Raw genomic sequence first — 40,636 nt, 5'->3', positions numbered from 1 at the left:
CACCGCAAGGTGGCAACTCGCTGGCAGTCTATCCTACGGAGCGAACTCGGCGAGCGCTGCGGATCGCCGATGCAATGCAGCCGGCGATTCTATACATCGACGAGGTGGAAAAAGCACTCAGCGGCGTCTCAAGTTCCGGTTCATCCGACAGCGGCGTCTCCGCCCGGATGTTCGCTTCGCTGCTGTCCTGGCTCAACGATCACGACTCGGATGTCTTCGTTGTTTGCACCGCCAACGACGTTACCAAACTGCCGCCCGAGTTCAGTCGCGCGGAGCGTTTTGATGCGTTATTTTTTCTGGACCTGCCCGAATCCCAGCAAAAGCAATCCATTTGGCAGATGTACCGGCAGCGGTTCGATATCGCGACGGATCAACCCTTGCCGGACGATCAATTTTGGACCGGTGCCGAGATTCGGGCTTGCTGCCGGCTAGCCGCTCTCTTGGATGTTCCGTTGGTTCAAGCCGCCCAAAACATTGTGCCGGTCGCGGTGACAGCGGCCGAATCCGTCTCGCGATTGCGTGACTGGGCTAGCGGCCGCTGTCTCTCGGCAGAAACCACTGGCCTCTATACCAATGACTCGACCCATCCTAAACCTCGTCGCAAGCTCGGTCGCAATCCCAGCAACAACTGATGGGATGCGTTTCTAATTTCCTATCACTCCGATTACCTGGCAGTGGACGGAACACGTTTCCTTCCACTGCCATTTTTATGTCCCGACACCGATCAGACTCAACGTCTGCCACAACATTGTGATCTGACAACTTCCACTCGATGACCCTCGTTTTGGAGAACACCATGACTGTAGCCACAGAACGTCCACCAACAGATACCGACAATCCCGCCGAGCGAATTCGCAGTACGATGTGTGCCACCCGCGTGAGCTTTGTCTGGTTCGGCACTCGCAAAACACTCACCTCGCAGCAGAAGGCTCAGGCGGCGGAATCCTTTGGCGCTCAAGGTGAGTTTCTGAGTGCTGGCAAGAAATTGTTGGACACCAAACATCCCAGGTTCCAAGCGGTGACGGCTGTTCGCAACCGCGCACGGGCCTACTGGGCCGCGTTGAGTCTGCCGTACCCCGAACCCGGGATCCGTCTCGTCCGGCAAGAGACACTCGAACAGTTTCACCAACAGATGACCGAGTATCAGGTGGAACTCGCCGAAGCAGTCGAGCAACTCGATGAGCAATATGCGGAACTGATGGCGGCGGCCCAACAGCGACTCGGTCGACTATACAATGCCGCCGATTACCCCGTCTCCTTGACGGGCTTGTTCGAAGTGAATTGGGACTTCCCCAGCCTCGAGCCGCCCAGCTACTTACAACAACTCAATCCCGCTTTGTACGAGCAGGAGTGCCAGCGGGTGCGGGCCCGATTCGAGGAAGCCGTGCAGTTGGCCGAGCAAGCCTTCATCGAGGAGCTCTCACAGTTGGTGTCACACCTCACCGAACGGCTGTCCGGTCAGGACGACGGTCGCCCCAAGATCTTCCGCGACACGGCAGTGGGAAATCTGCAGGAGTTCTTCGAACGGTTCCGTAGTTTGAATGTTCGCTCGAACGAGCAGTTGGATGCGCTCGTTTCCCAATGCGACCAAGTGGTGCAGGGCATCCAGCCCCAAGACCTGCGGGATGATGGCGGATTGCGTCGCCACGTCGCCAAACAGCTTTCCGGTGTTCAATCCGTGCTCGATGGATTGCTCGTCGATCGTCCCCGGCGGCGGATCATCCGTTCGCCCAAGTGACGGAGGCCTCATGCAACTGCTGATCGATCCCCGCGGCAGCATCCGCTGCGTGTATGCGGAAACTATTGACCTCGCGGAAATCGGCGAACTTACGTTAGCTCGTGGCTCCCATGTCGAACCGGGTGTGAGTGGCCAGTGGTATGCCGATCTGTCCCCGGTGCACGGTCCGCGACTCGGCCCATTCGCTCGCCGCAGCGAGGCTCTGCGAGCCGAAGTCCGTTGGCTGGAGACACACTGGTTAACGCCAGTGCCCTCGGCGTAAAGCACCCCCATATTTTGAAGTGACCTGCCCCGGTCGCGCGGAACGTTCCTCCGCACGGCCGGGGCTGTTTTTGTTTCCCCTTGCAACAGGAGTTTGGAACGATGCAACAACGCGACTTGAACCGGGCCGTGTCCCGGGCGACCGGTGAATCTGTTTCGACGATCAAACGCCTGGGCTTTCTGATTGCCGAGCCCGACGATCCCCGCGATCCCGACTCCGAGGAATTCGGTCCCTACGTCATCGATTGGGATGCCGTGGAGCGGCAACGCGACTCACACCCCATAGAAGGGCGCGACGATGTACCGCGCATCGGTTGAGCCCTGGAAGGCAAGACCAGCCAGAATATGCTCGCCACGGATTCAGCTCAATCGCCAATGCCCCAATTTCCAGGGTCGTCGGTGGCGACTCCGTAGCGGCCAACAACGCGGCCGCCGAGAACCGCACTCGGTTCCGCGTCAGCGGAGGCGTCGACGCCCACTCTGAGTGGTTCGCGTCTCGATCAAATTGTCCACGATGCCGCGTACAACTGTTTTTTCTTCCCTTACGAAAGGTCCACACCATGAAGATTCTGCTGATCAACAATGATGGAGGGGGCTACGCCGATTACGTCGAAGTTCCCGACGGCACTACGGTCGCCCAATTGTTCGAACGCCAGATCGGCTCCAGCAAGCCGAGTGATTACCTGATCCGTGTCAATCGTCAGCCGTGTCCCGCCGACCAAGTTCTGCAGGACGGAGACCGCATTTCCATCACGCCGACGAAGATCGAGGGCGCGGCTCGTTAGCCTCGAAATCGTGACTTGATGTTGATCCCACGGCCGCCGCGGTTGTCGCGGCGGCCGCCTTTTTGTCCCTAGCTTTTCGAGGAATCAACGCATGATTGTTGACAACAAGCTGTGTCTGCGGTGGGCCAGCGTCATTTACGACCACTATCACCCAGTTCGTCCAATGCAAGCGACGGTAGCATTACCATCTCCCGCTTGGCAACGCTGTGAACTTTTATCGCGTCGTCTGCGACGTGTATCCGAGCGTGGCTGGCGACTGGCAGCCGCTCGTCTGCAACGCGAGCTGCGGGAATTGCTCCACCGGTTAGTGATGGATCTGACCGCCATCGAATGTCAGTTCGAACCTCATCCACAGGAACGCCTGGCAGCTTCGGTGCAAGACATCCATGCCGACTTGAAAGCCTTGCAACAGGAGTTCGACGAGGTCTCGCTGGATCGCCGCCAGGACACGATTTCTGTGACGACCGAGCCGATTGAACTCGACGGCGTTTATCTCGGAAACTTCGAGATTCGATTGGCGTTGCATGAATTGACCACCGACGGCTCCCGGCGTTACCGCGTCATTGCGACCGATCCGCATCCGGCGGCGATCAACGAGAGTGTGACGCATCCGCATGTTCAAGACGAAACCGTTTGCGAGGGCGATGGTCGAGGGCCGATCACCCAGGCGTTGTCCAATGGCCGCTTGTTCGACTTTTTCGTGATCGTCGCCAATCTGCTGCGAACCTACAACTCGGGAAGTCCCTACGTGTCACTGGAGGATTGGCATGGTGTCGAGTGCAGCGATTGCGGCGCCACGATGGCTGCTGATGATCGCTGGAGTTGCGAGAAGTGTCAGGCTGAGATCTGCGATGGTTGTTCCGCCCGCTGCTCCCATTGCGACAGCATGTGCTGTGTGGGCTGTGTGAGATGTTGCCCCGGCTGCGATGAGCATCACTGCTGCGAATGTTTGAACGCGTGCTCGAAGTGTGAGTCGGACAGCTGTCCCGCTTGCCTGGATGAAAACGAACTGTGCCCTGACTGCCAAGATCAAGACATGGAGACGAACGATGACGAATTGGTCGCCTGCGAGATCGATCCTGGAGCCGACGCTTCGGTTCAGCCCCACCGCTTGGGCGAAACTGTTGTTCCTGCGTGATTATGGCGAGACCGAAGTCGGCGGCTTTGGCATTGCCCACCCCGATGATTCGCTGCTCGTCCAGGATGTGCAACTGGTTCGTCAAACTTGCTCTTGGGCTCATGTGGCCTTCGACGATGAATCGGTCGCCGACTTCTTCGACAAACAAGTGGATGCTCACAGACGCCCCGAGCAATTCGCCCGGCTGTGGGTGCATACCCATCCCGGTGATTGTCCGCTGCCCAGCCACACCGACGAGAAAACATTTGATCGTGTCTTCGGACGTGCCGATTGGGCCGTGATGATCATCTTGGCGCGCCAAGGCCAATCATATGCCCGGTTGCAATTTAATATCGGACCGGGTGCGGAGATCGAGATTCCCATCGAACGCGATTACACCCGGCTCTTTGACGCTTGCGATCCCGTCGGCTGGGAGCAGGAATATCTGATGAATGTGCAAATCGAACAGCCGGCTCGGAAACCGACTTCCCAGCGGAAATCCGTGCCAACTGGACCATCGGACGATTTTCTTTGGGGCGAGGAGCCCGAGTGCTGGTTCGAGGAATTGGAATCGGAGGCCACTGACAACCAGGAGAATGCCGATGACTATTGACGCAACCAACACAATGGATCGATTCATTCGACAAAGCGACTTGGTGCCTGCGGAGCGGCTGGCAAAAACGACGATTTCGGTGATCGGCGTGGGGGCGGTCGGTCGTCAAGTCGCTCTGCAACTCGCGGCCATCGGAGCACCGCGGGTCCAACTCGTGGATTTCGATATGGTCGACGTGACCAATGTCACCACCCAAGGCTATGCCGCCGCGGAAATTGGTCAACCGAAAGTCATCGCCACGCAGGACGCTATGCTTCGACTCGATAACTCGATTCAGGTCGAAACAATCCCAGACCGTTACCGATCCCGGCAGACGCCGGGGGAAGTGATTTTCTGTTGTGTCGATTCGATCTCCGCTCGCAGTGCCATTTGGCGTTCGGCCGGCGAGCATGCCCGTTTCTGGGCCGACGGCCGGATGTTGGGCGAGGTCATTCGGGTCCTAGCGGTTGGCGATACCTGTGGCTTCGCTTGCTATCCGCAAACGTTGTTTCCGCAGGCCGAAGCTCAGCGCGGCCAATGTACGTCCCGCAGTACGATCTATGCCGCCAATATCGCCGCCGGCCTGCTGGTCCACCAATTCACCCGTTGGCTGCGTGACCTGCCACTCGACTTTGATACGACCCTCAATCTTCTGGCAGGCGAATGGACCGTTGCCAACGCCGACTCATAGAAGTTGAGTTTCCTGGCCGAGCGGTCAGCCCCACCAACCGCTTGCTGCTCCCTTTTTTCTAAACCATCAACATGGAGATTTCATGCCCGCATTAACGGACCAATCCGACATCGCCAAAAATCTCGCCAGCGCTTGCCGTTGGATACAACCTCATCCCGTCGATTTTGGGCCATTCACTCGACATCGGAGGCAGGATCCGCTTTCACCTATTGTGCAGTCGCCATCGTCTGGATTAGCGAGCGGCGACCAAACCGAAACGCAAAGGCAGGAGTTGATTTCAGTCACGGTTGACAATTGATTGGGGTCTACACTTCAAGCAGGAAAGAATATTGATGGACGATTTGGTGGGACTGGCCTTATTCGCCTCGATTTGCTGGTGGTTCTACAAATCCGGTAAACGTGTCGGCAGTCGCAAAGGCTATAACGTCGGCCGATCACGAGGCCGACGACGACGGCGGTAAGCCCATCCCGAAGTTTCATTTCAGCTGATTGAGAACCCGAGTCCTTCCCGGCCGCCCAATTGGGCGGCCGGGAAGGACTTTTTTCTTAGCTATTGCGGCTATTTGGAGCAACGCATTCCGCGTCTTGCAAGGCGATCTTGTTGACAGGCGTCCTTCGCCATCAATCGAGCGTTGCTGGGAAGCAACGCAAAATGAAATGCCATACGACCCGGTTTGGGAAGCGATGAGCGGACGGTCTGTGAGAGATGAAAGTCGAAGCCCGTTAGGTCAGGACACAATATCGGAACGTCATCTAGCCAGCACACGTGGAAATGATTCGGTCGTCGGGAACTTATGATGCGATGACAATGATGATGGTGGCGAGTTATGTGAAACGCTTGCCACGAACGACGCGGCCCTCCTCCGCTTGTGGATTATTGGCTAAACTTAACTGATTTGTAAGGCAATGATGAATTGTTTGTTAGCCTAGTTTTGGAGAACGAGCGATGTCCGGAGTGCGGGACGAACCGTCAAGACGGATCACTGAAGCCGACCGTAATGCAGCGGGCCGCGCACTTTCAAGAAATTGGCCCAATCTTTTGCCGTCCAGTTCCCAATACGTAGCACTCGCCGAAAGCCTCGCTGAGTTCCACCACATCTTTGGTGCTGACAAATTTGAGCTGCGGTATAACCTACGACCACCGAAAAATCGGGGAGAAGAGTGGGAACTCCAGGTGATTCGTGGTGAGATGACGGTCGATGAATTTCGTCGCCGACTGAAGGCTGATGCGGAGCGGCCGATTGACATGGAGATGCTGACAACGTTTTGCAACGCGTATCAGGATCACCTTGCGAATTACAGCGGCGTGCTTCAGGAATCGGTGCGGCAACCATATCAGATGAGTGCCTCGGAAAACCGAGCCCAAGAGAATGCAATCGAGAAGCACATTGAGATACTGCAGGGTAAGCTACCGTTGTGGCGTGAGAATCTCGAAACAGTGTTCGATTTTCTCGATGAGATGCGAGTGACATCTGGTGCGGGGCTGATTGAGATCGGCGAATTTGAAGGGCTTTCCGCTCACTGGGTGGCCCAACTTGTCTTGACCCGAACCGTCGAGGCGTGGCGGTCGTGCCGAGAAATTTCCGAGCGGAGCCACATGGATCCTCGATACCTGTACGCCGCAAGTGCGCGGGACCTGTTCGCAGAGCAATGGCTTCCAAAATTACCGTCGCCACAGAGCATCAGTGAACGTCTCCGGGAGGAATTTATCCTCGCGAGGTGCACACTCCGGCAACGTACTGTGGGCGTACCGGAGAGGCCCGTAATCACGGAGGATGCGCCCGCATCGGCGTCGGAGGTTGAGACAGCGATCGACAACGAAAGCCGGGAACTGCAGCTGGTCGGTGAGATTACCGCTCTGGTTGGTGAGGCTGGCCATATTTTTCGCCCGACCGCCAATTCGGATTGGGGCATCGACGGTGAGATTGAATTCAAGGATCGCGATGAAAACGCAAGTGGCCGACGTGTCTATGTTCAACTCAAATCCGGCGACTCATACCTCGTCCAACGGAGCCGAGACGGGGCCGAAGTCTTCTCGGTCAAGAATCGCAGGCATGTGCAGTATTGGCAACAGCACGCATATCCGGTCATGCTCGTCATCCGTCAGTCGAGCGGCCTGATCCGGTGGATGGACGTCAGCGCTTACCTGAAAAAGGTTGGGGCGACTCGACAAATCATCTTTTGTGGAGAACTCGTCACGGTGCAGAGCATTCGGCAACTTGCCATACGATCTCTCGGTCATCTTGGCTGAACGCGATGGCCCTACGCAGAGCCCAAGACTTCTGGGCTGAGCCATCATTGGCGTGCAGCAAAGGCCATATCGCGGCGGTATGCGAGCGGCAAACGCATTCAAGCAACCAGACTCGGACAGGTGGACAGGTCATACTGGCCAGCGGTCGCGGTACTGCTCATGTCGTTGGCGCATGACGGAATGGTGTGTGGGGACGTGCAGTCTCTTGCGACCGTCCACTTCCCGAAGCGTTGGGGAGAATGTTGGCAGCTTGAACCGGGCATCATTGAGGAACCGCCCAAGCTGCCTGTGTAGTGGACACTGCCTGAGCCTGTTCGACCCGCAGCGATGGTCGAACCGCCTTGCAATCGGCAGATTTCATCCGTTCTCCCTTTAGAGGTACGCCAAGCGACGGATTCGCCGATCCACAGGCTGCATGTAGATCCCATCCGAAAGCCCGGTCCAAACAGCCTGGAGATGTGTATGGACAAAAACATGAAGAGTCACTTCCGACCGAAGCGTGTCAAGCGATTGTGGGCGTGCCACCGTGAATTCAGTCCACACCGCGGCCTTGGTTGTGAGCTTTTGACAATGAGACGTATCACAATAAAAGCCCCAAGGAAGTGTTGTGGGTTTTAGGTCTTGGGTAATGCGATTTCCGGCATGAGTTCCGCTGGCTGCACTCGGAGAGCGCGGGCTAATGCTTCAATCGTTTCCAAGCGGGCCGAACGTTGGCCGCGTTCGATCAAGGAAATATGGGTGCGATGAAGTGCGGACGCATGGGCTAGCTCTTCTTGAGACAGCCCGCGTTCTTCACGCAACTGTTTGATGCGTTCGCCAAATCGTGTCGCAAACCCGGATGCCATGTCTTGACAACAATCCGCCAACCCGGACAATGAAACCACAGACAAAGCGCAACAAACGACTCATCTGCCATGTCTAAGATGAAGCTGCTGACGTATCAGGAGACTCCGATTTGTGGGCGTCACGTAATCCGGGTTGGCAACAGCGAGCGGTCGGACTTTGGACACTCGGCCGGCCATCTGGCTGATAGCGGCAGGGGTTGCAGGTTGGGACAACTGAGATCACGAAACCGATCGGGGAGAAACACACATGCAGCGTCGGGAATTCTTCCGAGCCGCGGGAGCGGCTGGATTGGGGCTCGTGGTCGTGGGCGGTCACTGCGGCCGCAATCTTTATGCACGCCACCAACTGGAGTCGCAACTGATTCGTGAGATCGATCCGCTGTTCATGAAGCAGAATCAGACGGATCACAGCGAGATACCGCGAAAAGGGCGTCACGCGATCCGCACTTGGTTCCATGGTCCGTGCCTTAATGCGGCGGAGTTTTCCGCGGCCATCACCTCGGACGGCTTTCGCCAACGAGTGGCTGCGTGTCCCACGGTCGAGCGGCAACATGCCGAATTCCTGATTGCCTTCGAAGCTTATGTGGTGACGGCCGAGGCCGTGATGGCGCAAGTTCGGCAGATTGCGCGGGAACTAGGAGACGAATTGGATAACCGCTGGAACGACTGCTGCCAGAATGTGGCCGCGAAGTGGAAAGTTCACATCGATCCCAGTGCTTCCTCATTGCCTTCCAATTTCGCTGCCTCCCTGGAGCCCTTGATTCGGCGTGACCTCACAAACAGCCTGGCACTAGCCCAATCGGCTGGACAACGGCCGGCCCTGCAGCAAACAATCGGCACCATCGGAGAATCAGCTCTGCTCATGTTGCCGATGGCTCGGGTTGCTATCGCATCCCGGCTGTTTTGGCCACTCTTCTTGCTGGTCGCGGTCGGTCACTTGTTTTCCTATCTATCGGGATTGTGGAGCGCGGGTCGTTCTCGCCAGCTCATCCGCACCGCTGTGGCGGAACGGATGACGCTCTTGGCCGATCGCATTGGCGACGAATTCGAACGGGCGCTGACACAATCGATCGGCCAACTCCACACGTGGCAGCATCGCGCCGTCACGATGGCTGCTCAAGGGCAAGCCGAACGGGCGATTTCCCTTTTCTGAACTGTTTGTCCTCCAGTGGGACCGAGTCATGAAATCTCGATCGAGCGAACTGTTCCTCGTAGTTGTCAGTGCCTTGATGATTTCGGGTTGCGGTGATCCCGCCCCGAATCGCGACGAAATGACGCCGGCGGCGTATTTCGAGCAAACCCAAGAATCCACGATGACGCCCAATGGCCGCGTCGTTCCTGGCAGTGCTCGGGATGTCGCGTCGGGACGGCTGCAATACGACACGGAAGACGGTAGCACCTTCGAAGTCACGCCACATCCCACGCCCCAAGGCGGCTACCGATACGAAAATCCTCAGCAGGTTCCCTCTCGTGACGGTCAATGAGCCGGCCACCGTGCCGAGCCGCGTCCCTGGCCTGTCGCTCAGACATCGCTGAGAACTCTATGCATTACCAACTCCATCTCGGCGTCACCGGTTTACGCCGTACAGGCAAAACCGTGTTCTTGACGTCGCTGATCTATCAATTGACCGAGCTGGGCAGCAAGAACTTGAGTTGTTTCTCCGCCCGAGGTGTGACATTGCGGGCGGCTCGGCTGGAAAACTCCCGTGACAGTGGCCTTGAGCGGTTCCCCTATTTCCGGTTTCTGCAGGATCTTCGTCGGGCGAAACCACAGTTTCCTGCGCCGACAATTCGAGAATCGGGATGTACGCTCCAATTCGGATACGAGAACCCCAGCGCCGATGGTTCCATCGACCGCCTCAGGGGATGGATCGGTCGGGCTCGCTCGCATGGGCAAATCACACTGCATTTGCACGATTATCCCGGGGAGTACTTGCTTGATGTCGGATTGCTTCAACAATCTTATCCCCAATGGTCGGCCGACACGCTCGAGAGAATGTGGGCTCAATGTCCCCAGGCGGCCCACGATTACATCACGATCGCCGACAGCCTCGGCGATCAAACACCCGACGAAATTTTGGCGCAGTTGCGCGCCGGTTATAGCCGCTATGTCCTGGCCGCATATAAGGCCGGTTTGGAATTCGTCCAACCATCAATGACGCTGATTCGGTGGAGTGAACCCTCGGCTCAGGGACATCCGAGGGCGAAATCTCCGAATGCCGACGAACTGCCCTTCGTACCACTGCCCAAACCGTTGGAATCGCGGCCGGAACTCGTCGAGCGGATGACGGCGTGCTATCAGGAGCATCTCGAGAGGCAAGTTAAACCGTTCGTCAAACGCATCCAACGTTGTCACCGGCAATTGGTTCTGGTGGATGTGCTCCGCGTCTTGCGAAATGGTGTCGAGGCTTACAACGACACGAGCCGGTGCATCGCCGAGATTCTCCGGGCCTACCACAATGCCTGGGGACCGTTCCACAGAATTCAGCAGGTCCTCTTTGCCGCCACCAAGGCGGATCACGCCCCCAAGAACCAACGGGTCAATCTAACGAAGTTGTTGGATGACCTCGTTTTCAAAGCTCGAGGAGCGATTCGCGGTATCATTCCCGTGGCGTCTTCCGAATGGTTCACATCACTCCAATCGACTCAGGACGCACTGACCCAGTTCGACGGTCGACCGCTGGACGTACTCCAGGGGGTGCGGCTCGGCAGCCAGGAAATTCAGGCCTACCATCCCGGTGTGGTCCCCATGGAATGGCCCGAGGACGAGCACTGGACTCTCGGCAATCCGATGTATGACTTTCCGGAATGGCGTCCCCAACAGATTCCGAAGAAGGATGGCGCGATCCTGCCCCATCTCAACTTGGATCGTATCATTTGGAAGATCTTGGAAAACTGCTGGCCTAATCCCATGTCCGTGGAGCGTTATTGATGGGTACCCCTGTCGATTTACGGAATTCCCAGACACCGATCCCGTGTGGCCCGATTTCTACACCGGTCACGGTCACTGAGGGGATTTCCTCTCCCACGATTACAAATCCGATGCCCGGACCGGTTCCCGATCAAACCTCCGTCGTCATTCCAACAGATGAGAGCGAAGAGACGACGATTGGGCGCGGTAGTGATCGCCGACTCCCCACATCGAAGTCGGCTTTCGATCGCCGTCTGTTCGGACTGACGATTGGATTGTGGCTCGTGGTCGGATTGGCGTTTGTCTATTCGCGGGTCGCACTTGAGTACGCGAGACTTCAGGATCACTCGCTGTGGTTCGCGCAAAGTTATCTCGCGATTTGGATCTTGGCCGCGAGCAGTTTCTGTCTGTTCGCCGGACGCTCGTGGCGACGATATCAGCGATTGCAGGATGTCACTCGACTTCGGCAGGCGGTCCGCCAAAATCAAAATGGAGCAGCCGGCGCTCCTGGAAGCGAGCAGGCCCTGCGGAATGGTTGGATTCGCTATTTGAATTCGCGAACGCGGCAGGCCGAACCATCGACTCGAGCCGCGATCCAGCGTGTGCGATGTCAGTTTCGCGACTACTCGGCCGATGCCAGCCGCGATTTGGACGTAGTGGAAACGAATCTGCTTCAGCTGCTTGATCGCCGAGCGGCTGAAATCGTGGACACTCATGCCGCCCAGACAGCCGTCTCCACATCCCTCGCCTCCCGAAATTGGGATATGCTGATCGTGTTTTGGCAGTCCGTGCGACTGATCGATGAACTGTCGCAACTCTACGCCAGTCGCCCCGGGTTCTGGGGCACACTCCGCTTGCTTCGCCGCGGCCTGTCGATGATTGTCTTCGCCGAGATCGCCAATTTAGCGACTCAAGCCGTCACAGGGGCCGTCGTGCAGAAGTCGTTGGCCTTGCTCGGCGGTCGGGTCGCTGAAGGCACGGCGAACGGCGTGTTGATGTTGCGTTTGGGCGACGCCGTGCAGCGCGAGTGCCGGCCTGCACCCCTGATGGGTTGCCGCGTCCACCCCCTACGACGCTTGAGCCAAGCATTGATCCAGCAAGGACTTCAACAGCCCGAGCCCACGAACCCATCCTCCGATTGACTTGCCCCGAGAACTCTGGAAGCTCAACTGTGACCGCCATGGTGTACCATGGGCGGTGACCGAACTTTCGCCATTGTCATGACAGGTTTTCGGTTGATGCCGCCACTTATCTCGCTTGGGTCAGGTGGGGACAAGTTGCAATACGTCTCCCTCAACGAGTTCGACCATCTCAGACTGCGAGAAACCAGCGTCGTTTGGACTGTTGAAATCCCAAACCCGGATCACATCTAGCGAAGCAGATTCCGGACAAAGAATGTCGCTGGCCCCGAGACACTGGGACAAGCGTATCGTCAATCAACGCGGTCCATCGGCGTTCCGCTTTAAGCTGAACAGTGAAGTTGGAGGTTTCCGCCACCGGTGTGATGTTCGAGGTCTTGTCAATCTTTTCTTTAGGTTCATTTTTCAAGATGTGAGCCCTTCAAAATCGAGAGAGTAATGAACAAGATCATCGATTTTGGAGGACTCTAGCATTTATGCTTGATTCTCCAAGAATGCTTTCTGCCCCACGCAACTACTAAGCATGCTTGATTTTTTAAGCAGGCAGAGTATGGTAGTCGAAAAGGGAAAGTTGCGATGAGCGTCCACAGTCCAATTATTTCACCATCCGAACGTGGCCCCTTGGGGCAATACTTGTGGACTCTGCGTAAAGCGGCGGCGATGACGTTACGCGAGGTGGAGGAGGCCTCTGAGAAGCGGGTGTCGAATGCTTACTTGAGTCAGCTAGAGACCGGCCGAGTCAAGAATCCCTCTCCAGCCATATTGCACGAATTATCAGATGTATACGGAACTCGTCTTCCCAGAAACGCGAACGTGATGTGCTCCTATGAAAAAATGATGGAGTTGGCGGGTCACATCAGACCAAGCGAACAGCAAGCTAAGCAGTCATCACGACTTCCAACCTTCGCTGGAGAGAATCTCACCCCTGAGGAAGAAGATGAACTTCTCAAGTATCTGGCATTCATCCGGATGCGAAATGGGAAGAAGTGACAGCACCTATGACTCGTTTTTTCGCATTTTCGTCCAATATTCCGAAAATGACATACTTAGGAACTCTTGATGAGATGGACTCTGCAAAAGCTTTCAACTAGTAGCGGTTATCTCCAGAGTAGTCCAATCGATTTCGCTCCTGGACTTAACTGCATCATTGGAGCTCGCGGGACTTGCAAATCGACGATTGTCGAGACGATCCGGTTCGTATTCGATTGTGAACCGTCGAAGATCGAATCGATGGTTCGCCTGCCATCATCAGGAGCGAACACCAGTGGACCTTTCGCTCGGGCTGGGCTCCTCATTGAGACACTGGCCGGGGGCACAGCCAAGTGCACTTTTGCCGCCTCCGAAGACCCAGCTCAATCCCAGTATGTTGTCGAACGCAACATCCCGGCTCCTTCACGTGTTTATCGCGACGGGGTCCAGCAGATTGACGACGCCACGTTGCTGCACCGCATTGAGATCTTCTCGCAGGGTGACCTGCAGACTATCGCGGAGCATCCCGATCGCCGACTGGCCCTGATCGATCGACCGAACCAGAAGCGTATTGAGGACCTCTCTCATCGCTTGCAGGATGTGACGAAGGAGCTCCAAGCAATCGGACCGCGGATCCGTCAACGATTGACGGAGATGGAGTCAAGGCAAGCCAAGGTTCAGTCGTTAGAGCCAACCAGAAAGCAGCTGGCTGAATTACAATCAAGCCGCCCAAATATGTCTCCGGAATTGGAAGCGGAACGGACTGCGTTCAACGATCGTCGACGCGCTCTTGAGCAGTTGAAAGTGGCAACGCAGGCATATTCGCGAGCCATCGGCGCCGCCGATTCTTTTGTCCTTGAAGAAGCCGCTCTGCGCGACGCAATGTCAATTGCGACTGATGTCGGTACACCTGCCGCGTCAGCACTTGCATCCTCGTTCGGCGCGCTACTGAGTACGATTTCCCAGGTTCGGGTCACTCTGGGTCAAGCGTCCAATGTCGAAGTGTCGTTGGCGAATGTCGCCCAGGAATTCGAGGAGCAGAACGCAACATATTACGAACTGAGGAAAGAACAACAGAGCGTGAACGAGGCCTTGAAGGTCGAGGAGTCGCTCCGGCAGTCGATTTCGTCAATGGAAGCTGTTGCTGCCGAGTTGAGCGATCTGAATGCGAAGCAAGCACAGGACATGGCCCAACGTGCGGATTTGCGTGGGCAGCGTGATGCTTTGGCAGATGAGCTGTACTCGCTCCGGTTGGCCGAGGTCGAAAAGATCAATTCGGAATTCGGAGAGCAAATCGTGCTGACGCTCGAACAAGGGGTCCTGACGGCGCCTCACTGCAAACTCATTGAGGAGTTGCTACAGCGTTCGAACCTCAGAAATCAAGCCGATGTTGCTCGCGATCTCGCTGAGAAGGTGCGTCCTTCGGACCTCGTCGACATCATTGAGGCCAGTGATGCGAAGCGTCTGTCTGATGCCCTCGGTCGTGACCTAGGGCAAATGACTCGGCTTGTCAGTCATCTCTTGGATAGTAGTCGACTTTACGAGCTGGAAGAGATCGTGCCCGAGGACAACTTGGAAATCACAATGCTTGTACGCGGCGAGGCGCGGCCGATTGAGCACCTTTCAAAAGGGCAAATGGCCACTGCACTCTTGCCACTCATCCTGCGAGACGCGGACTACCCGCTTCTCGTCGATCAACCAGAAGACGATCTCGACAACGCGTTTGTCTCGGAAAAGCTCATCGACCGCCTGAAATCGCTAAGCAAGCGGCGACAACTGATTTTTGTCACGCACAACGCCAATATTCCGGTTTTAGGGGAAGCTGAGCGAGTGACCGTGATGGAAATGGACGGTCCACGGATGGCACTGCCATGTCAGTCAGGCACGGTTGACCAGATGAAAGACGCGATTATCAGATTACTTGAGGGTGGAAAGGCAGCGTTCAATAGTCGCCAACATCGATATGGAAATGCATTGCGGTGATGAGACATGACAGATGCGTTCCAGTGGGATCCGAGATTCTTTTCGCTCGACACCGGCGAGTTCGACCGCGCGCTTGTTCTGCTCAGACGCAATGCGGATGTTCCAGCCGCTAATCCATCGCACCTATCCTCGTTGGTGACGGATCTCGGCGACCGCCTCGGAATCACTCGCCGTGAGTTCGATCGTCGTTTCCGTCTCATTGTATCGACCATTATTGACCATCAACCCGCAGCCTTGAGAGCTATAGCCTCTCAGCTAGCCGAATCATCGCCAGAGGCGTTGAATGCGGTTCGCACACTTCTGCCTCCTGAGATGAGACATCTCGCGATCCAAGCCCGTCCGCAATCAAGCCACCCGACGGTGACGACTACCGCTGCTACTCGTGTGCTTGCCGCAAACGTTAGCACCACTCTCGAATCACCAAATCAACCGCCAGACACCAAATACAGAGCGGTCGTGTTGATCGGGACCACGGAAGAACATGTGAGAAACGAGGGTATGCTCCGAAACGCAAACCTCGATCCGTTGCGACTCCCTGCGTTGGACCAGTTATGGAACGTCGCTCCGACAGGTCTATGTGGTTTCGTAGTAGGAGCATCAGCTTGGGGGCGGATACCCCATGATGAGCAACGGCGTGCTATTCGACGCATCTGCGAGTATTCGACTTTCACTTTTGTGCGTGTCAGTGTTGATGGTCTTGCCCCGGTTTTCGCCCAAACATTCGCCGATGATGCTGAGGCCGCTCGCTGCGGTAGTCTCGATGGCCGGAAATTCTGCTATGGCCAAGACTGCGACTTGACGCATGCAGACATCCAAGCTCTCCTTAATATGGCACGACAGCTTGAGAAGGCTGACAATGCCGATTTCTTCCCTCTGGGATTGTCCGAGCCAGACGCATCATTGCTCCGCCTGATGGCGACCGAACGATCTCAAGTGGATGATCCGTTGACAATCACTCGACTGGAAACAGGCGAATTGGCCGGTGGACGTTCCGCGGCCCGCGTTTTTTCCTTAAGTGATGGCCGCGCACAACCGTTCGTTGCCAAGATCGACGAAGCTGAGCAGTTGGTCGAGGAGCTGCGCCGGTATCAACGCTGGATTCAGGACTGGGAACCGAGTGTCACAAGCCCCACCTTCCATGCCCACCAAGGGAGTGCTGCAATTTCTTACCGGCTTCAAGCTGCACCTGATGGTAACGGCCAACCGGCTCCGAGCCTGGAGAAATGCCTGGAGGACTTACGGTCAGCGGAATGGACAAGCCCGTTGGAAGAGACGAAAACCAGGGCTTTCGATCTCTTCCAAGCCACGAGCCGAGTCATTGATCGACTCGCGGAGCTCAACTCGCGTCCAAGCGTGGAGTCACAAGCCGACGAGTTTTGGCTTCATTGGCCCATCAGCAATTTGGCGGAGAGAGGCATAAACGCTGAAATCGTGACACGCGACTGGGAGACCTTCCAACTTTCCACGGTAGTGGACCGTGCGATGGCAATTCTAGAGCCGAATCTCACGAAAGGCGTCATTCATGGCGACATCCATGGACGCAATGTTCTGTTGCTCGATCGGCTTCCGGCGTTTATCGACTTCCGGTGGAGCGGACCGGGACATCCTCTGGTCGATCTCGTGCGACTAGACGCCGCTGTCCGTGCCATCGCCATGCGCATGTTGCTCCCTAGCCAGGAAATGTTTCAAGTAATTGAAGCAATCTATGTTGACGGGCAAGCGGCGGATCACGTTCTCATCGACCATTCAGCACTTGCTAAATCTCCGCTGACATCGCTTGCAGTACGCATCGCGGCAAAGACTCGCCAAGCGGCTCTACAGGTGGCGGAAGCACATTCATTTGGGGCACCTGATTTCTTCGCGATGACTTGCGTGGTATCGGCCCACGTGCTTTCAGTACACACCCCGAGTTCCGATATCGAGCGGATACTCCTGGGCGTGCTCGCCCCACATTGTGACGGTTTGCACTGAAGAGCCTGTTGCCTGGCCGTCGGCCAGTTCGAAATCAAGAAAAAACCGTCACCGAACTACGGTTCGAATATGCTATCACCCCGCAAGTTCGCACGTGCATTACCGGAAAATCGATTGTTAGCCTCCATTTTTTGCCATACCGTGTTTGTGGCCCTTCCAGAAAATCCGGCATGGTAAACTGAGCGAAAGTTAGCTCTGTCAGCCATTGCAAGGATGTTCCCTTGAGAAGCTTTCTCCACAGCTGTACGAAGATTGTTCGGCGGTTTTTCTGAGGAGTTTGCGACATCCATTTGACAACGGTCTCTGGGAATGCTGTTGGCTGCGATTCTCTTGCGAGGACGGAGAACCATTTGACGTTTGTTGCTATTTTCGAGCGTACGAGTAGGCGGTCACTCCAGCTCGTTTCATCGCGTCTTTTCCCCCCGTTGCGGAATCAACATAGCACTCGCTCGACGCTTGGCTGCGGCTTTGGTGCAGCGGTTTGTGCCCGAAGGCCCGCGGCTAGCGGGTGACGAAACCACCTTTTTCCACAGACTAGCTTCAAGAGCTCCATGGATAAACTCACCCGACAACAGAAAACCCAAATCCTAAACGGCCTTGCCCTCAGTCCTTAGCGGCAAGAGTCGAGGCTAGAAGTCGTTTGCAAGTTCGATAGACTTCATTCGGTTTTGCAGCAATGCTGACAGGAATGTCGTATGGAGGGGCATGTCTGATTTGGTCAACGCGGGAATACGCAAGTCGACAATCTTACCATGCAGTTCAACGGTCAAGTTGCTTGTCAAACTACGTCGCCTTCGGCCCCAGCCAGAACCACAGGCCGATTGTCGCGGATGCGAGCAACAGACCACTGATGAACGCGGACCAAAAGCTCAATCCCAAACGCGACGCAAAGGCCAAGGGAACAAAAAACGGCAGACCGAGCGGTACAAGAACGAGTGTTTCTCGGGCCAGTCGGGAGATCGTGGTCAAGTCGCGTTGTCCGGTCCAGGTGAAGATGAACGCTAGAATGCTGATGATCGGCAACGTGAGTAGAAGTGCCCCCAACCGGGGATAGCGGTTGGATATCTCGGAGACTGCTGTGATGACTAGAGCGGCGATGACCGTTTTGGTGACAGTCCACCACATGAATGGTCTCCTGAGATGGAGAAGAAGTTGCTAGAAGGAACAAACCGCCGCCACGATGTCTGTCGCGACGGCGGTCGCTTGCTAGGAATAATCGTGCGATTGCAGACGATTATTCTTTGAATTCGCCTTGGGATGGCTTACCGTCGATTTCGCCGACGACTGTTCCCTCAAAGTCAGCGACGTTGCCAATGCCGGGGTCGCTGCCCACGAATTTAGTAGCTTTTCCATCGGTTGCATCTTCTGGTTTGAGCGTGATCGTCATCGGCTCGACGGTGGTCCCGTCCGCGGTTTTTGTCTCTTTGATGGACAAAGTCAGTTCTTCCGCATCGATTGGTGTCGGTGTCTTCTCGTCATCTCCTAAAATTAAAACCGTAACGGTCTCTTTGGGATGATCGACGGTGAACTCCGCGTGATACTTGCCCAAGTCGAAGATCACTCCTCCATTCGGGCCGGTGCCATGTGCATGTTCGGAAGTGTTTTCCGCAGGACTCTCGGCTTGGCCTTCGGGTTTGGCGTCCGACGTGTCGGTTTTCTCCGAACAGCCTGCCAAGGCGAAGACTCCTGCCAACAGGCTGAGTCCCAAGATTTTCGTGTGTACCATCTCTTCAATCCTTCCTCAAAAACAAGTTGTACATCCTGCAGTGTTACGCCGCCCGCAGCAGTTCCTCATCGGAACTTTCACTGCGAACCAAACGCTCGGCATCCTTGCCTGAAAACCTCCAAAACAATCCGGGGTGGATTAGAAACTCACAGAACGTCGAAGTCATCAATCCGCCCACAATGACCGTGGCCACTGGATATAGAATCTCTAGTCCCGGTTTTTGCCCACCGACTACGATCGGCAGCAGTCCCATCACCGCGGTGATCGCAGTCATCAGCACCGGTGCGAGGCGTTCCAAGCTGCCACGCAGGACCATCTGGTCGGTGAAGCCCTCGCCCTCTTCCTCCATCAAGTGAAAGTAGTGTGTCACGAGCAAAATCCCATTGCGGACGGCAATCCCGCTCAGCGAGATGAAGCCGACCATGCTGGCCACCGTCAACGATTGATTCGTGATCACCAGCGCCAACACGCCGCCAATGAATGCGGTGGGAATGGCGTTGAGGATTTGAAACGTGATCCGTGGGGACGGATAGAGCATCATCAGCACAATAAAGATGCCTGCGACCGAAACACCGGCGAGAACGGTAATCAACAGAGTTGCCGATCGTTGGGCCTCGAATTGACCGCCAAACTCGACAAAATAACCGGTTGGCATTTCAACTTGGCTTCGCACGCGGTTTTCGATCTGAGTCACTGCACTTTCCATATCGCGTCCGCTGACATTACAGCGAACGGTCTGGCGTCGGCGAACGTTTTCCCGATTGATGACGTTGGGACCGCTCGCAGACTGCGGGAAATCAGCGACTTCTCGCAGACGAATTTGGCCGCGTCCGTCCGGCAATTCGAGTCGCAACTCGCGAAGGTTGTACGGGTCCGAGTGGAATGGTTCATCGAGTTTGATCACCAAATCGAACCGCCGCTGACCTTCTAACACTTGCGAGACCGCTTCTCCTTTGAGAGCCGTCTGAACAAAGTCGGCCACATACTCTCGACTTAGGCCATAGAATGAAAGGTCGTCGGGACGAAGCACCACATGCAGTTCATCGACCCGTTCTTGAGGGTCAATAATGGGTGGAGTCACCCCCGGGATATCTTTGATAGCACCCCGTACGTCACCGGCTAGCTCCCGCAACTTATCTAAATCGTCACCGTAGATTTTGATGCCGATTTGCGCCTTCACACCGGAGAGCATGTGACTAATCAAGTGCGACAATGGTTGTTCCGCTTCAATACCCACCCCGGGAACATTCGAACGCAATTTGTCTAGCAAGCGTTCCAAGAATTGATCTCGGTCGTAGTTCGCCTCTGGGTTCATCGTGAGAATGTATTCACCGACGTTGACCGGCTGCGCGTGTTCGTCTAGCTCGGCCCGACCTGTTCGCCGGAAGAAGTGCAATATGGGACCGTCTGGATTGTCCTGTGATTTCTGCATTTCCTGCAGTTCGGCATCGATCAATGCCGATGCTTCGTTGGATGCCCGGAGTGATGACCCGCCCGGTAGCGACACATTGATTTGAACACTGCCTTCATCAAATTTCGGCAAGAAATCAGCCCCCAACTGTGTCAGTTGCCAAACGCTGATCCCGACGAGCGCCCAGGTCAAAACCAAGAGAGCTGCCGCGTACCGCATACTAAACCGAATCAAGAAACTCGCCATCCATTTCAGACCCCGCAAAAGGAGTCCGTCCTTGTGCTCGTGCGTGGACTGTGATTGCGGTAACAGGTAGTAGGACAACACGGGAGTCACTGTCAGCGACACGAGCAAAGAGGCCAAAATCGAGACGATATAAGCCACGCCTAGCGGAACAAACAGTCGACCTTCCACCCCGGACAATGCGAACAGGGGCATAAAAGCCAGCACCACCACAGCGGTCCCAAAAATGATGGCGGAGCGGATTTCCATACTCGCCAGATAAACCACCACAATGGAGGGTTTGGGATTCGGGCTGGTGTTGTTCTCACCCAAACGGCGAAAGATGTTCTCGACATCGACGATGGCGTCATCCACCAGTTCTCCAATGGCGACCGCAATTCCACCGAGTGTCATGACGTTGATCGATAGTTCGACTCCCGTCAGTTTGCCGACGAGTCGAAAGACTAAGATCGTGATCACCAATGACAACGGAATCGCCGTCAAGGTGATGAAAGTGGTTCTAAGATTGAGCAAGAACAGGAACAACACGATCACGACCAGCACGGCCCCAATGATCAACGCTTCTTCGACATAATAAATGCCGCGATCGATAAAGTTCTTGAGTTGGAATAGGTCGGTGTTGATCACCACATCGCCAGGCAACGCGGCTTCCGCGTCACGGAGAGCGGCTTTGACGTCGTCGGTGAGTTTTCGTGTGTCGGCATGTGGTTGTTTGACGATTGTGATCACAACACCCGGGTGACCGTCGATACTCGCATCGCCACGTTTCGGGGCGGGACCTTCAGCGATTTGGGCCACATGATGCAGCAGGACTGCCCGATCAGCGTTCATCTTCACGGGGGTTTGCCGTAAGTCGTTGATGACTTGTTCCGGCAACGGTCCTAGTCGACCGATCACCCGCACCGAACGTTCGCCTTGGCCTTCGACGAGAAACCCGCCACTGGCGTTCAAATTGTTGGCTTGAATCGCCTCTTCAACCTCTTGCAACGTGACGTTGTATTCTTGCAACCGATTCGGATCGACTAAGACCTGATACTGCTTCGTGTCACCACCCATGACAATCACTTCGGCGATGCCGGGGAGTTTTAAGAGACGAGGCCGAATCAACCAATCCGCTGTGGTTCGCAAATCCATGCGGTCTTCGAGATCGGTCAGAAACTCCACTGCATGCGAACGGTCATTCCAATCGAAAGTCACTCCGCGATTGGGTTGCCCCTCCGTCCACTCCACATTCTCCACCGGGACTTTCTCCCAGGTTTCGAGATCATTGCGTTGTCGCGGATTCCAAACGGTAAGTTGAGATTCTTCATCTGACATCGTCCGCTCAGCTAACAATCCCGTCTGTTCGATTGACGTCAGTTGACCACCCTGCGGACCGTTTCGACGATGGATTCCAACATGCAGAATCTGCCCCATGATCGACGCTTGCGGAGTCATGATGGGACGAATTCCGGGCGGCATTGGCACATTGGCCAGCCGTTCGGAAACAATCTGGCGGGCATACCGGGGATCGGTCTTCCAACCAAATTCGATGTAGATGACGTTCATACCCTGACTAGATTGGCTACGAACATCCTCCACGCCATTCGCACCCAAAACCGCTGTTTCAATTGGGTAGGTCACTAGTGTTTCGACTTCTTCGGACGACAGCCCGGGGCATTCCGTGAGAATCACGACCCGTGGACGATCCAAGTCGGGAAACACATCGATCGGAAGCGTAGTCGACAGATATCCGCCGTAAACCATGACGACAACACAACCGGCCAACACTAATGTCCGGTGAGTCAATGCGAGGCGGATAATGGCATTCAGCATCGAATTCTCCTAGTGGCCCAGCCACTCTGACTTATGCGAATCTCAAGTTTTGTCCGCACGCTCTTTGGCGTGCTCATCGCGACTTCAATAGGTGTCATTTCAGCTGGACGATGCATCAGTCATCTTCGCTCTCGTTTTTGTGCAGGCTGCCATCGGCGTGGATGTGGTAGCCGTCGGGCAGATCGTTGCCAGTTTGCGATCTGGTCATGCGGTTCAACTGAGCCGCCCCGTTCTGCACCACATACATTCCCGGGATCACGGACCCATCGTTGGCAATCACCGTGTTCTGGCGATCCTCCGCCAAAATCCGCACCGGCTTTCGCTCAAAGGTGTTGACGTTTCGCGTGAAGATGAAGGCTTCGGCAAGGTCACGGGTGACAGCATCGGATGGCAGAACAAAGACATCATCGAGCCGTTCGATCCGCACTAAGATTCGCACCTTCTGACCTGGTCGAAAACGCCAAAGCAATTGCACGCCGTCTTCGTGCTGAACGACACGAGATTCGTTTTTGAGCGGCATACGAAAGCCGAACGTCCGATTGACTGGATCGATCGTGTTGGCGATATAACGAATCGGAAATGTTTGCTCGATCGGCGGCCAATCCGCAGCGGCGTGTTCCTGGAAATCGATGTCGACCGGCCAACGTTCTTTAGCACTGCGTTCGAGTAACTGCGTTTCGTCCCGAAATGCGCGTCCCTCGACACTGAGCAGTTGATGATTCGCGAGCAGGCACAAATTTTGTCCGGCTTCGACACGATGACCGAGTTCGACTTCGCACTCTTCCACTTCGAATGTGGCGACTGGACGTAGTTGGGTTTCTCCGGCTGCGGTCTGAATGAGGGACTGCGTCTTCAGAGACTTCAACTCAGCCGGTTTCGAAGGCACGACAACGTCAATCTCTTTGACAAACTCGCCTTCAGCAACTTGGTCGATCTGATCCGGTGTCAGACCGCGGGTGGCGAGTTCTTGACGATAGGCACGCACGGCGACTTGTAGCCGGGTGATTTGGTTGTCGACCTCGATAATCCGAGATTCCGGCAAGGCGTTAGAAGCGGTTTTCAGCCGTTTTCGAGTCGCTTCCGCGAGACCGATATCCTGGGTCGATTTGAACAAATCAGATTGAGTGCGATGGAGGGTTTCGCTCAATAGCCGAATCGTATACAGCACGTCGCCAACCTGGACGGTGTCACCCGGGAAGTAGTTGATCTGCGAGACCACTCCATCCACAGGAGACACGACTCCCAAATCACTCCGACCAGGCCGATCGACAACCATCCCGGGAACTTGAATAGTCTTCCAATAGGTTTGCGGTTTGACCGACTTGGCGGTCAGTCCCAGATTGTCGATCGCCTGATCCGACAGCACGATTTTTGTTTGAGTTTCGGACTCGCCTGCCGATTCCGTCGGCGCGGTTTTGGTTGCCTCAGGCTGTTCGTGTTGAAGCATCGGCAACCAGCGATCGCGAGTGACGTACCCCGCGATACCAATTCCAGCGAATAACGCTAGCACAAGCACAGGCTTGAGTATTCGTAAGATCGTTTTCATGTGAGACACCTTTATTTTGCTGGCTCAGGTGGAGCGAATGGCCATTGGTCTTCGAGCATCAGCCCGGCAATTTGACTGGCCGCTTGCCACATCTCACCCAACGAGCGAATGTATTCGAGATTGGTTTCCGCGACTGCCCGCTGCGCTTGGAGAACGCGGAGATATTCAAACTGACCTCCCTGATAAGCCTTACGAGATAATTCGTAGGTTCGCTCGGCTTTTGGCAAGATGGCCGTCTTGTAACGGTCCGATCGTTCCCGGGCCGCGGAGTATGTCGCGAATGCCGCTGACAACCGTGTGGCGATTTCGTTTTCGACCACGCCGACTTGATTGGCGGCTTTGTGCACGCGAGATTGTGCCGTCAGGATATTGCCTTGGTTCTTATTCCAGACCGGAATCGGCACACTCACCCCGATGTCCCAGTCCTCCGAACGGTTTTGACTTTGATGGGTGTAACCCGCCCCCACGGTGACGTTCGGAATGGGTTCAACTTCCGCTCGACACAACTCCAGTCGCGCTTGTTCGACGCCGATTTGAGCCGACCGAACTTCAGGATGAATTCCCAGGACGTACCACCGAATCTCATCGAGATCGTAATCGGGAAGTTGAGTTTCCAAATCCCCCACTAGCTTCGAAATGGGCAACTCATGTTGGCCCACGCTAGCCGCAAGTTTTTGATACACCCCGGGCAAGGCTTGCCGAGTCGCCTGCAATTCGGCTCGATACCGTTCGAGTTCCACTTCCAGTTGCACGACATCGAGTTCAGCGGCTTCTTTAGCCTTGACCAATTCGTTGGCATTGGACACAGACTGCTCAGCCAGTCGGACAAGATTTGTGAGAATTTCAGCCCGACGTTGCAGAGTCAACGCTTCGAAGAACGCCTGACGGACATCAGTCAGCAGACGGTATCGCTCGCTGATGACCTTCAATGACGCTTGGTCGACTTCCTTGAGTTTGGCGGCTTCGCTCAATTCGAGTTTATTCGCCGTCACAATTTCCTGACGGGCAAACAGACTCCAGATACCCCCGGGGCCGGTGCGATCGCTCAGCTCGTTGCCGGTCAGGTCGACAGACGGATTCGGATAGAGCCCGGCTTGGACGGCCTGACCTCGTGCGGCATCGACCGCCCAACTCACCTCCGCCAGACGCGGGTGGTTTTCCACAGTCAGGTTCACCAACTCTGGCAAACTAATGACATCACAAGCCGGAACCGATTCGGAAGGCACGGGCGCCAACTCTTCAGGGATGACCATTGCCGAATCCGGCTTGTCTGGCACATCGGATTTGTCATTATCATCTGACTCGCCTTCCGAATAGGCGACGGGCTGATATCGCGTTAACGTGTTAACGGGTCCCGTCACCTTGCCATTCAAATATAGGGGCGAAGAGCATCCCGCGAACACCGGCATGGCGAGCGCAAACAGCATCAAGACGAATTTGCACATTCGTACCTCCCCCGCATCCTTGCGAAAAGTTGAGTATGGGAAAACAGCGTGAGCGCATGCCCCACCAATCATTTCATGGCGAAGATAGGACACAACTCGACACAAGTCGAGCATCGATGTGACCGGCATAGCGCAAGGCTGACGCCGAAAGTGACACAGAAAGAACCAGCGGCAAAGCAACGCGCTGGAATGCCAGAAGCAACTGGCAAAGAGAGATTTAGATCAACTGCACGCCCGACCGCTCGCCACGCGCGCTATCGCACAAGAGCGGTGACTCGGGAGAATTCGCGTGAAGTGAATGAACGATCGTGCTAGGTTCGACGATCATCCCGCTTGTCATGCAAGGCAAAGCGAACGTGAGCCATTCCAATGTCTGAGTGGACACTAGAATCGTGTCGGCATCCACCAGACGAACCAGGTATTCACCCGAATCGCCGCAGCTTTTCGTTCCGGGAGATGACCCATTCGACGAGTCACCCGTAGGCCACGTGACATCCCAACCAAATAAGCTCAGGTGTAGGTGCCAAGTCGGAAATTCATCGATCGTCGATGGCTGCGTCGAGCAATGGCAATGGTGGTGCGAATGAGTGACGCTTGCGGTTGCTGTTTGCGAAGTGGAAGCATGATCATGCTCGGCATGCGCGTGCTGAACTGCTGGGAGAATAACACTCCCCAGAAACACCGCTGCTAAAAGCAGCCATGTCAAACTAGTTCGCACAACACGGACTTCCACCAAATTTCTCCCATCGAGTTTGTTGACACCCGGGATTATACCTTACGTTCCGTCAGCAGGCAATTCAGCGTATTTTGCCAGAACCACAGGTGAACTGTGAAATTAGGGGTCTTTGGCGGCACCTACATCCCTATTGATCGGTTCTTTCCGCATGCATCACCACAAAAACTCGCGTATTACTCATTTAAATTCAAGGCACTCGACAGTCCGTTTCTTGAAATTTCCAGAGATTTCTGCGTTCCGAAAATGCCAGCTTTATTTCCTGGGATGAGTACACCACCGAATTGCGAAGCCGACGTCACCAAGCTTGTTCTGATTATTATCGGCGTCTACACCGTTAAGAAGGCAACGATCGAAAACGCCCGTTCGCTTCGTTCCAGTCGATGTGTTCAAGGAATTTGTCCACGTAGTCGGATTTGCGATTCTGGTAGTCGATATAGAAAGCGTGTTCGTAGGTGTCGATGACAATCAAAGGAGTTGCCATCCACACGACACCCATCGCGTGTTCGTCGCTGACTGACACGCTCCGTCAGGGCTCACCGACGTTGCTTCCTTCCATGCCCGCCCAACCTTTCTGCGCCGGCTACACGAACCAATCGTACGCGTGCGAATGGCCCCTGAGGTTCGTAAACGACTGAACCGCCTGAAAACCTTCATCGAGCAAGACGCAGATGCCTGGCTTGATGGAAATGTTCACTAGGGGCGGTGTTGATATGCCGAATCGAAGGCTCCATGACTTTGTCCGCTGAGTTGTGTACTTTCCAAAACAAGTGATCCTAATGTTGCATTCCTGCATCAATCGCCACTAGAATATTCGGTAAATCGAATATCCGAATACAAAGTACACCAATGAGCACGATCGAAACCCAGGCGGCTGCCGAATTACTCAAGGCGTTCTCCCACCCGACTCGGCTGGCGATTCTTCAAGAACTGCTGGCAGGTCCAAAATGCGTGACCGACATGGAAGAATTGCTGCCGGCACGGCAGGCGAACATCTCGCAGCATCTCGGTGTGCTGCGGCATGCGAAACTTGTCGACTATGCCCAAGATGGAGCACTGCGGTGCTACTATCTCTGTCGTCCGCGTCTCGTGGAAGACATGCTAAAACTGGTGGGCCGCGACGAACCGATCATCAAACGCTCAGCGGAGGAGATTCAGGCCGACAAAGAGCGGTTGGCCAAGGCGATGGAACGGCAAACAGAGGGGACGGAGAAGGCACGATCTGAACGTCCCCGCCGCAGGAAGGCCGCACGATGAGGGACCGCGTCTATCTGGACTTCAATGCGACCACTCCGTTGGCCGATGAAGTGGTCGCGGCTATGCGACCGTATTTGAGCGAAGCTTACGGCAACCCCTCCAGCTTGCACTGGGCCGGTGTCTCCGCTCGCGATGCGATCGAAACCGCCCGTTAGCAGGTGGCAGCCCTGTTGTGCTGCGATGCCACGGAAGTTGTCTTCACCGCAGGCGGCACGGAGGCCAATAACCAGACTCTCAAGGGCATCTACTTCGCGACTCGCTCTCAAAAAACCGTTCCGCACATCATCACCAGTCAGATCGAGCATCCGGCGATCTTGGAGCCCTGCCGGTTTCTGGAATCCTTAGGAGTGAACGTGACACGGTTGCCAGTCGATGGCTACGGGCTGGTCGACCCGAATGATGTGCAACGGACGATCCGCCCCAACACGGTGCTGATTTCGATCATGCACGCCAACAACGAAGTTGGCACGGTTCAACCGATTGAGGAGATCGCCGCGATTGCTCGTGAACACGGCATTTGCTGTCACACGGACGCTGCGCAGTCGGTCGGCAAGGTTTCGGTGGATGTCGAGGCGATGGGAGTCGATTTGCTTTCGGTGGCTGGCCACAAGTTATACGGCCCCAAAGGCGTCGGGGCATTGTTCGTCCGGGAGGGCCTCGAACTGGAGCCGTTGTTGCATGGAGCGGAACACGAAGCCGGTCGGCGGGCCGGGACAGAGAACATCCTGGAGATCGTTGGGTTGGGAGCGGCGTGTGCTCTTTCACGACAAACGCAGGAGGAAACAAATATAGCCAAACTGCGTGACGATTTCTGGCAGAAGTTGCAATCGCACTTTGGGGAACAGGTCGTTCTCAATGGCCATCCTGAGCGGCGACTGCCGAACACACTCAACGTCAGCTTTTGCGGAAAGATCGGTGGGGAGATTCTCGCTCGATTGCCCTGGCTGGCCGCTTCCACGGGAGCGGCGTGTCATGCTGGCAGCCTGCACATCAGCCCCGTTTTGGAGGCGATGGGCATGTCCCATGACATTGGTCTGGGAGCGGTGCGTTTCAGTCTCGGACGATCCACCACCCACGCCGAAATTGACGCTGTTGCCGAAGCGATTTTCCAACTGGTCGAAGGATAAAGTCTCGATTCACAAAACACCCACTCAAACCTCTTGAGGGTTGTCGACCAGCGTACCGAAGTGAGTAATCATCATGGACGGATTGGAGCAATTAACGGAGTGGGCCGTTCGAATGGGATGTTTCCTGGTTGTCTTGATCGGCTTGGTCATTTGGGAAATATTTCTGCCCCGACGTTCACTCGTGGTGCGAAAGCCGTGGCGGTGGGCCAGCAATCTCTCTTTGGTGGTTCTGAATACTGGACTCGCCCGCGTGATGGTCCCGATTACGGCGGTCGCGGCAGCGATCTTCGCCGAATCACGCGGCTGGGGATTGTTGCATCTGGTCGAGTGGTCATTCTGGTTGGAAATCGTGCTAGCTGTGGCGGCGTTCGATCTGGCGATCTATATCCAACACATCATGTTCCACGCGGTGCCCCTGTTCTGGAGACTGCACATGGTGCATCACGCCGATCTGGATTTTGACGTCACGACTGGGTTGCGGTTCCATACGCTAGAAATCCTGCTCTCGGCCTTGATCAAGCTCGCCGTGGTGCTGGTGCTCGGACCGCCCGCCGTGGCGGTGATCGCTTTCGAGGTGCTGCTAAACGCCACCAGCATGTTCAATCACAGCAACGTAAAGATGCCTGGCTGGCTAGATCGCATGTTGAGATGGTTTGTCGTTACACCCGACATGCACCGGGTCCATCACTCGGTCATCCACCAGGAAACGAACAGCAACTTCGGCTTCAACCTGCCGTGGTGGGACTACTTGCTGGGCACCTACCGACCTCAGCCGCAGGATGGACATGAGGGGATGCGAATCGGCTTGACGACATTTTCCAACGAACGGCAGGTCGATCGACTTCCCGGCATGCTGCTGCTACCGTTTTGTTGTCGAAGACCATCATCGATGATGGAAGATCGCTCCACGAACGCAGATGCCGAAAGCAAGGGGCAATCGCAGAAAGCCGAGCTCAAATTCCCCGTTACGAAAAGCCACACTCAATATTGACCCATCCAAGAACACTCCGGCTTGACTCGTCATAAGTTTGCATATCCAGCTCAGGTTATATCTTTGAGCATTTTAAGTACGGTGAACGGTGATTCGCAGATTCATAGAATCGGAACGGATGAGCCGAATCGTTCGTCAGCGGGGTCGCAGCCGAATCGACGAGACCGTTTTGCGATTTATCGCCCCTTCCAACTGAACTTGTAACAACATTGACTTGCGTCTGCAGAAAAACGAATCGAACTAAACCATTGGTATTACAGGAGATTCCCCAAGTTTCGCTATAGATTGAATTTGGCGTAGTTGAGTCCACAACTAACGTCAATTCAACTTTCACGATACCCGTTTTGCAGCTTTCGTTCGACCTACGGCCTCACTCCAACCGCCCAACGAATGATCCACCCCAGTCCCCCAACCCAACCTTCCATAACCCCTGGTACAGAAAAAAGGGGCATTCCACCCAGGCAGTCGGCCATTTCGCCGCCGACCGGAGCACAACACTGCGTAGCGCAAGTCTCGCATTCCTGAGCACAGGCCACGCCCTCCTCAATACATTTCTGGCGGGTTTCGTTCGTCATGGTCATTCTCCTTTATGGTCCAACTAGTGAAAAATTCCAGCGAGAGTGGACCATCATCCAACTGGAATTGTCCGTATTGTTCACGCGTACCCCAGCTTCTTCAGGGTGTCGCGCAAACGTTGTTCGTTCGTTTCGTTCGGATCATGCAAGACATGAATTCGCTTTGCCTTCACATTCGGCAGAACCTTCTGAACGCCATCCAATGCCATTAGTCCTCGCGTAATTTTCTGCGAGCAACCCTCGCAGACCATTCCCGGTGCGGAGAGTTCCGTTTCGATGACGGACGCGTTTTCTTCGTCGTAATCCTGCCCGAGATCCACATGCGTCAGCGACAAAGTGTTCAGCAGAATGGCAAAGATCGAGAAGATCATGACTCCGATAGCGACCCCCGGCGTTATTAATCCGGCAACCGCCAGACTCATGCCGACGAAGTTGAAGAGGATGGCAACTGCGATGTTTTGCTTCATTTTACGATGGGAGGCGCGCCCCAACAGGATGGCAGACAGCACTTTCCCGATCTGGTCGCTAACCAGCACCACCCCGGCAGACTCCATCGCTACGTCGGTTCCCGCTCCGAGTGCGATGCCGACGTCCGATTGCACCAGCGCTGGAGCGTCGTTGACGCCATCGCCAACCATCGCTACTTTGCGTCCTGACTGCTGAAGCTGCTCGATCACCTTGACCTTTTCGGCGGGCAACAGTTGGGCATAGACCTCGTCGATGCCCAACTGCCGGGCGACGGAATCGGCCACCGACTGGCTGTCTCCGGTCAGCATGGCTGTCTTAAGCCCCAAGTCGTCGAAGTGCCGCATCACCTGCTGCGAGCCGCGCCGCGGCATATCCTGCAAAGCGATTGCCCCCAGTAGATTTCCGTCGGCAGCCACGTAGACCACAGTATTATCGCCTTCGAGATCGGCTGCTTGACTAGCGGAACTCACATCGACGCCACGTTCGCTAAGAAACGCCTGCTTGCCGACCAGTACATCTTGTCCGTCAATCCGGCAGGAAACGCCCTGGCCCGGTATGGCCTTGAAATCCTCCGCCGATCGGGCGTCGTCGACGCCTTGCAGTTCGGCGTATTTCACGATGGCCTTCGCCAACGGGTGCTCTGACGGTTGTTCCGCGACGCGCGCGAGCGACAACAGCTCGCGCTCGCCAAGGCCCCACGCCCGCACGTCTTTGACCGTCGGCCGTCCGTAAGTCAGCGTGCCGGTCTTGTCGAACACAACAGTATCGACGTCCGAAAGTTCCTGAAAGAACTCACCGGCTTTTACGAGAAGACCTCGCGCGACTCCCCGGTTACCGCCAATCGCCAGCGCCATCGGTGTGGTGATCCCTAATGCACACGGATAGCCCATGATGACCGTGGTCAGCGCGATGTAGATGGCTTGCGGCAGCGCGGAGGCAATTCCGGCACCGGTCGCCAGTAAAACCGCTAGCCAGCCGATGCCTGCCAGAGCCGCCGCGATGAAGACGACCGGGCCGTAGTAATTCATCAAGCGGTCCATCAGCAGCATCACCGGCGACTTGCGTTCCTCAATCTGCCGCATCAGTCGCACGACCTGATTAAGAAACGTCTCCTCACCGACGCGAGTGGCTTTGACTTTCAGGAATCCGTCCAGGTTCGTCGTGCCGCCCACAACTTCCTTTCCCGGCTCCACATACACCGGCGCGCTTTCTCCGGTGACAGTGGACATGTCCAGACTGGACGTGCCCTCTTCCACTTCGCCATCAACCGGAACTCGCTCGCCGGGTCGAAGGACCACAATTTCGCCTTGCGCCACTTGATCGGCAGAGACTTCGACTTCCTTGCCGCCACGGATCACACGCGCACTTTGAGCCTGTAACGACAACAACTTGCGCACGGCATCCGCCGCCGTTTTCCGCGTGGCCAGTTTGAAGTAGCCAAAAAACAAATGCAGTGCCATCAACAGGCCCGCGATGGGAAAGAAGTTGGGCCAGGCCGCAGCATTTCCTTGCCACAAGGCCACCAGATGCACGACGCCGATCGCAAACGCGCCCCATGACGAAGCCGAGAGAAGCACGTTGGCGTTGATGACGCGGTTGCTGAGCGCCATCAGAGTCTTTCGCAGAATCGGATAGCCGACCCACAACAAAATCACGAGCGAGATTGCCAGACTCGCCAGCGGATACACCAGCGGCGAAAGCGACAAACTCAATAGATTTGCTGTGACCAGCGGATGCAGCAGCAGATTGAAGATCGCCAGCCCCAGCGCCAAAAAGCCACGGCGTTTGATGGTCGTGAAGATGGCTTGGTCCATCTCGTATTGCTGTGCTTCGGTGCTAACGACCGTATATCCGAGACTTTCGACGGCCGTTTCCAGACGGTCGGTACTGACTTTTGCCGGTTCGCGATCAACTAGAATCACGCCGTGTACCAGATTGACTTGTACGTTGCGTACACCCTCCATGCGGCCCAGCGCCTTTTCGACGGACATTGTGCAGAAAGAGCACATCATGCCGCTGGCTTTGATCTGAACCAGCTTGCCGTTCGATTCCCGAATTGCAGATGGTTGCAGCTTGTTTGCTTCTGAGATGGTTGTTGACATGGTTTTTCCTCGTTTCAATTCGTAAATCGTTGTGCGATGAATGCGACTCCCAGAATGAGCAGGACAAAGCCGGAGACTTTTTCCAACACTGGCTGCCAACGGGCGATACTTTTGAACTCCTTCAGCCAGCCGGTGAATATTCCTGCCAGTAGCAAAGGCATTCCGCGAACAAGAGCAAACATGAACAGCAGTGCTCCGCCAAACACCGGACTGCCAACACTTCCCGCATACAGGAGCATTGCCAGTACGACGGGGATGGAACATGGACATGCCGAACCGACGAGCCCAAATGGAAGGCCGAGCAAATAGGCACCGACGCTACTACTCACACGCCGCTCGGGTGCCTCGACGACGGGAGCCTTCAGGCGAACCTTTCCCAGCATGGCCAAACCCAGGAGTACGAGGACGACTCCGGCCACGAGATAGCCGTTGCGTCCAAATATGGGAGCCAACGAGGCACCCGCCCAGCCGAAAATCAGTCCATAGGCTCCAAACGTAGTTGCCGTTCCCAGCACAAATGCCAAGCTTCGTGATGATGCTTTCCAACGACTGATTTCTGGATCGCGAGCCAAATAGCTCATCAAAGCGGGGGCCAAGGCCAGGACTGTTGGCGACAATGCCAGCAGCAGCCCTGCCAAAGCCGCCAGAACGAACGCAGTGGGTGAGAATGCTTCCAGTTCTGATAGGCGATCGTAAACTTGGTCAAGCCAACTCATTCGGTTCTTTCCTCATGTTGGACATTGCTGGAATCGGCGCTGCCTGGCTTGAATTCGACGCGCTGGGCCTGAACCGCAAAGTTCGAACCACGCCGTACGACTTCACCAGTGATCTCCGCCTGCTCGCCCACATAGTTTTGCGAAAGACGTACGGGAGATGAGAGCAGGTCAACGAAAGTTGCGCCGTCGTTCGCTTCGACACGGAGCCAGCATCCAGCTGCGGGACACTGTTCGACAACCTTGCCGGTAACGGTGACCGACTGGCCCAGCAGCTCTTCCGAGAGAGCACCGGCAGGAACTAACAACGCGTCAACATCCGACGATTCTGCCGCAGTCGTAACCTGTGAATCGATCTTTCGCGTTGACTCACTCGAATCGCAGCCGCTCAGCGCGAATGTACCCAGCAGCACTGCCGAGAAAAATAAAACTGCCGTAGACGTCGGAATTGTCGTGACCGACTTGGATTTCATCATGAATAGACCCTCACTCGTAGAGATTCGCCAATCGCAGAAATCTGCAACTCACCTATTCTACGGTCCGTACCGAGGTACGGAGTCAAGGGCCGCTTTTGATTGGGCCTAGATCGTCAGCAAATGCCCTTAGCCACGCTCCTCGGATTCTGAGCACCCGCTAAGTGATTCGATGATCGGACAGGCAGAGGAGGAACCATTGCTTGCGCACGCGCAACGCAAACTCTCCAATGCCTCACGCATTGACTGTAAATCACGGAGCTTCAGGTCGATTTCAGCCAACTTGGCGTCCACAAGGGTTGTTGCCTTCTTCGACGCTCGACGCGGGACTTTGCGGAGAGACAACAACTCTTTAACTTCCTTGAGCGAGAATCCGAGTTCCTGCGATCGCTTGATGAAGCGGATCAACTCAACCGTATCGGGGGGATACTCACGATAGCCGGACGCCCGCCGTGGCGGTTCCGGCAGAATGCCTTCACGCTCATAGAAACGCAACGTCTCGACATTGACTCCCGCCCGCTTGGCAACTTCTCCCGTTCTCAATCGCATTTCGTGCTCCTTGGTTTGATGTCATCATATTCATCTTACGCTCTGTACCAAGGTACGGAGTCAAGCTGCAGCGAATTGATCGAGAGTAATAGCGGAGGAATTCCTGACGAAACTGTTCTTGCTAGATTGGACCATCAAACGCTTCTTGCTCAACCTGTTGCCCATTTCCATCAAGACGGCTCTTATTGTCTTTTTGTTGCTTGGGATCGCCCTCTAGGCATCGCGCAGCAGCCAGCCTGGCACGCCACGGATGAAAATCAGCATTCCCAACATCTCCACGAAAGCCTGAATCACGATCACTGCGACGGCGAGGTTCCATTCGGGCGGAAACGCCAGGGCCAGTGGTAGCACCACAAACGAATTGCGGGTGCCGGTACTGAAGATGACGCCTCGGCCTGCTCTGGGCGGCAGGGAATAGAGCCAAACCGTCAGCCGACCAATAGCCGCCGCCAATACGACATACAGGACGAAAACCAACGTCACCTGCGTCAGTTGCCGGGCGTGGTCTAAGACCTGCTGAATCTGAGAGGAGGCGATCACCAGCACGACCAACGCCAGCAGGACGACCGGCAGCGGACTGGACATGCCGATCCAGCGGGCGACACGTTCGTTCCGCTTGCCCCACCATTCGGTCAGCCACGCCAGCAAGAGCGGCAGCATGACCAAGCCCACGAACGCCTGCAGAAATGGGCCTGTCGTCACGATCCGGCTTGTGTCACTTTCCAGCAGCAACCACAGAAATACGGGCAACAAGACGATCTGAGTTATCAGCAGCAGCGGGGTCGCCGCCAGCGTCCGGTGAGCATCTCCTTTCCCCAACAGCGTGAAGGTGTTCATCCAGTCGGTGCAAGGCGTCAAGAGAACCAATGCCACTCCGAGAAGGATCGGCGGCGATGGCGGAAGGATCCACAACAAGAGCCAAACGACAATCGGCACGAAGACGAAGTTGGCCGTCAGCATGGCAGCCAGAAACGGCACGTCGGAAAGTGCCTGCCGGAACTGAAGCAGCGGCACTTGCAGAAACGTAAAGTAGAGCAGGGTGCCCACGACCGGCCAGATTACCACTTCCAGACCCGATGCTGCTTGGGGGCAAAGCAAACCCGCCGCCGCCCCGATCAACACGGCGGCGAAATAGATGGGGACTTGATGTCGTTCGAGAGCCGTCATTTCATCCCTGCCGACTCTCGCAGGGTCTCGATGACATGACAGCAGTCCGCTCGGTTGGCTTCGTTGCACTTCTCAAGCGATGATTTCAGCACTCGTTGAACGTGTCGCAAGTCCTTCAACCGCCTGCCGACTTCGGCCAGCCGATCTTCGATGAGCGACTGTACTTCACGACAAGGCAATGCAGTGTTACTCGGTGTCGAGAGGAGGGCCTTCACGTCATCCAGCGTGAAGCCGATGGCCTGGGCTGCCCGGATGAACTTCAGCTTGCGGAGCGACTCTTCGCTGTACAGTCGGTAGTTGCCCGCACTACGGTCTTCCGGCTCGAACAGTCCCACCCGCTCGTAGTATCGAACAGTCGTTGTCGGCAGGTTGGCGGCTTTCGCCACTTGGCTGATCGTGAATTGCCTCCCCATTTTGACTCCGTTGGTCATTTCTCTGCCGCTAGTTGCGTCTCAAGCGGCAGATTCTTCGAGAAAATCCCCAGGCGGCCTTGACCTTATACTTAAGTGCAACCTCGATAATAGCCGTAGAACGAGGATTCGGAAAGGGTCCTTGGTCTTGCACTCGTGACCTATACAGAAAGGTGGTTCGATGACCGCAGAATCAACCACGGCCAAGCAACTTCATTGTCCTTCCTGCGAGAAGATGGCAAATCGGGTCTCGCTGGTGACTCTACGGGCACTACTGAACGACCAGTTCGCTGCCGGAATCGGCAGCGGCGATCAATCGTGCTGCGACACCAACGGCGAGGGTTGCACGCCCATCACGGAGGACACAGGCTGGCGGTTCTGCGACTCCCCCAACTGCGACGTGGTGTACTTCTCCGAGGAAGGACACAAGCTGTTCACGAAGTCGCAACTCAAAGTCTCAGTCGGCGTGAAGGAAACCAGCGGCGAACGGCCGTTGTGCTATTGCTTCGGCCACTCGGTCAGCAGCATCAAGGACGAACTTCGCATGCAGGGACGTTCCAAGGCTCTGAAGGACATCCGGGCCAAGATGAAAGATCCCGGCTGCCACTGCGAGACCTTCAATCCGAGCGGTTCGTGCTGTCTGGGGAGTGTGACAAGAGGTATCCAAATCGCCCAAGAGGAAATGCGGATGAATGACTGGAACGTGACGCCCGCATCGACAGGCCGTGGTGAAAAGGTCGCCAAGATCGGCACTGTCGCCTCGGCGATCATGGCCTCGGCCTGTTGCTGGCTGCCGCTGCTTCTACTGGCAGTTGGCGTGTCCGGGGCCGGAATCGCAGCCACACTGGAAACATATCGCCCGCTGTTCATGGTCGTAACGTTCGGATTTCTCGGAGCAGCGTTTTACCTAACCTACCGTCCCAAGAAAGCCGCTGCTGAAGGGGGACACGGCTGCTGCCCCACGGAAGGTTCGGAGGCTGACGATTGCTGTGCCCCAACCGGCAAACGTCGCTTGAATATGATGGTGTTGAAAAAGGTCATGCTGTGGGTCGTGACGCTACTTGCCGTGGCCTTCCTGTGCTTCCCCAGCTATGTCGGTGTGTTGTTCGGTACGAATGGTGCCGCCGCCGTGACGGAGGACATGAACCAGGCTGTGTTCCAGATCGAAGGCATGACCTGTGAAGGTTGCGCTACGACGGTCGCTCAAGCGATCCGTCAGGTGCCCGGCGTCGTCGCCGTCGATGTCAACTACGAGAAAGGGCAGGCGGTCGTCGGCGTGAAACCGGGCAACCCGATCCCAAAAGAAGAGATACTAACGGCCTTGAAAAAAGCGGGATACGCTGGAGACTGAGTTTAGGGAAAACATTCGAAGCCGACGACACAACAGCAACAGAAGCCAAATGGTCAATGGGCAGCGAGGGCGAAAAGCAGACGAGCAATGCTCCGAACGAATCGCTTCGTCAAACCGTCGTGAACATCGAGGGCATGACCTGCGAAGGGTGTGCGACGACGGTTTCGGAAACTCTTCGCAACCTTCCCGGTATCACCGCTGTTCAGGTTGATCTCAACCCGGATTATTCATCAGTTCGGCGATTGTTGCCGCCGATTGTTGCCGCGTTGACTTTGCACTTGATCTTGATGCGTGGCTGGCGATGACACTGCGGTGGCCGGGGGGTTGTCAGCGCGGACCTTCCCCCTCCCGAAGTGTGATGATGACGTTTTGAGAGGACGGACAATCGTTACCAACGAAGAACAGTTTCCACATGTGCATGCCGCGGTGGCGGCTTGAAGCCGACTTGGTGGTGGGGCGGTTGCATCAGTTCGGCAGGCAAGCTCCAGCCTTGGAGGCAACTCGCCAGGATCCGCCAAAGCGGCTTCGCCGATTGAGCAATACGCAGGACAAGACGACGCGACTTCTTGATGCACAGTCCGACAACGCGAAACAGAAACTGCTGAAACCGCCTCATGTCCCAACAGCCGCCGACGGCGTCTTCCAGTTCGTTGCGGCAGATCGTCGTCAGGTAGTCAGCCAGCAAGGCCAGCAAGAAAGTCGCTTCGTTCTCCTTGAAGTTCGGCGACGAGAGATGCACGCCGATCGCTTGATTGAATTCGCCCAAGCGATCCTCAAACGTCCCGCGACGGCGGTAATGTTCTAACAAGCTTGCACCTGGCCTTTGCTGCTCACGCCAGTTCGTGACCAGAAAGAAGTAGCGGGGAAACAGGTCGAGTTGTCCGGTTTCGGGGTCGGGCTTGTCGATCACCACGAGAATCACACGCTGAGCAAACTGCCAATCCCGGGCTTGGTACTGGCCTAACTCAACGACCTTCTCGTAGCCCTCGGCCGGCGGTCGTCCCGGAGGTCGTTTCCAATGGGGTTCGGCCATCCGATCCAAGACGGCATTGGACTTCAAACGGCCCACGAAACGGCGGTTCATTTGCGTCATCCGGTCCAGGACGCTGCCGATGGTGTAGCCGGCATCGAGCCGATAATCAACATGGCACGCCATCCGCATGGCTTGCCGATGCGTTTGATCGAGAAAACCCAGCATGCCGTCGGCCATGTGAACCTGACCTTGCCGCAACATGGCGTGAATGACTCCATTGCCCAACCGCAGACCCGAGCGTGTGCTGTCGTAATCTCCACCCACGCAGAACGAAGCCAGCAGCGGGTGGTAGATCGTGCGTTGATAGTAACCGTTGTAGGCGGCTCCCTCCTGCTGGCCATGCACGTCGCTCGGAAAGCTGTCGATGTCGATCGTGGCCTGCCGCACGCGATGGTTCTGCGAACTCAACACGTGCCGCCTGATGGAGTCTCCCAGTCCGCTTTGGATCGCTCGCAGGTTCTCAGGATTCGACGTCAGGATCCGCAGCAGACGCGATTGCGTCGGTTGGCTGGCCAGTCGCTCCTCGACCACCTGATCACCCCGGCGATTCCACACAGCCATGCGAAAGGCCGGGTCATGGCAGAGCACGTCCACATCGTCTTGTGCACAGTAGCCCATCGCCATGGTATAGACACGTTCTCGGATCAGTTCCGTCAGCGAATACCGAATCCGGTCGGGATTCCGCGGGTCGGAGATTCGATTGGCGATCGAAGTGATCAATTGCGACCGCTCGTCGGCTTCTCGCAGCAGCACCACTCCGGCGTTGGAAGTGAGTCGTTGGTCGGTCGCTTCGACTTTGATGGAACGATTGAACTCAGGCTCAAAAATGTGACGCGTGTCTTCACCCATGGCGTACCCCTTCTCGTGCTTGCGGAACGAACTCGACACCCCATAAAACACGGGAAAGCACGCCTGGGTTTCATCGATTCACTACAGTGCCGGTGAATAATCCGGGCTCAAGGGAGGCCAAGCCAACGTTCAAAGCCCGGCTTGCTGCACTTTCCGGAAGCGGCAGGCTCAGCTTCGTGCAACTGAACTACGTGTGCTGACTCGGATTCGTACTGCTTATGCCGCCCCTGCCGTTTCTCAGCGACGCACGGAACTGACGGATCAGATCGTAGAGTTGGCGGAACAATCACTTCGCTCGGTCCAGTCGCTCGTTGAAGCCGAGGAAGCATCGAACGTTGCGATGCTTCAAGCGAAAGTTGAGCTTGACCAAGCTCGTGTGAATGCCGAGAACGCAGCCACCAAGTTGCAGGCGGATCGAAGGGCGTTGGCCGCAGCCGCCGGGGTTCCGGAACTTCCTTCTAATGACTTGGCGATTGACCGTGACGAAACATTTGAGGAGGCACCGTGGCAATTGCTGTTGAGTGAATTGGAAGCCAGCAGCCCCGAACTCGCGGCAGCCGGTTCAAAACTGGAACGCGCTCGCTGGTCGTTGCAGCTTGCGTGTGCTCAAGTCACGCCGAACATTACCGGACAGATTGGCGTCGCAGTGGACACCGCAACTGACGATCCCTATGGGATTGTCGGAGTCAGTGTACCACTGCCGATCCGCAATCGAAACCAAGGGAACATCCAGACCACCCGAGCGGACATCGCCGCGGCTTCGGCAGCGATTGAACAAACTCGTCTGAGCCTTGACGGCCGGCCGTCAAGGCAGATGCGGTCGGGAGGGTATCAAAATGCTCGTCAAAGGAACGAACAATTGGTATCGAAAATCGTTCCGAATGCCGAAGAAACCTACAAGCTGTCGCAGCAGGCATTCGCGGCGGGTGAGGCAGATTTTCTTCAGTTGCTGACTGTTCAGCGAACGCTTTTCACGACTCGATTGAGTGTGCTGGATGCGTTTGGTCAGGCAAAACAGGCTCTGGCCGAGATTGAAGGTCTGCTCATCACATTGCAGCCATAGACGGCAGAACGCTGAGGTCATCGGCCGATCAGGGCAATCGCATGTGTAAATCCTTTTGACACAATGACTTAAGGCAAGCAGGGCTTGAAATGCTGCCGTTTTCGGCGGCCCGAAAGACCGTAAACCTCTACCTCATAGTGGTTTACGCCATGCGATTGCCCTGATCAGCCGATTCGGCCGGACTGACCTTGCTCCGTTGTCAACCACAGCCTATACTTTGCCGTAGTCTACCCAGCTTCTAGGAAAAATTCCTCGTGATGTTCCGTCTCGCCTTCATCTCGATTATCACCTTGCGGGTGATTTTCTGTCCGTTGCTTTGCATCGGATGCGATGACG

The 40,636-nt window shown here is 55.8% G+C and carries 36 protein-coding genes and 1 pseudogene; 23 read left to right on the top strand and 14 right to left on the bottom strand.

Features of this window, described 5'->3' with window-relative positions; translation table 11 throughout:
- The 10 genes from AC5DDB_RS28745 to AC5DDB_RS28700 form a co-directional block, all read left to right on the top strand.
- On the top strand, positions 1 to 632 hold a 632-nt coding region (locus tag AC5DDB_RS28745), incomplete at its 5' end, for an AAA family ATPase (RefSeq protein WP_491743216.1).
- Between the two features lie 164 nt (positions 633 to 796).
- A complete protein-coding gene (locus AC5DDB_RS28740; protein WP_491743215.1) occupies positions 797 to 1,738 on the top strand; it encodes a hypothetical protein in 942 nt (313 codons plus the stop codon).
- Between the two features lie 10 nt (positions 1,739 to 1,748).
- On the top strand, positions 1,749 to 2,000 hold the full coding sequence (locus tag AC5DDB_RS28735; RefSeq protein WP_491743214.1) for a hypothetical protein: 252 nt from the start codon (positions 1,749 to 1,751) through the stop codon (positions 1,998 to 2,000).
- A gap of 101 nt (positions 2,001 to 2,101) precedes the next feature.
- Complete coding sequence (locus AC5DDB_RS28730) at positions 2,102 to 2,317, top strand: hypothetical protein (protein ID WP_491743213.1); 216 nt, start codon at positions 2,102 to 2,104, stop codon at positions 2,315 to 2,317.
- Between the two features lie 242 nt (positions 2,318 to 2,559).
- Entirely contained in the window at positions 2,560 to 2,784 is a 225-nt protein-coding gene (locus tag AC5DDB_RS28725; protein WP_491743212.1) for a MoaD/ThiS family protein, read from the top strand.
- 91 nt (positions 2,785 to 2,875) lie between these two features.
- The gene (locus tag AC5DDB_RS28720) at positions 2,876 to 3,922 is read left to right on the top strand and encodes a hypothetical protein (protein ID WP_491743211.1); all 1,047 of its coding nucleotides are present in this window, start codon (positions 2,876 to 2,878) and stop codon (positions 3,920 to 3,922) included.
- Positions 3,834 to 4,514, top strand: coding sequence for a hypothetical protein (locus AC5DDB_RS28715; protein ID WP_491743210.1), 681 nt, complete (start codon positions 3,834 to 3,836; stop codon positions 4,512 to 4,514). The genes AC5DDB_RS28720 and AC5DDB_RS28715 overlap by 89 nt, the downstream gene beginning before the upstream one ends.
- Positions 4,504 to 5,184: a ThiF family adenylyltransferase gene (locus tag AC5DDB_RS28710; RefSeq protein WP_491743209.1), complete on the top strand. Its 681-nt coding sequence runs from the start codon at positions 4,504 to 4,506 to the stop codon at positions 5,182 to 5,184. The genes AC5DDB_RS28715 and AC5DDB_RS28710 overlap by 11 nt, the downstream gene beginning before the upstream one ends.
- A gap of 332 nt (positions 5,185 to 5,516) precedes the next feature.
- A complete protein-coding gene (locus AC5DDB_RS28705; protein ID WP_491743208.1) occupies positions 5,517 to 5,645 on the top strand; it encodes a hypothetical protein in 129 nt (42 codons plus the stop codon).
- A gap of 485 nt (positions 5,646 to 6,130) precedes the next feature.
- Positions 6,131 to 7,435, top strand: a complete 1,305-nt coding sequence (locus AC5DDB_RS28700; RefSeq protein WP_491743207.1) for a DUF4365 domain-containing protein — start codon at positions 6,131 to 6,133, stop codon at positions 7,433 to 7,435.
- A gap of 614 nt (positions 7,436 to 8,049) precedes the next feature.
- On the opposite strand, the gene AC5DDB_RS28695 is transcribed toward AC5DDB_RS28700, so the two are convergent.
- Positions 8,050 to 8,280: a helix-turn-helix domain-containing protein gene (locus tag AC5DDB_RS28695; RefSeq protein WP_491743206.1), complete on the bottom strand. Its 231-nt coding sequence runs from the start codon at positions 8,278 to 8,280 to the stop codon at positions 8,050 to 8,052.
- A 247-nt stretch (positions 8,281 to 8,527) separates the two neighbouring features.
- On the opposite strand from AC5DDB_RS28695, the gene AC5DDB_RS28690 reads away from it, so the two are divergent.
- The 7 genes from AC5DDB_RS28690 to AC5DDB_RS28660 all read left to right on the top strand — a co-directional run bounded on the left by AC5DDB_RS28690 (position 8,528) and on the right by AC5DDB_RS28660 (position 17,253).
- Positions 8,528 to 9,433 (top strand): hypothetical protein, encoded by a 906-nt coding sequence (locus AC5DDB_RS28690; RefSeq protein ID WP_491743205.1) that lies wholly within the window; start codon positions 8,528 to 8,530, stop codon positions 9,431 to 9,433.
- Positions 9,434 to 9,461: 28 nt separating this feature from the next.
- Entirely contained in the window at positions 9,462 to 9,764 is a 303-nt protein-coding gene (locus tag AC5DDB_RS28685) for a hypothetical protein (RefSeq protein WP_491743204.1), read from the top strand.
- A gap of 59 nt (positions 9,765 to 9,823) precedes the next feature.
- Positions 9,824 to 11,212: a YcjX family protein gene (locus AC5DDB_RS28680; RefSeq protein WP_491743203.1), complete on the top strand. Its 1,389-nt coding sequence runs from the start codon at positions 9,824 to 9,826 to the stop codon at positions 11,210 to 11,212.
- Complete coding sequence (locus AC5DDB_RS28675; protein ID WP_491743202.1) at positions 11,212 to 12,333, top strand: DUF697 domain-containing protein; 1,122 nt, start codon at positions 11,212 to 11,214, stop codon at positions 12,331 to 12,333. The genes AC5DDB_RS28680 and AC5DDB_RS28675 overlap by 1 nt, the downstream gene beginning before the upstream one ends.
- A gap of 573 nt (positions 12,334 to 12,906) precedes the next feature.
- Positions 12,907 to 13,320 carry a helix-turn-helix domain-containing protein gene (locus AC5DDB_RS28670; RefSeq protein ID WP_491743201.1) on the top strand — a complete coding sequence of 138 codons (414 nt, stop codon included), beginning with the start codon at positions 12,907 to 12,909 and terminating at the stop codon, positions 13,318 to 13,320.
- A 69-nt stretch (positions 13,321 to 13,389) separates the two neighbouring features.
- Complete coding sequence (locus AC5DDB_RS28665) at positions 13,390 to 15,282, top strand: AAA family ATPase (RefSeq protein ID WP_491743200.1); 1,893 nt, start codon at positions 13,390 to 13,392, stop codon at positions 15,280 to 15,282.
- 6 nt (positions 15,283 to 15,288) lie between these two features.
- Positions 15,289 to 17,253, top strand: coding sequence for a phosphotransferase (locus AC5DDB_RS28660; RefSeq protein ID WP_491743199.1), 1,965 nt, complete (start codon positions 15,289 to 15,291; stop codon positions 17,251 to 17,253).
- A gap of 783 nt (positions 17,254 to 18,036) precedes the next feature.
- On the opposite strand, the gene AC5DDB_RS28655 is transcribed toward AC5DDB_RS28660, so the two are convergent.
- From AC5DDB_RS28655 to AC5DDB_RS28630, 6 genes are all read right to left on the bottom strand, one after another.
- Positions 18,037 to 18,378 carry a DUF3147 family protein gene (locus tag AC5DDB_RS28655; RefSeq protein ID WP_491743198.1) on the bottom strand — a complete coding sequence of 114 codons (342 nt, stop codon included), beginning with the start codon at positions 18,376 to 18,378 and terminating at the stop codon, positions 18,037 to 18,039.
- 109 nt (positions 18,379 to 18,487) lie between these two features.
- On the bottom strand, positions 18,488 to 18,979 hold the full coding sequence (locus AC5DDB_RS28650; RefSeq protein ID WP_491743197.1) for a hypothetical protein: 492 nt from the start codon (positions 18,977 to 18,979) through the stop codon (positions 18,488 to 18,490).
- A 43-nt stretch (positions 18,980 to 19,022) separates the two neighbouring features.
- A complete protein-coding gene (locus AC5DDB_RS28645; RefSeq protein WP_491743196.1) occupies positions 19,023 to 22,448 on the bottom strand; it encodes an efflux RND transporter permease subunit in 3,426 nt (1,141 codons plus the stop codon).
- Between the two features lie 115 nt (positions 22,449 to 22,563).
- Positions 22,564 to 23,994: an efflux RND transporter periplasmic adaptor subunit gene (locus AC5DDB_RS28640; RefSeq protein ID WP_491743195.1), complete on the bottom strand. Its 1,431-nt coding sequence runs from the start codon at positions 23,992 to 23,994 to the stop codon at positions 22,564 to 22,566.
- An 11-nt stretch (positions 23,995 to 24,005) separates the two neighbouring features.
- Complete coding sequence (locus AC5DDB_RS28635) at positions 24,006 to 25,439, bottom strand: TolC family protein (RefSeq protein WP_491743194.1); 1,434 nt, start codon at positions 25,437 to 25,439, stop codon at positions 24,006 to 24,008.
- 1,070 nt (positions 25,440 to 26,509) lie between these two features.
- Entirely contained in the window at positions 26,510 to 26,695 is a 186-nt protein-coding gene (locus AC5DDB_RS28630; protein ID WP_491743193.1) for a Fe-Mn family superoxide dismutase, read from the bottom strand.
- A 326-nt stretch (positions 26,696 to 27,021) separates the two neighbouring features.
- Here AC5DDB_RS28630 and AC5DDB_RS28625 point away from each other — a divergent pair, with 326 nt between their 5' ends.
- The 3 genes and pseudogenes from AC5DDB_RS28625 (at position 27,022) to AC5DDB_RS28615 (ending at position 29,547) form a co-directional block, all read left to right on the top strand.
- Positions 27,022 to 27,429 (top strand): ArsR/SmtB family transcription factor, encoded by a 408-nt coding sequence (locus tag AC5DDB_RS28625; protein ID WP_491743192.1) that lies wholly within the window; start codon positions 27,022 to 27,024, stop codon positions 27,427 to 27,429.
- Positions 27,426 to 28,556 (top strand): annotated as a pseudogene (locus AC5DDB_RS28620) (cysteine desulfurase family protein). The gene AC5DDB_RS28625 and the pseudogene AC5DDB_RS28620 overlap by 4 nt, the downstream one beginning before the upstream one ends.
- Positions 28,557 to 28,629: 73 nt before the next feature.
- On the top strand, positions 28,630 to 29,547 hold the full coding sequence (locus AC5DDB_RS28615; protein WP_491743191.1) for a sterol desaturase family protein: 918 nt from the start codon (positions 28,630 to 28,632) through the stop codon (positions 29,545 to 29,547).
- A 655-nt stretch (positions 29,548 to 30,202) separates the two neighbouring features.
- On the opposite strand, the gene AC5DDB_RS28610 is transcribed toward AC5DDB_RS28615, so the two are convergent.
- From AC5DDB_RS28610 to AC5DDB_RS28585, 6 genes are all read right to left on the bottom strand, one after another.
- Positions 30,203 to 32,692 carry a heavy metal translocating P-type ATPase gene (locus AC5DDB_RS28610; RefSeq protein WP_491743190.1) on the bottom strand — a complete coding sequence of 830 codons (2,490 nt, stop codon included), beginning with the start codon at positions 32,690 to 32,692 and terminating at the stop codon, positions 30,203 to 30,205.
- 14 nt (positions 32,693 to 32,706) lie between these two features.
- Positions 32,707 to 33,408: a cytochrome c biogenesis CcdA family protein gene (locus AC5DDB_RS28605; protein ID WP_491743189.1), complete on the bottom strand. Its 702-nt coding sequence runs from the start codon at positions 33,406 to 33,408 to the stop codon at positions 32,707 to 32,709.
- Complete coding sequence (locus AC5DDB_RS28600; RefSeq protein WP_491743188.1) at positions 33,405 to 33,881, bottom strand: hypothetical protein; 477 nt, start codon at positions 33,879 to 33,881, stop codon at positions 33,405 to 33,407. The genes AC5DDB_RS28605 and AC5DDB_RS28600 overlap by 4 nt, the downstream gene beginning before the upstream one ends.
- Before the next feature lie 126 nt (positions 33,882 to 34,007).
- Positions 34,008 to 34,427 carry a MerR family transcriptional regulator gene (locus AC5DDB_RS28595; protein ID WP_491743187.1) on the bottom strand — a complete coding sequence of 140 codons (420 nt, stop codon included), beginning with the start codon at positions 34,425 to 34,427 and terminating at the stop codon, positions 34,008 to 34,010.
- A 213-nt stretch (positions 34,428 to 34,640) separates the two neighbouring features.
- Positions 34,641 to 35,594, bottom strand: coding sequence for an arsenic resistance protein (locus AC5DDB_RS28590; protein ID WP_491743186.1), 954 nt, complete (start codon positions 35,592 to 35,594; stop codon positions 34,641 to 34,643).
- Positions 35,591 to 36,007, bottom strand: a complete 417-nt coding sequence (locus AC5DDB_RS28585; RefSeq protein ID WP_491743185.1) for a heavy metal-responsive transcriptional regulator — start codon at positions 36,005 to 36,007, stop codon at positions 35,591 to 35,593. Before AC5DDB_RS28585 ends, AC5DDB_RS28590 begins: the two co-directional genes overlap by 4 nt.
- 178 nt (positions 36,008 to 36,185) lie before the next feature.
- Between AC5DDB_RS28585 and AC5DDB_RS28580 the strand changes: the two genes are divergently transcribed.
- Positions 36,186 to 37,355 carry a mercuric transporter MerT family protein gene (locus tag AC5DDB_RS28580; protein ID WP_491743184.1) on the top strand — a complete coding sequence of 390 codons (1,170 nt, stop codon included), beginning with the start codon at positions 36,186 to 36,188 and terminating at the stop codon, positions 37,353 to 37,355.
- Between the two features lie 56 nt (positions 37,356 to 37,411).
- Positions 37,412 to 37,660: a heavy-metal-associated domain-containing protein gene (locus tag AC5DDB_RS28575; protein ID WP_491743183.1), complete on the top strand. Its 249-nt coding sequence runs from the start codon at positions 37,412 to 37,414 to the stop codon at positions 37,658 to 37,660.
- An 83-nt stretch (positions 37,661 to 37,743) separates the two neighbouring features.
- On the opposite strand, the gene AC5DDB_RS28570 is transcribed toward AC5DDB_RS28575, so the two are convergent.
- Positions 37,744 to 39,237 (bottom strand): IS1380 family transposase, encoded by a 1,494-nt coding sequence (locus AC5DDB_RS28570; protein WP_491743182.1) that lies wholly within the window; start codon positions 39,235 to 39,237, stop codon positions 37,744 to 37,746.
- A 193-nt stretch (positions 39,238 to 39,430) separates the two neighbouring features.
- On the opposite strand from AC5DDB_RS28570, the gene AC5DDB_RS28565 reads away from it, so the two are divergent.
- Positions 39,431 to 40,300 carry a TolC family protein gene (locus AC5DDB_RS28565; protein ID WP_491743181.1) on the top strand — a complete coding sequence of 290 codons (870 nt, stop codon included), beginning with the start codon at positions 39,431 to 39,433 and terminating at the stop codon, positions 40,298 to 40,300.
- The last annotated feature ends 336 nt before the right edge of the window (positions 40,301 to 40,636 follow it).

It is taken from the genome of Thalassoroseus sp. (genome assembly GCF_984380535.1).
Note: the sequence above shows the minus strand (reverse complement) of the source record. Positions and strands in the feature narration are given on the sequence as shown.

Excerpts from the sequence above, each read along its gene's own strand:
- AC5DDB_RS28570 (WP_491743182.1), bottom strand. The coding sequence starts at position 39,237 with ATGGGTGAAGACACGCGTCACATTTTTGAGCCTGAGTTCAATCGTTCC.
- AC5DDB_RS28735 (WP_491743214.1), top strand. The coding sequence starts at position 1,749 with ATGCAACTGCTGATCGATCCCCGCGGCAGCATCCGCTGCGTGTATGCG.
- AC5DDB_RS28595 (WP_491743187.1), bottom strand. The coding sequence starts at position 34,427 with ATGCGATTGAGAACGGGAGAAGTTGCCAAGCGGGCGGGAGTCAATGTC.
- AC5DDB_RS28740 (WP_491743215.1), top strand. The coding sequence starts at position 797 with ATGACTGTAGCCACAGAACGTCCACCAACAGATACCGACAATCCCGCC.
- AC5DDB_RS28585 (WP_491743185.1), bottom strand. The coding sequence starts at position 36,007 with ATGGGGAGGCAATTCACGATCAGCCAAGTGGCGAAAGCCGCCAACCTG.
- AC5DDB_RS28650 (WP_491743197.1), bottom strand. The coding sequence starts at position 18,979 with ATGGTACACACGAAAATCTTGGGACTCAGCCTGTTGGCAGGAGTCTTC.
- AC5DDB_RS28625 (WP_491743192.1), top strand. The coding sequence starts at position 27,022 with ATGAGCACGATCGAAACCCAGGCGGCTGCCGAATTACTCAAGGCGTTC.
- AC5DDB_RS28610 (WP_491743190.1), bottom strand. The coding sequence starts at position 32,692 with ATGTCAACAACCATCTCAGAAGCAAACAAGCTGCAACCATCTGCAATT.
- AC5DDB_RS28575 (WP_491743183.1), top strand. The coding sequence starts at position 37,412 with ATGGGCAGCGAGGGCGAAAAGCAGACGAGCAATGCTCCGAACGAATCG.
- AC5DDB_RS28615 (WP_491743191.1), top strand. The coding sequence starts at position 28,630 with ATGGACGGATTGGAGCAATTAACGGAGTGGGCCGTTCGAATGGGATGT.
- AC5DDB_RS28725 (WP_491743212.1), top strand. The coding sequence starts at position 2,560 with ATGAAGATTCTGCTGATCAACAATGATGGAGGGGGCTACGCCGATTAC.
- AC5DDB_RS28600 (WP_491743188.1), bottom strand. The coding sequence starts at position 33,881 with ATGATGAAATCCAAGTCGGTCACGACAATTCCGACGTCTACGGCAGTT.
- AC5DDB_RS28675 (WP_491743202.1), top strand. The coding sequence starts at position 11,212 with ATGGGTACCCCTGTCGATTTACGGAATTCCCAGACACCGATCCCGTGT.
- AC5DDB_RS28730 (WP_491743213.1), top strand. The coding sequence starts at position 2,102 with ATGCAACAACGCGACTTGAACCGGGCCGTGTCCCGGGCGACCGGTGAA.
- AC5DDB_RS28685 (WP_491743204.1), top strand. The coding sequence starts at position 9,462 with ATGAAATCTCGATCGAGCGAACTGTTCCTCGTAGTTGTCAGTGCCTTG.
- AC5DDB_RS28655 (WP_491743198.1), bottom strand. The coding sequence starts at position 18,378 with ATGTGGTGGACTGTCACCAAAACGGTCATCGCCGCTCTAGTCATCACA.
- AC5DDB_RS28590 (WP_491743186.1), bottom strand. The coding sequence starts at position 35,594 with ATGACGGCTCTCGAACGACATCAAGTCCCCATCTATTTCGCCGCCGTG.
- AC5DDB_RS28705 (WP_491743208.1), top strand. The coding sequence starts at position 5,517 with ATGGACGATTTGGTGGGACTGGCCTTATTCGCCTCGATTTGCTGGTGG.
- AC5DDB_RS28700 (WP_491743207.1), top strand. The coding sequence starts at position 6,131 with ATGTCCGGAGTGCGGGACGAACCGTCAAGACGGATCACTGAAGCCGAC.
- AC5DDB_RS28580 (WP_491743184.1), top strand. The coding sequence starts at position 36,186 with ATGACCGCAGAATCAACCACGGCCAAGCAACTTCATTGTCCTTCCTGC.
- AC5DDB_RS28665 (WP_491743200.1), top strand. The coding sequence starts at position 13,390 with ATGAGATGGACTCTGCAAAAGCTTTCAACTAGTAGCGGTTATCTCCAG.
- AC5DDB_RS28605 (WP_491743189.1), bottom strand. The coding sequence starts at position 33,408 with ATGAGTTGGCTTGACCAAGTTTACGATCGCCTATCAGAACTGGAAGCA.
- AC5DDB_RS28690 (WP_491743205.1), top strand. The coding sequence starts at position 8,528 with ATGCAGCGTCGGGAATTCTTCCGAGCCGCGGGAGCGGCTGGATTGGGG.
- AC5DDB_RS28710 (WP_491743209.1), top strand. The coding sequence starts at position 4,504 with ATGACTATTGACGCAACCAACACAATGGATCGATTCATTCGACAAAGC.
- AC5DDB_RS28715 (WP_491743210.1), top strand. The coding sequence starts at position 3,834 with ATGACGAATTGGTCGCCTGCGAGATCGATCCTGGAGCCGACGCTTCGG.
- AC5DDB_RS28635 (WP_491743194.1), bottom strand. The coding sequence starts at position 25,439 with ATGTGCAAATTCGTCTTGATGCTGTTTGCGCTCGCCATGCCGGTGTTC.
- AC5DDB_RS28695 (WP_491743206.1), bottom strand. The coding sequence starts at position 8,280 with ATGGCATCCGGGTTTGCGACACGATTTGGCGAACGCATCAAACAGTTG.
- AC5DDB_RS28640 (WP_491743195.1), bottom strand. The coding sequence starts at position 23,994 with ATGAAAACGATCTTACGAATACTCAAGCCTGTGCTTGTGCTAGCGTTA.
- AC5DDB_RS28645 (WP_491743196.1), bottom strand. The coding sequence starts at position 22,448 with ATGCTGAATGCCATTATCCGCCTCGCATTGACTCACCGGACATTAGTG.
- AC5DDB_RS28720 (WP_491743211.1), top strand. The coding sequence starts at position 2,876 with ATGATTGTTGACAACAAGCTGTGTCTGCGGTGGGCCAGCGTCATTTAC.
- AC5DDB_RS28680 (WP_491743203.1), top strand. The coding sequence starts at position 9,824 with ATGCATTACCAACTCCATCTCGGCGTCACCGGTTTACGCCGTACAGGC.
- AC5DDB_RS28660 (WP_491743199.1), top strand. The coding sequence starts at position 15,289 with ATGACAGATGCGTTCCAGTGGGATCCGAGATTCTTTTCGCTCGACACC.
- AC5DDB_RS28670 (WP_491743201.1), top strand. The coding sequence starts at position 12,907 with ATGAGCGTCCACAGTCCAATTATTTCACCATCCGAACGTGGCCCCTTG.